Source organism: Plesiomonas sp. (assembly GCF_051652165.1).
GTDB lineage: Bacteria > Pseudomonadota > Gammaproteobacteria > Enterobacterales > CAMTGL01 > Plesiomonas.
Window position 1 is genome coordinate 57,672 of record NZ_JBOFTR010000007.1, and the last position, 57,671, is coordinate 115,342.

Genomic DNA, 57,671 nt, shown 5'->3' on the forward strand with positions numbered 1-57,671 from the left:
CCAGAGGGCTGTATTGTGGATTTGGCAACACTCATTGGTTTAGTGGCATCTTTTGGTTTTATTATCTACGCCATGTTTATGGGCGGGAATGCGCTGGTTTATATTGATATCCCCTCAATATTGATTGTTGTGGGGGGCAGTTTTTTTGTGGTGATGATGAAATTCACCTTACGCCAATTTTGGGGCGCAGCCAAAATTGCAACCAAAGCCTTCTTTTATCGCTCAGAGTCACCCGATGATTTGATAGCCAACCTGATCACAATGGCTGATGCGGCACGTAAAGGGGGATTTTTGGCTCTTGAGGATATGGACGTTACCAACCCATTTATGCGTAAAGCTGTAGATATGCTGGTAGATGGCCATGATCCTGCAACTGTACGTTTAACACTGACTAAAGATCTGAACTTAACGCTTGAGCGCCATGAACGTGGAGAGCAAATTTTTCGGGCATTAGCTGATGTTGCGCCAGCAATGGGCATGATAGGAACGCTCATTGGACTTGTGGCGATGTTAGCGAATATGTCAGACCCCAAAGCTATTGGCCCTGCAATGGCAGTTGCGCTGATCACGACCTTATATGGCGCACTGATCGCCAACATGATAGCCAACCCAATTGCTGATAAATTGGTGCTGCGTCGTGATGAAGAAGCACTCAATCGTCGCCTTATTATCGATGGTGTGGTGGCTATTCAAAATGGGTTAAACCCACGGGTTATTGAATCACTACTGAAAAATTATCTTCAAGAGTCAAAACGCGATCTGATGGATGAGGCCGCGTGATGGATGAACGCCCGATAAAAAAACGTCGTACAGCAGGTGCACCTGCTTATATGACAACATTTGCTGATTTGATGACACTGCTATTATGTTTTTTTGTGCTGCTGTTGTCATTTTCAGAGATGGATGTAGAGAAGTATCGGCAAATTGCAGGTTCAGTACGCAGTGCGTTTGGTGTCCAAAATCAGGTCGAATTGCGTGATATTCCAAAAGGAACAAGTGTTGTAGCACAAGAGTATCGCCCAGGTCGACCCGACCCTACCCCACTTAAAACAGTGATGCAACACACGACGGATGTTACATTACCAACACTCTATTTTCAGCCAGGGGATGCTGATCGTTCAGGTGCTAAAATCCCACAAGAAGAGACTGCACAAGCAGAACAAGACAGTACCGCAAAAAGTCAGGCAACTGAAGATCTGTATCAGCGGCTAAAACTGATGATAGAGCGTGAGCATCTTAGTGGTGGTATTGAACTTGAGATGTTAGGTCAGCAATTGATTATTCGCTTAAATGAAGGCATGGCATTTGCGGCAGGTTCAGCCTTTTTACAACCGAAGTTTCGTGGTGTGATGGCAGACATCACACGTCTGTTAAACGATGCTCCCGGTAAGATTTTAGTGGTAGGGCATACTGACGATCGAAATGTGGATACTGCGCTGTTTCGCTCCGCATGGGATCTCTCTGCCCAGCGCGCTGCATCAGTGGCTATTGAGATGGAAAATAACCCCGCATTTAATTCACAGCGCGTAGAGGTGACAGGTGTTGCTGATACGCAAAACCTTTTCCCGAATGATACGGAAGAGAATCGTCGGAAAAACCGACGGGTAGAGATCCACCTTTTACAGGGTAAAGCAAAAGAGGCCGAACCACTGAAATTATCAGAAGCCCCTGCATCAATCCCTGTAGTAGAAAAACCTGCGGAAAGAGCAACAGAGAGTGTGGCTCAATAGTGAGACAGCAACTACGCTATTGTGTATAATCCGCGCCTTCGCGCACTCCTCTCACCTCTTATGTGTTACTGAAAGAATATGAAATTTATCATTAAGCTGTTTCCTGAAATCATGATCAAAAGCGAGTCAGTCCGTCTGCGCTTTATTAAAATTCTGACTGGCAACATCCGTACTGTACTGAAAAGGCAGGATGAAACGCTGGCCGTTGTCCGGCGCTGGGATCATATTGAAGTTCGCTCTAAGGATAATAGTGCTGAAAATCACGCACGTTTACTAGAAGGGTTGATGGAAACACCCGGTATCCACCATGTTCTGGAAGTGGAAGAGAGCGAATATACTGATCTACATGATATTTTTGAGAAAACATTAGCCGCAAACCGTGCCGAGTTAGAAGGTAAAACCTTCAGTGTGCGTGTAAAGCGCAAAGGAAAGCAGAGCTTTAATTCACTGGAAGTTGAGCGGTATGTGGGCGGTGGATTGAACCAGCACATTGAAACGGCCTCGGTTAACTTAAGCCAACCTGATGTGGTAGTACGTCTTGAAATTGATAATAATCTGCTGCGTTTAGTCAAAGCACGTTATGAAGGTATTGGTGGCTACCCGATTGGTACGCAAGAGGATGTTCTCTCACTGGTATCGGGCGGTTTTGACTCAGGGGTATCGAGCTATATGCTGATGCGCCGTGGTTGCCGTGTGCACTACTGTTTCTTTAATCTTGGGGGTTCAGCCCATGAGATTGGCGTGAAACAGGTCTCGCATTATCTGTGGAATCGTTTTGGCTCATCCCATAAAGTGCGTTTTTGTGCCATTAACTTTGAACCTGTTGTAGGTGAGATTTTAGAAAAAGTTGAAGATGGCCAGATGGGGGTTATCCTCAAGCGCATGATGATGCGTGCTGCCTCTCAAGTGGCTGAGCGTTTTGGTATTCAGGCACTGGTGACCGGTGAAGCACTTGGGCAAGTCTCTAGCCAGACCCTGACTAATTTGCGTCTGATTGATAATGTAACCGATACGCTAATTTTGCGCCCGCTGATTTCACATGACAAAGAGCATATCATCAAGCTGGCTCGCCAAATTGGTACGGAAGACTTTGCCAAAACCATGCCTGAGTTTTGTGGTGTGATCTCAAAAAGCCCAACTGTAAAAGCCGTGAAAACCAAGATTGAAGAGGAAGAGGGCAAGTTTGATTTTGCCATTCTCGACAATGTGGTAGAAAACGCAAAATACATGGATATCCGTGATATAGCAGAGCAGGCTAAAGAGCAAGTTCCTGAAGTTGAAACGGTTGATGCCTTTAGCGCCGGTGAGGTAATTTTAGATATTCGCAGCCCGGAAGAAGAGGAAGAGAGCCCGTTAAAAGCTGAGGGTGTTCTTGCCGGTGTTGAGTTACAAAAAATGCCGTTTTATAAGCTTTCCAGCCAGTTTGATACGTTGGATCAGAGTAAAACCTACTTACTGTTTTGTGATCGTGGCGTAATGAGCAAACTGCAGGCGCTCTATCTGCGTGAAAAAGGCTTTATGAATGTGAAGGTATATCGCCGCGCGTAATGCTAGGCTAGCAATACAAAAAAACAGCACACAGTGGAAGCTTTTTTCCTGTGTGCTGTTTTTTATGGTGGTTTTCCTTCCTCATAATATTTTCTCTAATCTCTAATCTCTAATCTCTAATCTCTAATCTTGTCCGTTCTATTGTATTTGCTGCTGCATAATAGCCTGATACAGCGCCGAGTTTGCCGGTGTGGGAATATTCAATTGACGGGCTTGTTCCAGCAGATAACCGGTAATAAAGGCAATTTCAGTCTCTCTGCCTTTGGCAATATCCTGCTGCATAGAGGAGTAGTTTTCTGCCGTTGCATCAATGACCTGCATCACTTGTTGATACAGCGTATGGGTATCTGCGGGTAATCCGAGGGCATTCATGACGGTAGCCACTTCTGTGCACAGTGTTCGGATCTCATCAGGAAACGCGCGCAGCGTCCCGTTACGACAGTTTTTTAACGCAGTCAGCGGGTTGATGGCGCAGTTAATAGCCAGCTTTTGCCATAAAAATGGCCGAATATCTTGATGCGCGCTGACGGTAGGCAGGGCCGCATCTAATGTGTTGGCCAGCGCAGTGCTGTAAGCATGTCCGCGCGGGTTGATTCCACCAATATGGGTCGCTCCTACACCTGTATGGCGTACGGTGTGCTGGTTGACGCGCAGCGCGCCATGTGTGGTAATCCCCTGTAAAAGCGGTTGTTTTATTGACTGATACATCGCCTCTGGCACACTGCCCATACCGTTGTGTAGCAGCAGTATTGGGCAATCGGCGGGCAGCGTGTGAAGTAGCGTCAGCAGTGCCGGTTGCACGCTGCCAGCTTTGAGCGTCACCAGTAACAATTGGCTGTGTGCCAGATGATCTTTCTGGTTGACCGGAAAAACCTGTGGCACAGCAGGTGGGCGGTGGTGATCCGAGAAAGAATTATTGAGTTTCTCAGTATACGACTGAGAGTTTTCGGCTAGCATACAGTGCCAGTTTGTGTGTGGCTGGCGTAGCCAGCCTTGTACCGAGTGGCCTGCGGCGGCCAGTTTTAGCATCCAGAGCTGCCCGATAGCGCCACAACCGAGTACAGTAATTTTCATCATGGTTTTCCGCCTTGCCTGCAGTTCTGCTATCATGCCAGTTGTTGTTGATTAAGTAGAGAGAGCCGTCATGCCTTCTTTTGATATTGTCTCTGAAATTGATTCTCAGGAAGCCCGTAACGCAGTAAATAATGCGAATAAGGCACTGGAAAGCCGTTATGATTTTCGTAATGTCACAGCCAGCATTGAGTTGAACGAGAAAAACCAAACCATCAAAGTCTCAACTGAGTCTGATTTCCAAGTTCAGCAACTGATGGAAATTCTGCGCAGTGCACTGGTAAAGCGTGATATTCAAAATGGCGCACTTGAAGAGCCCGAAGCCTGTGAGCACAGCGGTAAAACCTTCAGCAAAGAGGTGAAGCTCAAGCAGGGAATTGAAACCGAGATGGCGAAGAAAATCGTCAAATTGATTAAAGATTCCAAGATCAAAGTGCAGGCGCAAATTCAAGGCGAGCAGGTGCGTGTAACCGGAAAAGCCCGTGATGATCTGCAAGCGGTAATGGCACTGATCCGAGCATCTGAACTGGGGCAGCCGTTCCAGTTTAATAACTTCCGTGATTAATGGCTGATTGAATATAGAACAAATAACATCATGTCAGTGCAAGGGTGTAATACATATAAATAGCGTAAAAATATGCAGTGAACCTTTTAACGAGCATGGTGAGGTGATAAAAAACGCAGTCAATGAAATTCACTGGCTGCGTTTTTTTTATTGTCTGGGTTTATTACGCTATTTTATGTTTATTTGTATCGCGTTTGATCAGAAGAAAAATTTCACACTATAGATAATCGCGTCTTGATATGCCGGGCTGCCAAGCTTTTTATCTGCATAGCGATACTGTATACCTGTAGTAATGTGTGGTGTTGCATTCCACCATATCGCTAACGCACCGTTTAGCCCCTCTTTCCCACCATTACCATAACCGACATTACGCGCGAAATCGTATTCGTTCCAGTTAGTGATAAGAAACTTCTGATCGGCAATAGAGAAATCATATCCGGCAACCCAGCCAAACATATAACCATTATCACCGTTAAAGAAGGTATTATTTGTATAGTTTGCAGCCAAAAATGGTTTTGCCCAAAAGTTACCGATGCTGAAATTATAGCCAACACCGTAAATAAAGTTTTGTTCATTAAAACCGTCAGAATGAGTACCGTAAAAGTGCCCATACAAGTTAAAACCACTATTCCCTAAATAGTAGCGTACAGTTCCTTTTGCTGAGACACGAAAACTGCGGCCATCTTCACGATCATAGCTGTGTGTTGGATTTTCTAGATCCAAAAAGCCGTATACCTCGCCCCAATTGTAACCTGCGCCACCCTCTAGTTCTAAATACGGGAAGTCTTTTTTACCGCTTTTATTGGTCGTACGGCTGCTCCAATCTAGGTAGTTAACGCTGACATCAGCAAAACTGTAAATAGGATCTGCGTTAGTAGAGACAGATGCCATAACAGTGAGAGCAGATAAACTAACAAGACTTTTGCGCATGAGAACCTCAGTAAACAACCCGTAGGTATAAAAACATGATTGCAGGTAGGCTGCAAAACGGGCACATAATAAAAGCCCTTCTCGTTAGAGGGAAGAGCTTTAGTGATTGAGTTCTCGATTTTTGTGATAGGTTGCGCAATCGATAACGCCATTTGTGATGCCTATCACCAGATTAGCGCCTATTTTCGTGCAAAACAGCTCTTATCGATCTTTGCGTCATTATTTAGGCTGAAGGTTATCTGGTTGCTCATGATCTTGGGTTAAGGCTGAAAAGCGTTTGCCCACATAAAGTAATAGAATCAAACCAGGGATAACCATCAGTGATGTGCAGATAAAAAATAGTGACCAGTTACCGTGCAGGCGGTCAACCATTTCACCGCTAAATGAAGAGAGCGTAGTGCGGCCTAAATTACCAAGTGATGAAAGTAGCGCATATTGCGTGGCCGAGAATGCACGCCCACTAAGCCAGCTAAGGAAAGAGACAAACGCAACGGATGAGAAAGCACTGGTAAAGTTATCAACTAAAATAGTGGCTGCAAAGAGGTGTTCATTTGGCCCGACGGTTGCAATCCAAGCAAACATCAAATTACTACCTGCCATTGCGATGCCACCAATGAGCAAGCCACGTACAATGCCAAATCGAACATTTAGCGCACTGCCCATCAGTGTAAACACCACCATAGCAAACCAGCCAATCAACTTTGAGTAGTGGGCTATTTGTTCGTTGCTAAAACCGATCTCTTTATAAAAGGTAATCGACATCCGGCCAAGAAATGCTTCACCAATTTTAAACAAGAAAACAAAACTGATAATCGACAGGGCAATTGACGTACCATTACGGCGGAAAAACTCAGCAAACGGCTCAATAACAGTAACGGCAAGCCAAGTAATCATTCGGTTATTGTGCAGGTGTTTTGCATATTGCTGTTCAGCTTTAACCTGTAGGTGCTCACGCCCTGTTTCAGGCTCTGGGGCTAATAGAACGCCACTTAACCATACAAGGCTAATTACAGCCATACCTAGATACACATGTTGCCAGCCATAACGGTCAGCATAGCTAAATGCCAGATAACCTGGCAGTGAATAACCGGTCCACCACCCGATCACTGCCATGGCTGACCCCTGTGGGAGTAATGCTTTATCATGGCAGAGCGTATCAATACGATATGCATCTATTGCGATATCTTGTGTTGAAGATGCCACAGCAATGGTCAAGGCCAGTATTGCTGTCCACAACAGGGAATTAGCTGGGTTTGTAAACGCAATACCAACAGTAGCGAGCAAAATCAGCAATTGCATCAAGCAAATCCAACTGCGGCGCTGCCCAAGCCTAGCGTGTAAAAAGGGTAATTTTACGCGGTCAATCAGCGGTGCCCACATGAAATGAATTGCATACACCACAAAAATTGAGCCAAAAAATCCAATTGTTGAGCGAGAAACTCCTGCATCTTGCAGCCATCCACTCATGCTTGAACCAATCAGAACCCACGGAAAACCGCTGGAGCAGCCTAATAGAAAGATCCAGAGCAATCGGATATCCGCATAGCTTTTCAGCATACTGCGCAGTTTCGAGATAGATGATGACATACAGGGGTCTCTTTTTAACGTCTTGTTGGTCAACACTGTGGGTATTTGACCTGCATCGTAAGCAACAAAATCAGTATTCGAAGCTCTGTTTAAGACTATATAAACGGTGATTTATTTGAAAGGCTAGCATTATTCTGCCAGAGGAGGAAAGCTAAGGTGTTAAGAGTATAAAAATGTAAAACCGCACTTAACATTACGAGCAGCGTTTTGTGCTGATATATGAGTAATTCCGTATGTAAACGAGGCTAAGGACGAACACCTTTAATTGTCGAGGGAAGCGGCAATTGCTCATTAAGTGTATGAATACATGCTTGGATTCGTGTGCGTAAAAATCGATTACCACGAAGGGTTGATAATGGTGTTGTCTCTATCAGCGCCATGGCATACCAAAATGCATGTTCATTTGCAGTCAGTGGTTGTTGTGCTTTTGAAGCATAATCAGCCCACCAGTGATGTAAAATATCATCACAAAAAAGTTGAAGTTGTTCAGGATCAGCATTGCCAAGCAAAATTAACTGTAACTGTTTGGCAAGGGCTTTACTGTATAACAGACTAAAAGTGTCAGCAGAGATTGGCATAATCACTCACTGAAAGAGGTAAAAAGAGTGCCAAAAGCATAAAGCAGTAAGAGAACTTTATGCTTTCGATTTCAACGTGCAGTAAAACTGATTTTTTTATTAAGTGAATTAATGCGTTACACTCACTTTTTCAATGATAATCGGTGTTTCTGGGACATCAGCCATACCACCTTTGCGAGTGGTGCTGACAGCGGCAATTTTCTCAACAACATCCATACCTTTTACTACATCACCAAAAACAGCATAACCGGGGCGACCAGGAGCATTGTCTAGCATAGTATTGTTGCTTACATTGATAAAAAATTGACGCGTTGCCGAGTCAGGGTCAGAGGTTCTGGCCATTGCAATACTGCCATAACGGTTAGATAGCTGATTACTTGACTCATTTACCACCGGTTCATACGTTGGGCGAGGACGCAAATCTGCATCCATTCCACCGCCTTGGATCATAAACCCAGCAATAACACGATGAAATTGTGTACCCGCATAGCTACCATCATCAACATAGCGTAAAAAATTGGCGACCGTTTTCGGGGCTGCCTTTTCATTCAAATTGATAACAATATCGCCTAAATTAGTGGTCATTGTGACAGTCGGGGCTGCCCATGCAGAGCTCGCACAACAAATCAGCAGCAAAAGAAGTTTTTTCATTGTCATTATTATCCTGTATTAACTTGTATGCCCTATATCATGCGATAGAGGGCCTGATAATCAGTAAAAAGTGCGAGATAAACAGTATAAATTACGCACTTTGCCGAATATAAGTATTAATACTATCATCTTGTGCCATATCTGAAATCACGGAAGTAAGTACTTCATTAATGGCTTTGCTAATATCGGTGTTTTTTGCACCTAATGGGCCTTGTACAGTATAGCTGGCACGAAATTCTTTAATCATTTCACCGTGACTGGTGCGAGTGATAATTTTGACTTTAGCCTTGGTGGTGATGTTGTGGCGTAAATTACCCTCTTGCACATCGGCATATACTTCAACGGGGATAATTTGTAATGACGCTTTGCCGTTATCACCCAGCATATAGCCACGTTTTTGCATCTGCTTCTCTAGAGTCTCTTGCAGTAAAAAGCGAATATCACGCGAAGCATAGAGTGGTTCAGGTTTACCTTCTGCGCGATGAACCATTGCTAGATAAGGCTGCGAACGCTGATCTGAGCTGCTAATTGAAACTGTTGCACCCATTAGCGTTGGGTCTTGTTGCGGTAACGCAATCGGTGGGTTAACTGCAATGGAGTTGTTTGGTTGGTTGATGCAGCCAGCAAGAGTTAACACTGCAATAAGAGGAATAAGTACTTTTGTTAGTGTGTTCATACTGCGCAAATCCTTAGCGTAAAAATAACGTAAAATCAATTTTGTATCATAAACAACCGCTTCTATAGGGAAAAGAGCGTGGAGCGATTAATTTTATTTATAGAGGAAGAGGGGCACAGTTCTGCGTGCAAGGTCGCTATTTTTAGGGGCAATTGAATACACGATATTCAGCAAAAATGGGGTTTGTGATTCTGATTTACGTTTTTATCTACATCTGCCACTATTTCGTTCACTCTTTTTAAGTACCGAGAGTTTTAAGTACAGAAAGTGTCACATTTTTAAAGGGATCTCACCATGATGTATGATCAAATCGTCGCGAAACTTAACGCTGCATTTGTGCCTGCGTATTTGCAAGTCACTAATGAGAGTCATCAACATAATGTCCCCATAGGCTCAGAGAGCCATTTTAAGGTTGTTATTGTCTGTGCAGCATTTGAGGGGCAGCGTTTACTTGCTCGGCATCGGGCAGTCAATACTGTCTTAGCTGATGAGCTTGCTCACTCTATTCATGCGCTGGCTTTGCACACTTATACAGTAGAAGAGTGGGCTGATATTGCTGACAATGTGCCTCAATCACCAGTATGCCATGGTGGTAGTGTCGCTGATCGTGCAGAAAAATCATAATATTCCCTGCCTCTTTTTCATGTCTCTCGTTCTTTTTTAGCGCCCAAAGAAAGTGCTGTGGGCGCTGTTAAAATCAATATAACAATGTGTCTGTAATTTATTCTCTATAGAGATAGAGAGTATGACACTTGTTTCTTTTGTTAAATCCGTGTTTTATTTTATATATTGCCAGATATTTCATCTGTTATTTTTTGTGTGATAATAAATCTGGAGCTTTGATGTTTTCAGGTTGAGGTGTTGATCACATTATTGAATATTGGTCGCTCTAAACTCCTATTTTTACCTCAATTTTGTGCCGTTTAAGGCAGAGTTAACCACTTTGAGAATGGCATCAAGGGAGGCAAAAATGCTAAAATGTATCCCTTGTAATAGGTTTACATCTGTTACGGCTGTAGCGAAAGTTTTAAAGAGTTCAACAGCGGGAGCTGCGGTGAGCTAACTGTGAAATGGCTGGATGATTTTTGCGAAATAGCTTAGATAAACCCCAATTCCCTACAGGCTCGGGTGAAGGACGTCAGGATGTCGTTTCTTACTCGGACAAATCTTTCTTTCCTTCCCGATAAAGTAGTGCTAGTGAATATGATTACAATTACAAAGGGTCTGGATCTCCCTGTTGCGGGTGTACCGACGCAAGTAATCCACGATGGCCCAACCATCAACCAAGTTGCTACGCTAGGCGAAGAGTACATTGGTATGCGCCCTACCATGCATGTGCATGAAGGGGATGTGGTAAAAAAAGGTCAGGTTCTGTTTGAAGACAAAAAGAACCTCGGCGTGAAATTTACTGCACCTGCCAGTGGAACCGTGGTTGCTATTAACCGCGGCGCAAAGCGTGTTCTTCAATCTGTTGTGATTGCTGTTGAAGGCAATGAGCAGGTTACGTTTACTCAATACCCGATTGAGCAACTGAGCTCGCTGGATCGCCAGCAAGTAAAAGATAACTTGATCGCATCTGGCCTGTGGACTGCACTGCGTACTCGCCCGTTCAGCAAAGCACCGGCAGTAGACAGTGAAGCTGTCGCCATTTTTGTTACAGCAATGGATACTAATCCATTGGCGGCCAACCCTGAAGTGGTGATCAACGAGCAAGCCGACGCTTTTGTGCACGGCCTGACTGTACTGACTTGCCTGACTGACGGCAAAGTGCACCTGTGCAAAGCACCAGGCGCAAAAATTCCGTTTACAACGGATGCTCAGGTTGTGATTACTGAATTTGCAGGCCCTCATCCAGCGGGTTTAGCCGGTACGCATATTCACTTCCTTGAGCCTGTTAGTTTGAATAAAACCGTATGGAGCATTGGCTATCAAGATGTGATCGCTATCGGGAAGTTGTTCACTACCGGTGAACTGTACACTGACCGTGTGATTGCTTTAGCTGGCCCGCAGGTGAAAAAACCGCGTTTGCTGCGTACCTGTATCGGTGCAAGTGTTGATCAGCTGATCAAGGGTGAGCTGAACGACGGTGATAACCGTGTGATCTCCGGTTCTGTACTGAACGGAACGATTGCTGCAGGTCCACACGCCTTTTTAGGCCGTTTCCACAATCAGATCTCTGTATTGCTGGAAGGGCGCGAAAAAGAGTTCATGGGCTGGCTGGTACCGGGTATCAATAAATACTCCGCGACCCGCACAACATTGGCACATCTGTTCAAAAAGCATCTGTTTAAATTCACCACAGCAACACAGGGCAGTGAACGCTCTATGGTGCCGATTGGTAGCTATGAGCGCATTATGCCGCTGGACATTCTACCAACGCTGTTGCTGCGTGATCTGATCGTGGGTGATACCGATGGTGCTCAGACACTGGGTTGCTTAGAGCTGGATGAAGAAGATTTGGCGCTGTGTACCTTTGTGTGTCCTGGCAAGTATGAATATGCCCCAATCTTGCGCGATGTACTGACCAAGATTGAGAAGGAAGGTTAATCGAGATGGGTTTGAAACACGCTCTTGAAAAGCTCGAACATCATTTTGAGCCTGGCGGCAAGTACGAAAAGTTCTATGCCGTATATGAAGCTGTTGCCACCATTTTCTATACGCCGGGTACTGTAACCCGCACATCTGCCCACGTTCGTGACGGGGTAGATTTGAAGCGTATTATGATCATGGTGTGGGTAGCCGTTTTCCCAGCCCTGTTTTGGGGTCTGTATAATGCTGGTGCACAAGCCATTTTAGCCCTGAACCATTTGTATGGTGCAGAGCAACTTGCGCAAGCTGTTGCGGCAGACTGGCACTACTCACTGGTGGAATTGCTGGGCGGTTCAATGACCGCAGCAGATGCAGGTTGGGGCAGTAAAATGCTGCTGGGCGCAACCTACTTCCTGCCAATTTTTGCCGTGGTGTTTGCCGTTGGTGCAACATGGGAAGTGCTGTTTGCGATTGTTCGCGGGCACGAAGTTAACGAAGGCTTCTTCGTTACCTCTATCCTGTTTGCGTTGATTGTGCCACCAACACTGCCACTGTGGCAGGCTGCATTGGGTATCAGTTTCGGTGTGGTGGTTGCCAAAGAGATCTTTGGTGGTACTGGCCGTAACTTCTTAAACCCTGCTCTGGCTGGCCGTGCATTCCTGTTCTTTGCCTATCCAGCACAAATTTCAGGTGATTTGGTCTGGACTGCGGCTGATGGCTTCTCTGGTGCAACAGCTCTGTCTCAGTGGGCAAGTGGTGGCCAAAGTGGCTTGATCCACAATGCAACAGGGCAGGCTATCACGTGGTTTGATGCTTTCCTTGGCAACATCCCAGGCTCTATCGGTGAAGTATCAACCCTGATGATTTTGCTGGGTGCAGCATTCCTGATTTATATCCGTGTAGCGTCATGGCGCATCATTGCGGGTGTGATGATCGGTATGGTTGTAACCTCAACGCTGTTTAACCTGATTGGCTCAACGACTAACCCAATGTTCGCGATGCCGTGGTATTGGCATCTGGTTCTGGGTGGTTTTGCGTTCGGTATGGCGTTCATGGCAACTGACCCAGTTTCTGCCTCTTTTACTGATAAAGGTAAGTGGTGGTATGGCGCGCTGATTGGTGTGATGACAGTACTGGTTCGAGTCGTTAACCCAGCATACCCAGAAGGTATGATGTTGGCTATTTTGTTTGCTAACTTGTTTGCACCGATTTTTGACTATCTGGTGGTTCAGGCAAACATTAAGCGGAGGAATGCACGTAATGGCTAAGAGTAACGATAGCATCGCCAAAACGCTGCTGGTGGTGATTTCCCTCAGCTTGGTGTGCTCCATTATTGTTGCCGGTTCTGCGGTAGGCTTAAAGGCCACACAAATCGAGCAAAAACAACTAGATAAGCAACGCAATATTTTATCTGTTGCTGGCTTGCTGACCCCTAACGTGAACGTAAAAGAGACCTTTACCCAGTTTATCGAACCGCGTTTGGTTGATCTGGCTACCGGTAACTTTGTTGAGGGTGATGCAGCTACTTTTGATCAGCGTGCGGCGGATAAAGATCCAAAGCAAAGCATCAGTATTCCAGCCGATCAAGACAAGGCGAAGATTAAGCGCCGTGCCAATGTTTCAGCGGTGTATCTGGTGAAAAATGCTGAAGGTAAAGTGACCGAAGTGGTTCTGCCAGTACACGGTACTGGTTTGTGGTCAATGATGTACGCTTTTCTGGCTGTTGAAACTGACGGTAATACCGTAAAAGGCATCACCTATTATGACCAAGGGGAAACTCCGGGTCTGGGCGGCGAAATTGAAAACCCGAACTGGCGTAAGCTGTGGGTAGGCAAGAAGCTGTTTGATGTTGACGGTAAGCCGGCAATTCACATTGTCAAAGGGGCAGCACTGCCAAACGATCCATATGCGATTGATGGCTTATCAGGTGCAACCCTGACCGGTAACGGCGTGCAAAACACGTTTGACTATTGGTTAAGCGCCAATGGCTATGGTCCGTTTCTGACCAAAGTACGCGCTGGAGAGTTGAACAATGGTTGATAACAAAGAAATGAAAAAGCTGCTAGTCGGCCCGATCATGGACAATAACCCGATTGCACTGCAAATTTTGGGTATCTGTTCTGCATTGGCGGTCACCACCAAGATGGAAACCGCGTTTGTTATGACGCTGGCAGTGACCGTGGTGACTGCATTTTCCAACTTGTTTATCTCACTGATTCGTCATCACATTCCGAACAGTGTGCGAATTATCGTGCAAATGGCGATTATCGCATCACTGGTTATTGTGGTCGATCAGGTGCTTAAAGCCTATGCCTATGAGATCTCCAAGCAGTTGTCAGTATTCGTTGGTCTGATTATCACCAACTGTATCGTAATGGGCCGTGCTGAAGCGTATGCGATGAAGTCACCGCCGATGCAAAGCTTCATGGACGGTATCGGTAATGGTTTGGGTTACGGTGCTATCTTGCTGGCGGTTGCCTTTATCCGTGAACTGATCGGTTCAGGTAAACTGTTCGGTATGCCAGTGCTGCCACTGATTCAAGATGGCGGTTGGTATCAGAGTAACGGTATGTTCCTGTTGGCACCGAGTGCGTTCTTTATCATTGGTGGCCTGATTTGGGCAATCCGTACCTATAAGCCTGAACAGAACGAGAAGGAATAACGACAGATGGAACATTATATCAGTCTGTTTGTTCGCTCTATTTTCATTGAAAATATGGCGCTGGGCTTCTTCTTGGGGATGTGTACCTTCTTGGCTGTATCCAAGAAAGTGGCAACCTCATTTGGTCTGGGTATTGCGGTAACGGTTGTACTGGGTATTGCCGTTCCGGTTAACAACTTAGTCTTTAACCTGATCCTCAAAGACGGTGCACTGGTTGCAGGCGTTGATCTGACCTTCCTAAGCTTTATCACCTTTATCGGTGTTATCGCTGCACTGGTACAGATTCTGGAAATGGTGCTGGATAAGTTCTTCCCACCTTTATACAACGCGCTGGGCATTTTCCTGCCGCTGATCACCGTAAACTGTGCGATCTTCGGTGGCGTGTCGTTTATGGTGCAACGTGACTACAACTTCACAGAGTCGATTGTGTATGGTGTAGGTTCCGGTATCGGTTGGATGCTGGCTATCGTGGCACTGGCAGGTCTGCGTGAGAAGATGAAGTACTCCGACGTACCAAAAGGTCTACGTGGTTTAGGTATTACCTTTATCACCGTAGGTCTGATGGCGCTGGGCTTTATGTCTTTCTCCGGTATCCAGTTGTAATCAGGGCGTAGTAGGAACATACGATGGAAATTATTCTTGGCGTAGTCATGTTCACCCTGATCCTGCTGGCGTTGGTTCTGGTAATTTTATTTGCCAAATCCAAGCTGGTAAGCTCTGGTGACATTACGATTGAAATTAACGGTGATCCAAACCTGACCATTAAAACCCAAGCTGGCGGTAAGCTGCTGGGTGCTTTGGCCGGTAACGGGATCTTCGTCTCTTCCGCCTGTGGCGGCGGTGGCTCTTGCGGCCAGTGCCACGCCAAAGTGCTGGAAGGCGGTGGCGATGTGCTGCCAACTGAACTTTCTCACATCACCAAGCGCGATGCAGCCCAAGGTTGCCGTTTAGCGTGTCAGGTGAACGTGAAAGAGAACATGAAAATCGAATTGCCAGAAGAGATCTTTGGCGTGAAGAAGTGGGAATGTGAAGTTATCTCTAACGATAACGTTGCCACTTTCATCAAAGAGCTGGTGATTGCGATTCCGGAAGGGGAAGAAGTGCCTTTCCGTGCCGGTGGTTATATCCAGATTGAAGCGCCTGCGCATCACATCAAATATGCTGATTTTGATGTACCGCAGGAGTACCGCGAAGATTGGGATAAATACAACCTGTTCCGCTATGAGTCTGTGGTTAAAGAGCCGATTATTCGTGCTTACTCGATGGCGAGCTATCCGGAAGAGAAAAGCATCATCATGCTGAACGTGCGTATCGCTACGCCACCGCCAAGCAACCCTGATGCACCTCCGGGTCAGATGTCTTCTTTCATCTGGTCATTGAAAAAGGGTGATAAAGTCACTATTTCTGGTCCATTTGGTGAGTTCTTCGCCAAAGAAACCGAAAATGAGATGGTCTTTATCGGTGGTGGTGCGGGTATGGCTCCAATGCGCTCCCACATTTTCGACCAGCTTAAGCGTTTGCACTCCAAGCGTAAGATGACCTACTGGTACGGTGCGCGTTCTAAGCGTGAAATGTTCTATGTTGAAGACTTCGACATGCTCGCGGCTGAAAACCCGAACTTTACTTGGAACGTAGCACTGTCAGATCCGTTACCGGATGATAACTGGACAGGTTATACTGGTTTCATTCACAACGTAATTTATGAAAATTACCTGCGTGATCATGAAGCACCGGAAGACTGCGAATACTACATGTGCGGCCCGCCGATGATGAATGCTGCGGTCATCAAAATGCTCAAAGATCTGGGCGTTGAAGATGAAAACATTTTGCTGGATGACTTTGGTGGTTGATTCACTGACATGTTAGTAAAAACTAAGCAATGGCTAGCCCTGGTCGGGCTGGCCTTTTTTCTAAGTGGGTGTAATGACAGCACGTCAAACGAGCAAGTCAACCTGCAAGGCCAAACGATGGGTACGTACTACTCCATCAAATACTTAAATCAAAAAGATTTACCGGCGCAAGATGCAGTTCAAGCTGAAATTGATAAGCGTCTTGAGCTGGTCAACGATCAGATGTCGACTTATCGTCCAACCTCTGAACTGAGCCGCTTTAACAGCAGCACCGCGGTAAATACCCCGTTTGCAGTTTCTGCTGATACGGCCAAAGTGGTGCGTGAGGCGCTGCGTATTAATCAGGTGACGCACGGCGCGTTAGATGTCACGGTTGGGCCGTTGGTTAACCTGTGGGGCTTTGGTCCAGAAGGCCGGCCGGATAAAGTACCGTCAGATGACGAGCTGGCCAAACGCCGCGCCCGTATTGGTATTCAATATCTGTCGGTACAGGGTGATGCTTTGGTTAAAGGCATTCCTCCTTTGTATGTTGATCTCTCGTCTATCGCCAAAGGTTTTGGGGTTGATCAGGTCGCTGAATATTTAGCTTCACTGGGTATTCAAAACTACATGGTTGAAATTGGCGGTGAAGTGCGCCTAAAAGGGCATAATGCCAAAGATAAACCATGGCGTATTGCGATAGAAAAACCGATCGCGGGTACTGAGCAAACCGCACAAGAGATTATTGCACCGCTCAATATGGCGATTGCTACCTCCGGTGATTATCGTAACTATTTTGAACAAGATGGTGTTCGTTTCTCGCATACCATTGATCCACGTACCGGAAAACCTATCCAACATAAAATGGTCTCAATCACCGTGATTGCACCAACCTGCATGGAAGCGGATGGCCTATCGACCGGCCTGAACGTTTTGGGTGAAGAAGAAGCACTCAAGGTGGCGAATCAGCACAATATTGCTGCATTCATGGTGATTAAGACCCCAGAGGGTTTCACTGAAGTGGCCTCTGAAGCCTTTAAACCTTATCTGCAAAAATAAGGAGCAGGTATGACTACGTTTATCGCAACTTTTGCCGTATTCATGTTAGTGATTGCGGCAATGTCTATCGGTTATATTATCAAACGCAGAAGTATTCATGGTAGCTGCGGCGGTATTGCCAATTTGGGCTTAGAGAAAGTGTGCGATTGCCCAGAGCCTTGTGACAACCGTAAAGCGAAAATGGCCGAACAAGCACGTCTGGAAAAACTGCAAGAAAACCGCATTATCTGACACTCTATTCGATACTCTGTCTGATATTTGCTGTGTAAGGCGACTCCTCCTGTATCATGCGGGGGGAGTTGTCATTAATATCATGTTTTACTGATTTAGCATTGATCCTCTTTTCGTGACATTGTATATTTATACAGTGGTTTAGGGGGTGGCGTGCGCAAAATTATTCATATCGACATGGACTGCTTTTATGCTGCCGTTGAAATGCGGGATAACCCGACATTACAACATGTGCCCTTGGCCATTGGTGGCCGCCGAGAGCGGCGCGGCGTGCTCAGTACCTGCAACTATGTCGCCCGTAGCTTTGGTCTGCACAGCGCGATGCCCACCGCACAAGCCTTTAAACTTTGCCCACATTTGACCCTGCTTCCGGGGCGGATGGATGTCTATAAACGTGTTTCGCAACAACTGCATGCCATTTTTCGCCGCTATACTGATAAAGTTGAACCCCTATCGCTTGATGAAGCCTACCTAGATGTTACTGACTGTACATTGTTTCAAGGGTCTGCCACATGGATTGCCGAAGATATTCGCCGCGCGATTCGTGATGAGCTGCAACTGACCGCCTCTGCCGGTGTTGCCTCAGTGAAATTTTTAGCCAAAATTGCCTCAGATATGAATAAACCCAACGGGTTATATGTGCTGCGCCCCGAACAAACTGCCGACTTTGTGGCAGTTTTGCCGCTGAAGAAAATTCCTGGCGTTGGAAAAGTGTCAGCACAGAAACTGGCTGATATGGGGCTGTTTATCTGCGCCGATGTTCAACGGGTACCACTGACTCTGCTAGCTGATAAATTCGGGAAAATGGGGCAGATGCTCTGGCAGCGTTGTCAGGGTATCGATGATCGAGAGGTCAATGCGACAAGGCAGCGTAAGTCAGTTGGCGTTGAGCGCACGTTGGAAGAAGATATTCACTCACTTGCGGCGTGCCAGCAGATAGTCCGCGAATTGTACCCAGAGCTTGAGCGTCGGTTGAGTCAAGCCAGTGAATCGTTGGCGATTGCACGGCAAGGTGTGAAGCTTAAATTTTCAGATTTCCAACTAACAACCCAAGAGCATGTCTACCCGCATCTTGATCAGCAAGATTTACTGCAACTGGCTGAATCTATCTGGTCACGTTGTGAGGGGCGGGGTGTGCGTTTGGTCGGGTTGCATGTCACTTTGATAGATCCGCAACTGGTGCGTCAGTTAGCCCTGCCGTGGAGTTAAACAGTGGGATCGGGATAAAAAACAGGCCACCCGAAGGCAGCCTGTTAATCGTTGCTAATGATAAAACATGTCACCGATAAATGCAGTCAGTGAACACTAACCCCCGTTTCAACGCAGTTTATGCTCGTTCAGGGATATTTTTCAGCAGTTGAGTCAGTAGCTGCCAGTATTTATCCACACTAGCAATGTGCACGCGCTCATCCGGTGAGTGCGGGCCACGAATGGTTGGGCCGACAGAGACCATATCCATCTGTGGGTACGGCTCTTTGAATAGACCGCACTCAAGACCGGCATGGATCACCATAATGTTCGGTGTTTTATCAAACATTGCTTGATAGGTCTCACGCACAACCTGCATGATAGGTGAGCTGTTATCTGGTTTCCAGCCCGGATAACCGCCGGTAAATTCAGCCTGCGCACCGGCTAATTGTGCAACTGCTTTTAGCATATTTTGCACACCACAGCGGCCACTGTCGATCAACGAACGGATCAGGCAGACAATTTTCACTTCATTGTTACTGGTGGTAACTACACCTACGTTCAGAGAGGTTTCAACCACACCTGGCACAGCATCACTCATGCGCATTACACCGTTCGGGCAAGCATGCAGCAGTGCCAGTAAACGCTGTTGTGCGTCGGCAGCCAATACCTGAGCAGGCATTGGCGCATTATCAAGCAGAACGGTCAGATTTGGTTCAACGACACTCAGCTCACTGCGCTGAATATCGGTAAACTTATCAACCAACGCACGCAGACGCGCCACATTCGCTGTCGGTACTAACAGTGTGGCCGAGCCTTCACGTGGAATAGCATTACGCAGTGTACCGCCCTGAATATTAGCAAGGCGCAGGCCTAACTCTGCCGCATGGCCAAACAGGAAACGGCCCAGCATCTTGTTCGCATTACCCAGATACAGGTGAATATCACCCCCTGAGTGGCCGCCTTTTAACCCTTTCACTGTGAGGGTAAAGGCTTGCATATCCGCCGGTGCAGTTTCTCGTGCAACAGGCAGTGTCATCGTGGCATCAATACCGCCAGCGCAACCCATGTAGATTTCGCCTTCCTCTTCGGAATCGGTATTGATTAGAATTTCACCCTGCAACCAGCCGCTTTGTAGGCCGAAAGCACCGGTCATGCCGCTCTCTTCATCAATGGTTAGCAGAACTTCCAGCGGGCCGTGTTGCAGATCATTTGCCGCAACTACGGCCAGTGCAGATGCCATGCCAATACCATTATCCGCGCCGAGGGTTGTTCCTTGCGCTTTCACCCATTCGCCATCGATATACGGGCGGATCGGATCTTTGGTAAAGTCATGCACCGTATCGTTATTCTTTTGCGGCACCATATCCAGATGGGCTTGCAAAACAACCGGTTTACGGTTTTCCATTCCTGCTGTTGCAGGTTTGCGGATCAGAATATTGCCAACCGCATCACGCTCAACATGCAGGCCAGCCCCTTGCGCCCACTCAACAATAAAGCTTGCTAACGCCTCTTCATGGTGTGACGGGTGTGGAATAGAACAAATTTTTTCGAAAAATTGCCACAAAGGTTGTGGTGACAGATGGCCCAATTGAGACACGGCGGGAACTCCTATCAAGATAGCAATAAGTACAATGACAACCCTAATCGTATATCAGCAAATATTTAGAATATCTCTAAATCATCACACACTGGGGTTGCATACTTTAAATTACATAGTGAATCATGAACTAAAACTCGTTTGCTTTACGCTTACTATCTACCAAAAAAACAGAATGTTATTTGGTAAGCATAAGGTTATTAAGCACAGCATACCACTGCAAAGACATCGGTAGGAAATTATCACCGATAGCAAGGCCGCATTTTTGTATCGTATTTTGATAGTAGTAGAAAAAGAAACACTCAGTCGTGAATGGTTTTTTTATACCTTTGATGTAATTTTTAGATCAAAATGAGCGTATTATTAGAGTGATTCTCTTCTTTATGTGATTTTTATCACCATCTATTGTAATTAAATTTCAAAGTGGTATGATTTTAATCGTTGAGAAAAACAGCAAAATGAGTACGCAAAGTAACTTTAGAAAGCTTAAGGATTAAGCCCGTGTTTCACGCCTCCAAGGAACTGAGAACAAGTTAAAGGCGAACCTAAGTCTTTAGTAACACTTGTTAATGAGGTGATTTATGCAAGGTATTTATTGCGATCTTTTTTGGAATCGTCGTGGTATTTATACTGGAAATTTTGTTTATCCACGTGAATTTGGTTATTAATTTTACGTGTTAGTGACTGTTATACAGCCCTATGCCGGCGCGATTGTTGTGGCATAGTGTGATTTATTCGTTCATCCCTGATTGGCGCATCGTATAACTGATGCTCCATACCTAATTCCTAGGTATTTTCACCACCTTCCTCGAAAGGTGGTTTTTTTTTGCCTATTTTTACGCTTGCACATTGCATAGGCATATCACTGAGTGATTATTCGCTTAATCTTCTGAAATTATGCACAATCAGAGGCATAATTACTGGCCATTAGGTTTCCTTATCTCTATAATCTTGCCCCAACAGTTTTTGGCTCTATTTTGTCAATTTTGGCAAACGTTTGCCAGCGGCGTGAAATGAAACCGATTTCATTAAGTTAATAGGTTTGTCGTTACAGGGTTTGAGGCGAATATAACGTTATCTTACTAAAATGGGTTTTTATCTTTTACTCAATAACTCCTACAAAAATAACGTAGCCCACAAACATTGCGGGTTATGCTTGAGGTTACTGTTATGGCTGAAAAATATATTGTGAGTTGGGACATGTTGCAGATCCACGCGCGGAAACTGGCGCACCGTTTGCTGCCTGCAGAGCAGTGGAAGGGGATCATTGCTGTTAGCCGTGGTGGGCTTGTTCCCGCTGCGCTATTGGCGCGTGAATTGGGTATTCGCCATGTGGATACCGTTTGTATCTCAAGTTATGACCATAATCAGCAACGTAATCTGACCGTACTCAAACGCGCAGAGGGTGATGGTGAAGGCTTTTTGTTGGTTGATGATTTAGTTGATACTGGTGGCACAGCAAAAGTGTTGCGCGAGATGTACCCAAAGGCCCATTTTGTGACGATGTTTGCCAAGCCTGCCGGTCGCCCACTGGTTGATGACTATGTGATTGATATTCCACAAGATACATGGATTGAGCAGCCGTGGGATATGGGGATTACTTTTGTACCCCCTGTTTCAGGACGTGACTAGCTTTTCTGATAAAGCCTCGCAAAATGCGAGGCTTTTTTTATCTGCTCGCGTAAACTCAATAAATCAATGTGATGTTTAAAGAGTATTACGTGAATGTCAGCCCCTGTGAATCGATCGCACAGTCTGTTCAAACCGCAACCTGATCTGAATCAGCAAGAGACATCGAGCATTGCCAGCCGACAGCGAAATACGTCTCAGCCTGAACTGCACTCTGCACTTGATGGCGATACTGACCCACGCTGGTACCGGCTTATCAACCGTCCTCTTTGGATCTGGCGCGGTATCAACCCCATTGATCTTGAAGAAATTTTGGCCAAAATTGCCATTAGCAGTGCGCCACGCACACAAGCACATTTATTGGATACGGTGATTGGTTATCGCAGTGGGAATTGGATTTTTGAGTGGGCACAAAAAGCGATGCACTGGCAACAAACGGCGCAAGAGTGTGAAGATCCCCAGCAAGCCGGAGAGTATTGGCTGCAAGCGGCCATGCATTATAGTCTTGCCGGTTATCCGCACTTACGTGGCGATCAGCTCGCTGAACAGGTTGATGTGTTGGCCAGTCGCGCTTATCAGGCTGCTGCTGGTTGTCTGAGTTACTCACTGCGGCCACTGACCTTTCAATACGAAGGTTTACCATTGAATGCCTGTTTACACCTACCGGGTGATGATGGCCCTTATCCTGTAGTATTCGTGTGTGGTGGGTTAGATAGCCTGTCGACAGATTATCATTGGCTATTTCGACACTATTTAGTACCGAAAGGGATAGCTATGCTAACACTAGATATGCCCTCAATCGGAGCATCTGCTCGTTGGAAATTGACCCAAGATACCAGTTGCTTGCATCAAGCTGTGTTGCAACAACTACAGAATGAACCTTGGGTTGATCACCACCGTGTGGTGGCTTTGGGTTTACGTTTTGGTGCTAATGCCGCGCTACGATTAGGGTATCTTGAACCACAGCGATTGCGTGGTATTGTCTGTTTAGGGGCTGTTGTACACCATTTATTTGCGTATTTGCCAGCCGTTGAGCAAATCCCCAAAATGTATATTGATATGCTGGCCAGTCGGGTAGGTATTGATGCCAGTGCGCACGATTTATTACGTGCAGAGTTGCAAAGCTACTCACTGAAAACCCAAGGGTTATTGGGGCGGCGTTGTCGTGTACCGGTACTGGCCGCTGGCATAGATAATGATTTGCTTTCGTCAAAAGAAGAGAACCGGCTAATTGCTATGTCATCGGTTGATGGGCGCTGTTTACAGATCCCCGCACGTCCATTACAAACCGGATTTGAGCGCATAATGGCACAAATAACCGATTGGATAGACCAAAAACTCATATAAAACAACTTGCTTAAATTACCCCTTGTACGGCAACAATAGACATTACGTACAAAGGAGGTAGGTATGCAGGTTATCGGACAATCACGCTCACGTTTAATGCGCAAATTTGCGGCACTCGGGCCGTATATTCGTGAGCATCAGTGTCAGGAGCAGCAGTTTTTCTTTGACTGCTTGGCGGTATGCGCCAATCCACGGCTTCCGACCGAAAAGCGTGAGTTTTGGGGATGGTGGATGGTGCTCGATGCCACTGAAAGCGGTTTTGAGTATCACTATCAGGTTGGTTTTTACGATAATCAAGGCGATTGGTTGCCTAAGCATCCTACTGATGACGCTATCACCGAAGAGATCCAGCGTACACTCCAACTGTTTTATCCGCGCTTGGTAGATTGCCTACAACTGCTGAATATCTCTTTACAGCCCGCAGCAGCTATTGCAGGGCGAGAGTTGAGTACTGCCGCGTAAAGTTTCATATCCCCATACATCTTTGCTGATAAATAGTTTTCAGAATTTTTGCGCTGTCTGTTGGCAGCGCCTCTACAAGCTGCTACAAAAAGAGTTCACTTCCTTCATCTTAGGATTCAAGGCATTACCCCATGAACCGTAGTCAGACTATCGTTGTGAAATTAGGAACCAGTGTGCTCACCGGTGGCTCGCGCCACCTAAACCGTGCGCACATGGTGGAGTTGGTGCGCCAGTGCGCACAGATGCAGCAGGCCGGTCACCGTATCGTGCTAGTAACATCAGGGGCGATAGCCGCCGGACGTGAACATTTAGGCTACCCCGAACTCCCCCCCACAATGGCTTCTAAGCAACTGCTGGCTGCGGTAGGGCAAACGCGTTTGATTCAGTTGTGGGAGCAACTGTTTTCGATTTATGGTCTACATATCGGGCAGATGTTGCTAACGCGCGCTGACTTGGAAGATCGTGAGCGTTTTCTCAATGCCCGCGATACGCTGCGTGCACTGCTTGATCAAAAAATTGTACCAGTGATCAATGAAAATGATGCTGTCGCCACCACAGAGATTAAAGTGGGGGATAACGACAATCTCTCTGCACTGGCCGCAATTCTGGCGGATGCCGATAAGCTGATTTTACTGACCGATCAGGCAGGATTATTTACCGCTGATCCGCGCAGTAATCCACAGGCGGAGCTGATCCGTGAAGTTCTGGGTATTGACGAGTCATTGCGTCTGATTGCAGGAGACAGTGTTTCCGGTCTGGGAACTGGCGGCATGAGCACTAAATTGCAGGCAGCAGATGTGGCAAACCGTGCTGGAATCGAAGTGGTGATCGCAGCCGGCCAGCAGGCAGGGGTAATTGCCGATGTGGTTGCCGATATTTCAGTGGGAACTCGCTTTCATCCTCAGGAAACCCCACTTGAAAACCGTAAACGCTGGATTTTTGGCCCACCACCGGCCGGAGAGCTGATTGTGGATATGGGCGCTGTAAGCGCAGTAATTGCGCGTGGTAGTTCCCTATTGCCAAGCGGTATCCAGCAGGTCACTGGGAATTTTTCGCGCGGTGAAGTGGTGCGTGTTCGCGGTACTGATGGGCGAGAGATCGCGCGTGGTATGAGCCGTTATAATAGTGATGCTTTGATATTGATTGCAGGGCAACAATCACAAAAAATTAGTGATATTTTAGGCTATGAATATGGCACGGTAGCTATTCATCGCGATGATATGATTTTGATTTAAGGATGGAAACAATGAATCAATTAACCGAAATGGGGAAAGCTGCAAAACAAGCTTCTTACCGGTTAGCCACATTAACAACGGCAGAGAAAAATCGCGCATTGCTCTTCATTGCCGATGAGCTTGAGGTGCGCAGTGCGGCTATTTTAGCGGCCAATGCGCAAGATATTACTGCTGCGAAACAGGCCGGATTAAGTACTGCGATGCTCGATCGCCTGTTGTTGACCCCTGAACGTTTAACGGCTATCGCGAATGATGTGCGCGCCGTGGTCAAACTGGCCGATCCCGTAGGACAAGTGCTGGATGGGCAACAACTGAGCAGCGGGTTGAATTTAATCCGTAAACGCGTGCCACTTGGGGTGATTGGCACGATTTATGAAGCTCGTCCGAATGTCACTATTGATGTGGCTTCACTGTGTCTGAAAACCGGTAATGCGGTGATTTTGCGGGGTGGAAAAGAGACGGTACATACCAATCAGGCGATGGTCGCAGTGGTACAACATGCGCTGAGTTGCTGTGGTTTACCAGCAGGTGCGGTGCAGTCTATTGATGATCCTGATCGTTCGTTAGTCACCGAGTTGCTACGTTTAGATTGCTATGTTGACATGATAATCCCACGAGGTGGCAGTAGTTTACACCGCCTTTGTCGTGAGCAGGCAACTATTCCGGTTATTATCGGAGGTATTGGCGTGTGCCATATCTTTGTTGATGCTAGTGCGGATCTCACTGCGGCTGTTACAGTTATCGATAATGCAAAAGTACAGCGTCCGAGTGTGTGTAACTCCTTAGAGACGCTGTTGGTTCATCAAGAGGTGGCGGCCACATTTTTACCGTTACTGGCTGATTACTTGCACAGCAAGGGTGTTACTCTGCACGCTTGTCCGCAAAGTGCAGCGTTGCTGGCTGGCAGCCGAGCGACTGTCGTTCCGGTTCAGGCACAAGATTATGATGATGAGTGGTTATCACTTGATCTCAACGTTAAGATTGTTGCCGATATTGATGAGGCGATTGCTCACATCCACCAGCATGGCAGTAGCCATTCAGACAGCATTCTGACCCAGTCCTTTACCCACGCGGATCGTTTTACCCTTGAGGTTGACTCTTCCGCTGTGTATGTCAACGCCAGTACGCGCTTTACCGATGGTGGGCAGTTTGGGTTGGGTGCAGAAGTGGCGGTGAGCACACAAAAATTACATGCGCGTGGCCCGATGGGGTTGGAAGCATTAACAACGTATAAATGGATTGGTTATGGTAATAATTTAATCCGCAGTTAGATTTTTTAATTCTCTAAAAATAGGCTAAATGTAAAATGTGTGAGTCATGGCTCACACATTAATATTATCAATATTCATAGTAACACTATGAATATAATAAAAAATAAAATAGGGAAATAATACTTAACGCGTTATTTTATTATAGGGTGGTGATTAACATAGTAGGGTATCACCCTGTTTACGCTTCTTATTTATCCTCTTCATCGTGCTTATTTATCATTTGTGTTCATATTTTTTCCACAAAATATGCGCACCTCTTCTATGCTGATTAAAGCGTCATTGATGCAGTTTGTTGTCTTTGCTCTGTGTGTATTGTACTCACGTTGTATATAAAGCGTTATTACTGTAGCCACACATATGGCTATTAAAGTAACGATTGAAAAATAACAACTAACCCGTACTTCCAATATATTCATAGCAATGTGGCTACACCTGATGCTACTTGCCTTTTGTAGGTTGTTCACTTCCTGAAATATAACAAGGATATGATCATGCGCTTTTTCTTTTTTGAGAGTACTTACTGGCGAATTAGAGGTTATCAGGGGTTAATCAGTGCACTACTGTTGCCACTTTTTTTATTGCAAGGATGTGAAGATAAAACATCAAACTCAGCGGTATCTGCAACATCTGTAGTAGCTACGCCAGTGAGTGTGCAAGTTGTTAAAGGGGTAGTTGTGCCCGTTGAGTTCTCGTTTGTTGGCCTGACAAAAAGCTCACATCAGGTCAATATTGTGTCACGAGTCAATGGTTTTTTAGATAAACAGATGTACAAAGATGGGGAGTTTATCAAACAAGGTGAAACACTGTTTTTGATTGATCCCAAACCGTTTCAGGCTTTACTGCAAGCAGCACAGGCTGCGTTAACACAACAAAAAGCAAATTTACTGGTGGCACAACAAAATTTAGCACGTATTAAGCCATTAGCAGCCCAAGATGCAGCCAGTAAAAAAGATTTAGATCAGGCTATTGGGCAAGAAAAATCGGCACAAGCACAAGTTGAAATGGCTAAGGCTCAAGTTGTTCAAGCCCAGTTAAATTTAAGTTATGCCACTATTCGAGCACCATTAAGTGGAATAAGTGGTGAACGGCTAGTTGATGAAGGCACTTATGTCACTGCCAGTGATCGCCTAACTTATGTTGCAGCACTATCGCCAATGTGGGTCAATTTTAGTATTTCAGAAGCACAATCATTAAAGCGTGATGAGCTTGTGCGTAAAGGGGTACTAAAATTACCTGCAAATAACTTATTGAGTGTACAACTCACGCTTTCTGATAACTCACAATATGCTGAAATAGGGCACATCACGTTTGCTAATGCAGAGTACAACTCACAAACAGGAACATTTTTAGTCAGGGCTAGTTTTCAAAACGCAGAAGGTACACTACGCCCTGGGCAGTTTGTTCGGGTTACAGTGAAAGGGGCTGAACGTCCTAACGCTATTGCTATACCACAGACGGCTGTTATGCAGGGGGCAACAGGGCACTTTGTGTGGGTAGTGAATAAAGAGAACAAGGCAGAGTATCGCCCTGTCACTATGGGTGATTATAGCGGCAGCGACTGGATTGTTAATGAAGGGCTAGTAACGGGTGAACAGGTTGTAGTGGCTGGGGGGATGATGTTACGCCCTGATACACCTCTTGCTCCTACGTTGCGTAATTCTGCATCAAACGTGACAAGTGATGCGGTAGAACCTGCTATTACTGGCGAAAAAGCAACGTCGCCAACATCTGCAACCTCGGCACATTAAGCTTTGTCACTGCAGCGATTTTGAGGTGTAGCTATGTTCTCGCGTGTATTTATTGAACGGCCTATTTTTGCCAGTGTGTTATCACTGATTGTTGTGTTAGTTGGTAGTATTGCCGCACTTAATCTACCCATTGAACAATATCCGACTATGACACCGGTACAAGTACAAGTCACCGCTGTCTATCCAGGGGCAGATGCTCAAACGTTGTCGCAATCTGTTGCTGGGCCAATTGAAGCGCAAATTAACGGTGTCGATAACATGTTGTATATGACATCGAGCAGCTCATCGAACGGGCAAATGACCATTAGCGTCTATTTTTCGCTCGATACCGACCCTGATATTGCACAGGTGCAGGTACAAAATCGGGTAAGTTTAGCGTTGCCACAACTGCCACAAACTGTGCAGCAAAACGGTGTGCAAGTGCAAAAGCGAACCTCCAGCATTCTAATGTTGGTCGGCGTGTACTCTCCTGAAAACCGCTATGATGCTAACTACATTGCAAACTACGCTAACGTTTATGTGCTTGATGCTATCAAACGCATACCGGGTGCAGGGCAAGCCTCGGTATTAGGGGCCGCAGATCAGGCCATGCGAATCTGGCTGAACCCTGAAAAAATGGCCAGCCTTGGTGTTACTACATCCGATATTCAGCAGGCCGTTTCTAACCAGAATAAATTGTTCAGTGCTGGTCAAATAGGGCAGGCACCGAATCAAGCCTCAACTCAACTGACCTATCCGTTGGTAACACAAAATCCGTATGTGAAGCCTGAACAGTATGAAAGCATTATTTTACGGGCGGATAACAGCGGCGCTGCACTGGTTCGTTTACAAGATGTCGCACGAGCAGAGCTTGGGCTAAAACAGTACATCGTGAATACCGCGATGAACCAAACGCCGGCTACTTTTATTGCGGTGTACCTTGCACCGGGGGCAAACGCGCTTGATGTATCGAACAATGTCTCGGCAACACTGAAAAACCTCAAAAGCACTTTCCCTAGCGGATTGGATTATAAAATCACCCTTGATACCACAGATTTTGTGCGAATATCGATTGAAGATGTGCTGCATACACTGGTTGAAGCCATCATTCTAGTGATTGCCGTGGTCTACCTGTTTTTGCAGAGTATTCGCGCCACAATGATCGCAATTGTCGCCGTGTTTGTTGCCCTGATAGGAACATTCGTCGGTATGCTGGTTCTGGGGTTCTCTATCAACCTACTGACACTGTTTGGTATGATCCTTGCGATAGGCTTGGTGGTCGATGATGCTATCGTGGTGGTTGAAAACGTCGAGCGTTTAATGCATGAGAAACTTCTCTCGGCGAAAGAAGCCTCGCTTGAGGCGATGGCGGAGATCTCTACTGCGTTGGTGTCGGTGGTTTTAGTACTCTCTTCCGTCTTTATTCCAGCCGCCTTTTTAAGTGGTACAACTGGCCAGCTGTATAAGCAGTTTGCTGTGACCATCGTGATTTCGGTGGTGTTGTCGGGGTTTGTGGCGCTGACGTTAACTCCTGCACTGTGCGGTATTTTTCTTAAACCGGGCCACAGTGCCAGTCGTGGTTTTTTTGGTTGGTTTAACCGCCAGTTTGCTGTGCTGACCACCCGTTACGGGCAGGGTGTACGCTTAACCATTCAACGCTCAACATTGGCATTAGTTCTGATGGCGGTGATGATTGGTTGCATTGTCATGATGTTCCGCAGTTTACCCTCAAGCTTTGTGCCGCAAGAGGATCAGGGTTATGTGTTGGCAGGGGTTATTTTACCTGATGCCGCCAGTATTCGCCGAACACAAGAGATCACCGATCAGCTTGATGCCATATTTGCAGCTAACCCCAATGTGGAGACTCGTACCGCTATTACCGGTTTTAACCTGCTCGACAGCTCCTTTAAAACCAACACAGCCACCTTCTTTGTGACACTAAAATCATTTGGTGATCGTACCCAAGCCTCGCAATCCGCTGAGGCTATTTTGCAAGATATTTCTAAGCAAACCAAAGGGATTCAGGGGGCATTTATTTTACCTATCTCTCCTCCGGCAATTCCAGGGTTAGGGACTACCGGTGGTTTTCAGTTTTGGATACAAGATTTAAGTAATGGTTCACTTGCAGAGCTACAGCAGGTAACTAACCAGTTTTTAGCCAAAGCACGTCAGAACCCTGCATTAACAGGGCTTTCATCGACATTTAACGCCTCAAGTACTCAATTGAAAGCTGAAATTAGCCGTGATAAAGCCATGTTATTGGGTGTGCCGATTCAAGATGCTTATGGCACATTACAAACCTTTTTAGCGTCATCTTCAGTTAGCCAATATTTTGATCTTAGCCGAGTATGGAATGTGGTGTTGCAAGCTGAAGAGCGTTATCGCGATGATCCGGTCTGGCTTGGCAAATTATATACCCGTAATAATCAGGGAAATATGATCCCACTTTCTGCGGTGATGAATACCCAATATGGTGCTGGGCCTGACTTAGTGCCACATTTTAACGGCTTTCCTTCTGCACAGGTCAATGGCTCGGCAGCACAGGGTTATAGCTCAGGGCAGGCGATCTCTGTGATGGAAGATATCGCAAAAGAGGTGTTACCGCCGGGATACAGTTTTGCTTGGTCAGGCCAAGCATACGAAGAGAAGCAAGCGGGTAGTACATCAACCGTTGCATTTGCATTAGGGTTGGTGATTGTTTTCCTGATCCTTGCTGCACAATTTGAGTCGTGGACACTGCCTTGTGCTGTACTAACTGCTGTACCTTTCGGGTTAGTTGGTTCGTTACTGTTTACCTTATTACGTGGCCTTGAAAATGATGTGTATTTCCAAATTGGTTTGTTAGTACTCATTGGGTTAGCCGCAAAAAATGCAGTATTGATTATTGAATTTGCCGTTGAATTGCATCATCGGAAAGGGCGAAGTTTACTGGAGTCAGCCATTGAGGCGGGTGAATTACGGTTACGGCCAATTGTGATGACATCACTGGCTTTTATTCTTGGCACATTGCCACTTATGCTGGCGAGCGGTGCAGGAGCGAACTCGCGCCACTCTATTGGTACTGGTATTGTCGGGGGAATGATAGGGGCAACTACACTGGCACTGTTTTATGTTCCTCTGTTTTATGTACTGTTTGAACGGTTAGTTCAACCAAAACAGAGCAAAAGCCTTTCCACTGATGTGCAGGATACAAAACAACCCACTAATATTTCGAACCTCAATCAGCAAACTGATACTGATAAGGAAAAACTATGAAACGTTTATTGTTGAACGTGACTATTTCCTTGCTAGTCAGTGGCTGTATCACTCCATTTAGCTATCAAAAACCGGATATCGATACACCCCAAAATTGGCGTATTTTGCCTGAGCAAGTGCATCAACAAATACCGTTAAGCTGGTGGGAGCAGTTTAACGATCCGGTTTTAACATCATTAATTGAACATGCGTTGCGCGAAAATCTAGATCTTGTTATTGCTACTCAACGTATTGCAGAGTCTGCAGGTGTATTACAAGAGACACGCGCGGATCTCTACCCTCAATTAGGGTATGGCGTGAATGTGACAAAACAACACCTTTTTGAGACAAGTTCATCAAGTTATCAATTAGGAATAACGACCAGTTGGCAGTTTGATCTATTTGGGCAATTACGTGCAGCAACCGAAGCAAGCAAGGCAAATGTATTGAGTGCTGAACAGACACGACAATCTGTGCTTCTCTCTTTGGTTATTCAAGTTGCTAATAGTTATATTCAGCTCCGTAGTTTAGATAAACAGCTAGATATTGCTCAAAATACCGCGATGACACAAAAAGAGTCGTTGCGTATTTTTAATTTGCAATATCACGCAGGTGTTATAACGCTATTGCAGTTAAACCAAGCCCAATCACAATATTATCAGGCACAAAGTGCAGTACCTCGTTTACAAGACTTGATCAGCCAGCAAGAGAATGCGCTGTCTATTTTGTTAGGTAAAAACCCACACGCGATTATACGAGGAAAAACCCTTGATCAGCTAACATTGCCTATTATTCCTGCAGGGTTACCGTCTGAAGTGCTACAACAGCGGCCTGATATTCGTGCAGCCGAACAAAATTTGATTGCAGCACAAGCTAATTTAGCGGCTGCGCGTCTTGCTTATTTTCCAACTATTTCGCTCACGGGGGCATTAGGCAGTTTGAGTATGGCGTTTACAGATTTATTGACAGGGCCTGCTGCACTCTGGAGTCTTGGTGCTGATTTAAGTGGCCCTATTTTTAATACTGGCCGTATTGAAGGGCGGGTCAATCAGACGTTAGCGCAAGAAAAACAGCTATTAGCCCAGTATCAAAAAACAATACAAGCAGGTTTTGCAGATACCAATAATGCATTATCCGCAGTTGTAAGATTAAAGATTGAACTAGAAACGCTAGAACAACAAGTTGCTGCATTACGCAGTTATACCAAGTTGGCAAATTTAAGTTATGAAAGCGGTAGTGCCCCTTATTTAGAAGTTTTAAATGCACAACAAAGTTTATTTAATACAGAATTAAATCAGGTTCAAGTACAAGGAAAAGCCATGCAGGCAATTGTCAATGTGTATGCTGCATTAGGGGGAAGTTGGGTAACAGCGGCTGACCGTTTGACTGTAAATGGGAGTACGCGCTAACGCAGGAGTAAAAGAATATTGACTGTCAAAATAACTCAATAAAAGAGGACGAAAAGAGGAGAGATAAAAAAACGCCATCATATTTGATGGCGGTATTAATAAGAGAGAACGCTAAGAGTGATGTTATTTCTTGGATAATGATTTTTAGGTTAACGCACATATTACATGCCGTAAGCTAATAACAGTGATCTTATCCTTTAACGAATCTCTTCACCTTTTGCTTGTAAGTCAGCATGATAAGATGATCTCACAAATGGCCCACACGCTGCGTGTGTAAAGCCCATTGCCATAGCCTGAGTTTTAAATTCATCAAACTCAGCAGGGCTAACATAACGCTGTACCGGCAAATGGTGGCGACTTGGCTGTAAATATTGCCCTAATGTCAACATAGTGACACCATGAGCGCGCAAATCACGCATGACTTGTAAAATTTCTTCATTGGTTTCGCCAAGCCCCATCATTAAACCTGACTTGGTTGGAATATCAGGGTGAGCCTCTTTAAAACGCTTTAATAAAGTCAGTGACCATTGATAATCTGCACCAGGGCGGATCTGGCGATATAAGCGCGGTACGTTCTCTAAATTATGATTAAAAACATCAGGCGGGGTAGCCGTTAAAATCTCAAGTGCACGATCCATTCGGCCACGAAAGTCAGGAACAAGAGTTTCGATACGGATTGATGGGCTTTGAGCACGGATTTCTCTAATACAATCAGCAAAATGTTGTGCGCCGCCATCACGCAGATCATCACGATCCACTGACGTTACTACCACATACTTGAGTTTCATATCGTAGATAGTGCGGCCGAGTTTAGCAGCCTCTTCGGGATCAACAGGCAGTGGGCGGCCATGGCCAACATCGCAAAACGGGCAACGGCGGGTACAGATAGCACCAAGGATCATGAAAGTGGCTGTACCGTGGTTAAAACATTCAGCCAGATTCGGACATGAAGCCTCTTCACAAACCGAGTGTAGGCCATTTTTACGCATTGCAGATTTAATTTCTTGAATGCGTGAAGAGTCAGCGGGCAGTTTAATCTTCATCCACTCAGGTTTACGTAGTACACCTGATTGTTCAGTGGAAACATTTTTTACTGGAATCAATGCCATTTTATCGGCATCACGGTATTTTACGCCACGCTCAATTTGAATGGGTTTACTCATGGGTCAGTGATTTCCAAGCAGAGTGCTCAACGTTGTGATAGCCGAGCAAAGTAATAAATTCTTGCACCAGAACTGACTCTACCTCTGTGACCTCTGTCGGGCCGCCCAGATCGGCTGTCTGAGTCATTTGCATGCCAACATAGCCACAGGGGTTAATTCGGGTGAAGGGGGATAAATCCATATTAACATTCAGTGCCAATCCGTGGAACGAGCAGCCTCTGCGGATACGTAGCCCGAGAGAGCAAATTTTCTTTTCAAGAATGTTAGCCGTACATTGCCCAGCATTAGTGGGTTGCGTTGTGATATATACACCAGGGGCATCAGTACGTGCATGGGCATTGATAGCGAAATGAGCAAGTGTACGAATGACACAGTTTTCAATGTGGCTAACGAGTTCACGCACACCGAGTTTGCTGCGACGTAAATCAATTAAGACATACATCACCACTTGGCCTGGACCATGATAAGTTACTTGACCACCTCGGTCTGATTGCACAACGGGAATATCGCCACATGCAAGCAGGTGTTCTGCTTTTCCGGCTTGTCCTTGTGTAAAGATCGGATGGTGTTCAACTAGCCAAATCTCATCAGGCGTATCTAAGGTTCGCTGATCGGTAAATGCATGCATAGCACGCCAAATAGGTTCGTAATCTTGTTGCCCAAGCTGGCGAACAATTAAGGTTTGATGTTGCAAAAGCATCACCGTACAGTTGTGAACATTGTGCTTATTATACGGACTTGTTTTACAACCGGAACCTGAAATTAGTGGCTATCACACAATAATGATTACTCGATACTCAGCATGCGAGAAACTATCAGTAGAAGGATATTCCGCACAAGCACTATGTTGCTGTGCGGAATACAATGGAGCATGTTGTTCAGTGTGATGTTTTACGCTAGATTCGAGATTTACAGAACCATACGCACAATATCAATAGCACCTAACTCTTCATACAGGGTTTCAACTTGCTCGATATGCGTTGCAGTAATGGTGACAGAAACCGAGTGATATGTACCTTTACTGCTAGGTTTCACTGCAGGGGTGTAATCACCAGGTGCATGTTTTTGGATTACAGTGATCACTTTATCAATAAGTTCAGGTTGAGCTAATCCCATTATTTTATAAGTAAAAGAGCATGGAAATTCGAGTAATTCATTAAGTTTTGTTTTTTGCATCGTGAGTACTCCTATCTATAGGGAGTGACAGAATAAAAAAATGATCCGAGTATTAACCGGGATCATCCTTGAAAATCGGCTGCTGTAATATAAATTGCCTGTTAGCAGGATTGCTGAACAGGCGATATTTTTAGCAGAAAAGTGATGTTCTCTGGTGCAAAGACGAGTAAGTCAATTAACCAAACCAACGGTGGAATAACAGCGTGATATAATCAGTTAATCGGCTAAATAGACCGCCTTCTTCAACTGTTTTCAATACAACCAATGGTTGTGTATCAATATCTTTTCCATCAAGTTGGAAGAACACTTTACCTACTACATCACCACGAGTAAGCGGTGCTTTTAGCTCTTTATCCAACTCAAAACGTGCTTTGACATCATTGACTCGGCCACGAGGTATTGTGATATAGACATTTTTCAATACCCCTAAACTAACATCAGCGGTATTGCCAAACCAAACACGCTCTTTAGTAAATTCTCTGTCTGCTTTGAGTGGTTCAATGGTTTCAAAGAAACGAAAACCCCAAGTCAGTAATTTTTTACTTTCAGCGGCACGTTGTTGTGAACTTGATGTACCAATAACGGCGGCAACAAGACGCATTTGGCCTTCTGTTGCAGAAGAGACTAAGTTAAAACCGGCTGCAGATGTATGGCCTGTTTTAATACCATCAACGTTTAGGCTCTTATCCCACAACAGTAAATTTCGGTTTGGTTGAGTAATGCCATTATAAGTAAACGATTTCTCTTTATAAACAGCATACTCATCAGGAACATCACGGATCAGTGCAGCACCAAGTGTTGCAAGATCACGTGCGGTGCTGTATTGATCAGGGTTATCTAACCCATGTGGGTTCATAAAATGAGAGTTGTTCATGCCAAGTTCTTTGGCATATTTGTTCATCATGTCAGCAAATGAGTCTTCACTGCCGGCAACATGTTCAGACATAGCAACGCAAGCATCATTACCTGATTGAATGATAATACCTCGGTTTAAATCAGCGACTTTAACCGGCTTACCCACTTCAATAAACATTTTTGAAGAGTCTGGGTAGTTTTTGCTCCACGCATTTTTACTGACGATAACAACATCATCCGGTGAAATTTTACCAGCTTTGATCTCACGGCCAATAACATAGCTAGTCATCATTTTGGTCAGACTTGCAGGCAGAATTTTCATATCTGCATCGCGTTCAGCAAGTACTTTACCAGAGTTATAATCGATCAAAATATACGATTTTGCTGCAATACTGGGTGCAACGGGGATCGTTGTATCTGCAAAAGCATAAGATGCGGTTACCGTGATAGTACTTAGTAGCAAAAGACGCGCTGATTTAGCTAATTGGGTTAATTTCATGGTTTGAACAACTTCTTCCATGGCTAAAGTAAAAGGTTAATGTGCAATAAAACACGGATATTTACGAGCATTGCGTATACGTGGTGTTTATATGCACAGTGGAAAACTTAATGTGTATCAGCGTTTGCAAAAGCAAAGGCTTGTGGGTAATTTTCACGCTTTAATTGATCACGCAGTGCTTCTGCTTGTGCTCGGCTAGCAATAGGCCCAAGCTGTACTCGGTAAAATGTTCCGGCTTGCTCTATCTTCCCACCAATATTATGGCTTTGTTTGAGCTGTGTCAGCAGGTTTGTTGCACGTGTTTGATCGCTAATTGCAACGACTTGAACAATAAAACCGGTTGCTAAGGTATCAGGAGTACTGTTAATACGTGGAGTACTTGCATGAGTTTCGGGCTCAGTAACAGAGGTTTCTTCTGGCAATACTTCAGGCTCACCAGCTGCTGGGCTAATATGAATACGGGTGCTATTACCCTCAGTGCTGACATGAGTTGTTACACCGTTTTCATCTGTATTACTGTACATTGGTAATGCGTCTGATTGCGCAACAATAGGCCCAGGTTGTGTCAAATGACCTAGGTTATTGGTATGGTCTATAGCCACGCTTGGCTGCACAGCCGATGAACCCATATTTGTGTTGGGATCTTGAGATCCGCTGAGGGTTTCTATCTGCGGTGTCATATCTAATGCAAAAGATTGCTGTTGTTCTTCTTCTTGCTGTGGTGGATTGATTGCACTATTTGTTGGCGCAGGTGGTTGTGAAGCACAACCTGCCAGCAATAATCCCATCAACAGAGGATAAATACCATGGTTACGCATTGATTCCCTTATACATTTTTAGACAGCATTTTGCGGTGGGTGTGAATTGACATTACTATGCCAAATCCTGCCATCAGTGCAATGATTGATGTACCGCCATGGCTAATTAATGGCAACGGTACGCCAACAACCGGTAATATGCCACTGACCATTCCAATGTTAACAAAGATATACACAAAGAAGATGAGTGTGATACCACCGGCTAATAGTCGCCCAAATGCCGTTTGAGCACGAGAGGCAATCACTAAGCCTCGTGCAATCACAAAAATATACAGTGCCATAAGAACTAAAAAGCCGACCATACCTAACTCTTCTGCGATAACCGCAAAGATAAAGTCAGTATGGCGTTCAGGCAAAAATTCAAGTTGTGATTGTGTGCCATGCAACCAGCCTTTACCAAAAATCCCCCCTGATCCAATGGCAATTTTTGATTGAATAATATGGTAGCCAGCGCCAAGAGGATCGCTTTCCGGATTAAGCAGCGTTAATACCCGTGTTCGTTGGTAGTCGTGCATTAAGAAAAACCAGAGTACGGGAACAAATGCAGCAACTAATCCAACAGCAATTAAAATTAAGTACCAACTGATACCCGAAAGAAACACGATAAAAATACCAGATGCCGCAACCAAAATAGATGTTCCTAAATCAGGTTGTGCAGCAACAAGCAACGTTGGCACAAAAATCAGTGCTAACGCAATAGCGGTATTTTTCATTGAGGGGGGCATTGGCTCGCGGCTGATGAAACGCGCAACCATCAGTGGAACAGAAAGCTTGACCAATTCAGAGGGCTGAAAACGAACAAACCCTAGGTCAAGCCAACGTTGCGCCCCTTTTGATATTGCGCCAAAGAGATCAACTAAGACTAATAAGATAACACCAACAATATATAAGTAGGGTGCCCATGCTTCATAGACGCGCGGAGGGATCTGCGCCATGAGGAACATGGCTAACAAACCTAAGCTCACTTGTGCAATTTTTCGCTCAATCATATCCATATCTTGACCACTGGCACTGTACATAACAAATGTGCCCATCATCAGTAATAGGAACAAGCCTGTGAGTAATGGCAGGTCAATATGAATACGATCACAGAATGAGCGTGGCCGATTGGTATCAGTCATTCGGTGTATTATCCTCTGGTGACGCATTAGCAGGAGTAACGGTTTGTTTTCCTAGCAGTACGTGGTCAAAAATTTGTCGGGCAATCGGTGCTCCATTACTTGAGCCACCACCGGCATTCTCCAGTAAAATAGAGACAACCACTTGTGGATGGTCATACGGTGCAAAGCCTGTGAACCATGCATGGTCGTGTAAATGGTTAGCAAGTTTTTTAGCGTCATAGGTTTGGTTAGCCGCCAGACTGAAAACTTGCGCTGTGCCTGATTTACCGGCTGATTTATACGGTGTGCTAGCAAAGGCTTTATGTGCAGTGCCGTTTCTACGGTTATTTACACCATACATACCGTCTTTGGCTATTTCCCAATACCCTGAGTTTTTGACACCAATGGGTGGCAGTTTTTCATCAGGATAATTGATGGTAATGCCATTCCCTTGAATTGATTTTAACAAGTGTGGAGGTTTTACTTCGCCATCATTAATTAAGATGGTCATGGCTTTTGCTAGTTGTAATGGAGTTGCAGTCCAGTAGCCTTGACCAATACCGACAGGAATAGTGTCTCCTTGATACCATGGCTTACGATGACGAGCGACTTTCCACTCACGTGAAGGCATAATTCCAGGGCGCTCTTCAGAGATATCGATACCGGTAAATTGACCAAAGCCAAATTTTTTCATCCAGTCAGAGAGACGATCAATACCCATATCATACGCAACTTGATAAAAGAAGGTATCTGCTGACTCTTCAATCGCTTTGGTGATATCAAGTGTGCCATGCCCCCATTTTTTCCAATCGCGATAGCGTTTATCTGTACCAGGAAGCTTCCACCACCCCGGATCAAACAGCGTTGTTTTGGTGGTAATAGCCCCAGTTTCAAGTGCTGCGACAGTAATAAAGGGTTTAACAGTTGACGCAGGTGGATAAACACCCTGTGTTGTGCGGTTAATCAACGGTAAATTCGGATCATTAAGTAGTGCACTGTATGTTGAGCTTGGAATACCGTTTACAAATAGATTTGGATCGTAGCTTGGGCTAGAAACCATAGCAAGTACGCTCCCATCACGTGGGTCAAGCACGACAACTGCACCACGTCGTCCGGCCAAAATTTTTTCAATATACTGTTGTAACTCTAAATCAAGACTTAGGGTGATATTTTGCCCTGCAATCGGGGGTTGCTCGCGCAGTTTACGGATCACTTTGCCACGGTTGTTAACTTCAACTTCCTCTGAGCCCGTTTGACCATGCAGAATATTTTCATAATAACGCTCAATACCCAGTTTACCGATATCGTGTGTACCTGAGTAGTTGGCCAATTTATCTTCTTTTCCCAATCGCTCAACATCTTTATCATTGATTTTTGCTACATAACCAATGACATGCGTTAGCTCTGCCCCATAAGGGTAGTAACGTTTTAGATAGCCTTTTACTTCAACACCAGGGAATAGATATTGGTTAATAGCAAAACGAGCCACTTGTTCTTCATTGAGCGGTGTTTTAATAGCAATTGAAGTAAAGCGACGTGCACGTTTACGCTCTTTTTTGAAGTCAGCGATATCTTCATCTGTTAAACCGACAATTGGTTTCAGTGCCGCCAATGTTTTATCTACATTATCGACTTTTTCTGGCACCATTTCTAACTGAAATACGGTACGATTTTCTGCTAATAAAGTGCCATTTCGGTCATAAATCAAGCCACGGCTTGGGGGGATAGGCAGTAATTTAATGCGGTTATCGTTAGACCGAGTTTGGTAATCTTCGTAATTTTGAACCTGTAAATGGTAAAGATTTGCCACCAGAATGCTGCTGAGAAGTAATATACCAATAAAGGCGACCACTGCCCGTCGCACAAAGAGTGCGCTTTCTGATGAGTGATCACGAAAATGAGTACGTTCTTTCTTCATTCGCTAATAAAATCCCAATGGCAATGTATCAGTATGAGCAGTTATGGCTAACAGTATGGCTATTCTCGGTGATAAGGGTGGTTAGTGGTGACACTCCACGCGCGATATAGACTCTCTGCAACCAGAACACGAACCAGTGGATGTGGTAATGTTAGCGGTGAGAGTGACCAGCTCTGTTCAGCGGCCTCTTTGCACGCAGGAGAGAGCCCTTCCGGGCCACCGATTAAAAAGCTGACATCACGGCCATCTTGTTTCCAACGCTCAAGCTGTTCTGCTAATTGTTCGGTTGTCCAGGGTTTACCAGGGATATCAAGGGTCACTATTCGGTTTCCTTTCGGAATAGTAGCCAACATCTGCTCACCCTCTTTGTCGAGAATACGTTTGATATCGGCATTTTTTCCCCGCTTTCCTGCTTGAATCTCTAATAATTCAAATGGCATATCTTTAGGAAAACGACGGGTATACTCTTTAAAACCCGTTTCTACCCATGTTGGCATTTTAGTGCCAACAGCAACCAGTTGCAGCTTCACCGTTTAACCCCAAAGCCTTTCGAGTTGGTATGCAGCACGGCTCTCTTCTTGCATCACATGAACAATCACATCGCCCAGATCAACAATCACCCAGTCACCGGTTTGCGTACCTTCAATGCCCATCGGCTCAATACCTGCAAGTTTGGCTTCTTTGGCAACATGTTCTGCCACAGAGATTACGTGTCGAGTTGATGTTCCTGTGCAGATGACCATGTAGTCAGTAATGCTTGATTTACCTTGTACATTCAACGCTGTAATTTGTTGACCTTTCAGATCATCAATTTTATCGATAATGAAGTCTTGGAGTTGTTGACCTTGCAAAAGTTCCCCTTAGCTGGCAATTCGTTACCAGTAGAATGTAGAGTCGGTATAAAACAGGCGGCGGAGTATAGCACGCAGCTAGGCTGATGAGTACAACCGGTTCTGGCGGATATAGTGTGCTACACACGTGGTGAGTTGTTGATCGCACTGATTGCCTTGTTGTAATTGCGCTCGAATATCAGTAGCCGAAATATCAATCAAGGGCGTATAAGCAAAATAGAGAGCCCCTTGTGGATATCGGTGTAAGTAATAAGATTGTGTTGTACGGTGCTGTGCTATCCATTGTTGAAAATGAGGATCATGAGGAAAGCGTGGGTAGTGAGGGCGCATACAAACAATCAGATGAGCAACTTGGAGTAGTGATTGCCAACGATGCCATGTGGGTAAACTCAGTAATGAATCTTGCCCAATAATAAAGGCCAATGGCTGCTCAGAGCCTATTTCACGGCGAATATCTTCAAGCGTATTGATGGTATATGAAGGGGTATTGCGTTCTAATTCCCGCAAGTCAGGTACAAATAGTGGATAGTGCTGGCAAACCAGCGCCACCATGTCAGCACGTTGTTGGGCGTTAGCATGTGGTTGTGGGCGGTGTGGCGGCACATTATTTGGCATTAATCGAATTTGCGTTAAACCCACCTCTGTTGCTAGTGCGCTGACCGATTCAATATGCCCGCGGTGAATCGGATCAAATGTACCACCGTATAAACCAATTAATGATGAGGGCGTAGGTATATAGCATGTGTTGCTATTATTGCTATTGATAGGATAAGTTGAGGCTATCATGGCATATCCTGTATATCAGGAAGTGTGAGGATATGCCCACAAAGGCTACAACTAAGAGCTCGTAATGCTGGCCATACATTAGAGCTATAATCTTGTTTTACCATGCGCTCTAGCATAGCAAGTTGATGTAGCTGTTGGCCAAGTTGAACATGCGTTAATCGTTGTAAAGCATGAGTGAGTAGTGGGCGACGATTTTGCCATATTTTATGTTGATCAAACAGCAAGCGCAGCGCATGGCTATAGGGTTGAGGGGCATGCTGTAATGCTGTGTGCAACGTGAATAACAACATCAGTTCTCGTTGCACCGTACGCAGTAAAATAACAGGTTCTACATCTTCATTTTTAAGCTGTTCGATGATTCGTAAAGCCCGTTTAACCTTTCCTTCAAGTAAGGCATCAACCCAGTGATAAGGGGTAAAGTGTGACGACTGATTGACTGCTGACTCTACACGTGGCAGGGTCAGTTTTCCGTCAGGGAACAGTAATTTTAAGCGTTCAAGTGCTTGACTGAGTGCAAGTAAATTACCTTCATAACAGTGACATAACACCTGTATCGAGGCATCATCAAGTTGTAATGCTAACTTTTTGGCGCGAGTGGCAACCCATTTTGGTAGTTGTGGCAACTCTGGTGTTTGACAACTGATCAGTGTTGCTTGTGGGCTAAGGGCTTTAAACCATTTGCTATTTTCTTGTGCTTTTGTCAGCTTATTACCTTGAATGAGTAACAAAATATCAGGGTGCAGCAAGGTAGCGAGTTGAACGAGTGGTTCAGCATTGTGCGTGCCTGGGCCACCTTCAGGTAACACTAACTCAATAATTTGGCGAGCAGAAAAGAGACTCATGGCCTGCACACATTGGTAGATGCTTTCCCAATCTGTTCGATTATCCAGTGTAAAACTGTGCCGCTCATTAAACTCTTGAGATCTTGCTTGTTCACGCAGAGTATCTGCACTCTCTTGCAATAATAATGGGTCGTTGCCAAGGAGAAAATAGCATGGGCGTAACCCTGATTTGAGTTGGGTAGTCAGTTGCTCAGGAAAGATCTTATTCATCAGGCTGTGTATTCATTGAAGAAAGTTGCTCTGTGTTACACGGAATACTGTTATTAGTATTCCGTGTAGGTATTACATACCACTACTGCGTAAGAATTTATCAGATAACGGTGCGTGTGTTTCCCCTTTGTTTTCAGGTCTTACGCTAGTGCGTTTCCGGTGTCCTAGGGGTTACAACATGTTTAGGGTTAATCGTCAGCAGTTTAAGCATTAAACGACGAGCTGCTTCCTGATACATTTCATCATTGAGCAACGATGCTTCTGCTGCTTTAGCAAGTGCCGTATTCGGGTTATCAAAAAATGCACGAGAAATTTGTACTGAGATAGGATAAACATCCTGCCCAGGTATTAATACTGATGCATTAACCGTTAAGGTGATATTTCGCTCTGCGGCAATACCATTATTGAATACAGATGAGACAATATTTCCTTGGCTGGCGCTATTTAAGCGAAAGGTAGGAATATCTGAATTGGCTTTTTGCTCGTCGATCAATGTAATGTTATTAAGTTTCATTTGCTCACGCATTGCGCGAGTTAATGGGCCATAAGGATCATAACTGTGTAATGTCATGGTCTGAAGGTTTGTGGGGATCTGCGTTGTACCGCGCAAGTGAAAACCACAACCTGCCGTGGTAGCTATTGCTACCACGGTCAGAATCAGCATTAACGATTTGAATCGTAAGTGCTTTAACACTCAAAAGCTCCTGTATTAGCCGACAACCACATTCAGCAGCTTACCGGGAACGTAAATCACCTTACGGATAGTTACTCCTTCAGTATGCTTGGCAATATTGGCATCAGCAAATGCTGCGATTTTTACCTGTTCCTCGGTGGCATCTGCCGCTACAGTTATCTTACCACGCAGCTTACCGTTGACCTGTACAACCACCAGCTTGCTGTCTTCCACCATTGCCGCTTCATCAGCAACTGGCCAAGGTGCAACATCGATATCACCGTCACCACCAAGAGCTTGCCACAAAGCAAAACCGATATGTGGGGTAATTGGGTAAAGCATACGAACTACCGCCATAAGAGCCTCTTGCAACAAGGCACGATCTTGTTCGCTCTCTTGTGGCATGCGGGTCAGCTTGTTCATCAGCTCCATCACAGCAGCGATAGCCGTGTTGAATGTTTGGCGACGGCCAATATCATCACTGACTTTAGCGATGGTTTTGTGCAGATCACGGCGCAGTGATTTCTGATCAGCATTAAGAGCGGCAATATCAAGTGCTGCTACTGAACCTTGTGCAATGTGCTCAAAGGCTAAACGCCAGATACGCTTAAGGAAGCGGTTCGCACCTTCAACGCCTGACTCTTGCCACTCAAGGGTCATCTCTGCTGGAGAGGCAAACATCATGAACAGACGTACCGTATCTGCACCGTATTTCTCTACCATCTCCTGAGGGTCAATGCCGTTATTTTTTGATTTCGACATCTTGCTCATACCTGCATATACCAGCAGGTGGCCATCTTTATCTTCAGCTTTGAGGATAGCACCTTTAGCATCACGCTCGGTGATGATCGCATCGGTTGGCGCAACCCAGATCCGTTCACCGTTATTGCCGGTGTAATAGAACGCATCAGCCAACACCATACCCTGACACAACAGGCGTTTTGCCGGCTCATCAGAGTTGACCAAACCGGCATCACGCAGCAGTTTGTGGAAGAAGCGGAAGTAGAGCAGGTGCATGGTAGCGTGTTCAATACCCCCAATATACTGATCCACTGGTAGCCAGTAGTTCGCCGCATCTGGGTTAAGCATGCCATCGTTATAGTCTGGGCAGGTATAACGAGAGTAGTACCATGATGATTCCATAAAGGTATCAAAGGTATCGGTTTCACGCAGTGCCGGTTGGCCGTTGACCATCACTTTTGCCCACTCAGGGTCGGCTTTGATCGGGCTTTGTACCCCGTCCATCGTGACATCTTCTGGCAGAACCACTGGCAGCATATCTTCCGGCGTTGGAACAACGGTACCGTCTTCCAGTGTTACCATCGGAATTGGCGCACCCCAATAACGCTGACGGGAAACACCCCAATCACGCAGACGGAAGTTTACGCGACGCTCACCTTTACCGATGCTGCTGAGTTTGTCAGCAATGGCGTTAAAGGCGGCATCAAAATCAAGCCCATCAAACTCACCGGAATTAAACAGCAGGCCTTTTTCTGTATAGGCTTGTGCTGAGATATCCGGTGCGTTGCCATCAGCCGGTGCGATAACCGCATCAATCGGCAGGTTGTATTTAGTGGCAAATTCGTAATCACGCTGATCGTGCGCAGGCACCGCCATGACCGCACCCGTGCCGTAGCCCATCAGTACAAAGTTGGCGACCCAAACTGGGACTTTACGACCATTCAGTGGGTGAATAGCGTACAGGCCGGTAGCAACCCCTTTTTTCTCCATGGTTGCTAGTTCAGCTTCGGCAACCTTGGTGTTGCGGCATTCGTTGATAAATGCAGCTAGTTCAGGGTTATTCTCAGCCGCCTTTTGTGCCAGCGGATGCCCTGCCGCGATCCCAACATAGGTAACACCCATGAAGGTATCTGGACGCGTGGTGTATACAGTCAGTGTTTCATCCATTCCGTCCATATCGAACGTAATATCAACACCTTCAGAGCGGCCAATCCAGTTACGCTGCATGGTTTTCACCATATCAGGCCACTCGTTCAAACCGTCAAGATCGGTAAGCAGTTGATCGGCATAATCGGTGATTTTGATAAACCACTGCGGGATCTCTTTTTGTTCAACGTGAGTATCACAACGCCAGCAGCAGCCTTCGATAACTTGTTCGTTCGCCAGTACGGTCTGGTCATTCGGGCACCAGTTTACAGAGGAGGTTTTTTTGTAAACCAGACCCTTTTCGTACAGCTTGGTGAAGAACCACTGTTCCCAGCGGTAGTATTCTGGCTTGCAGGTCGCCATTTCGCGCTTCCAGTCATAGCCAAAGCCCAGCATTTTTAGCTGGTTTTTCATGTACTCAATATTGTCGTAAGTCCACGGTGCAGGCGCAGTTTTATTTTTAATCGCCGCATTTTCAGCAGGCAGGCCGAACGCATCCCAACCAATAGGTTGCAGTACGTTTTTACCTTGCATACGCTGATAACGTGAAATCACATCACCAATGGTGTAGTTACGAACGTGCCCCATATGCAGTCGGCCAGAAGGGTACGGGAACATAGACAAGCAATAGAATTTCTCTTTGCTAGCATCTTCAGTAACTTGAAATGTTTTATTGGTTTCCCAATGTTGCTGAACCTTGCTTTCAAGGTCTTCCGGGCGATATTGCTCTTGCATGCTGAATATCCAGAATTCTGTGGGGTGAATTAAGTATCAAGATCAGGAATAGCCATAGAATAACGTATAGAAGCAAGATGCAACAATAGTAACCACGGTTTCGATGCAGAGTTTCGTCATTTGCGGGTGAGGTAATAGACTATTTACCAGAATTACAGCAATAATGATTTACATCACCCATAAAGCAATTGTTGTGATTACAGGCTAAAACTGGGGTGAAAACCGTTAACGTGACTGATTTAAGGGGGATATATGAGTCAGTGGACTAAGTACTATCGCGCTTTTATTGATCGTTTTACGCAAGATTTACAAGCCGGTGAGCATGAGCTGAATAAAGCGGTTGAAACTACCGAGAGCTACCTGAATGCCACCAGTGATTTAACGCGCGATGAGCTGGCCTTGATTAATGCCTATATTGAGCGGGATTTAGCTGAGTTTGCGCAGTCTTATGCCGAGAGCAAAGAGGCAGTTAAAGAAGGGGTCTTTTTCCTGAGTTTAAAAGAGAGTATCTGGCAGGGATTAGCCGATATTACGGATAAAACCCAGTTAGAGTGGCACGAGGTGATTGATGATGTTACCCACCACGGGGTATACCAAAGTGGTGAGTTGGTGGGGCTTGGTAATATCGTGTGTGAACACTGTCATCATCGCATCGTGTTTAATCACCCTGATATTTTACCGGCCTGCCCAAAATGCGGTGAGACAGCATTTAGCCGCCAGCCATTCCAGCCTTAATCTGTTGAGTTTTGTTGCTCGGTTTTGTGATCAGCTAAATACCTATTAAATGTCAGAGAAATATCAGGTAAAAACGTGTTATTAGGAGCAAAACCGTACCGGCAGAATAACATTTTGCTGCCGGTACGATAACGGTATAACTCTGCTTTCAACGGTTTATTTGTTGCGCAGGCGTACTGCAATGATCAGGCTAAGTGCTGCTGCAATCCACAACGGCCAGTTACCAAAACGAACATACGGTGTGTCTCCGCGTGTTGGTACGACGGTTGCACTGAGTACGGCTGTTTTAAACTGTGGGATCTGTTGCTGTATTTCACCGTTAGCATCAATCACAGCAGTGACACCATTATTGGTTGCACGCAATAGCGGGCGACCCAGTTCGAGTGCGCGCATTCTGGCCATTTGGAAATGTTGCCACGGCCCAATAGAGTGGCCAAACCATGCATCATTGGATACGGTCAATAAGAAATCAGTATCTCGGTTAGCCAAGAAATTGGCTCGCATTCTATCGCCCAAAATAATCTCATAGCAGATTGCTGTTTCAAGATGATAGTCGCCGGCTCGCAAATCAGGTTGTAAATATTCACCTCGGCTAAAAGAGGACATCGGCAGATTAAACAGCGGAGCAATTTCACGCAACAGTGACTCAAACGGCACATACTCACCAAACAAAACCAGATGGTTTTTGTTATAGCGATTTTGGGTTGGGTATTGATAAGTTTCCTGCGGATCACCCAGCGTAATCACAGTATTGTAGAACGCTTTGGTATCAGGGCGCTGATCGACCACACCAGTAATCAAAATCGCTTTATTGCTGCGGGTGATGCCATCGAGCATGCTCAGCAGTTGATTCTCTTCACTTTCAATTGAAGGAATGGCCGCTTCTGGCCAGATAACCAAATCACCACGTTGTAGATAAGGGCGTGAGGCATCCAGATAAGTCTGCATGGTAGGAACGCGATAAGCGGGTTCCCATTTTAACTCTTGATCGATATTGCCTTGAATCAGTGCAACATCACGCTTGCGTGCTGGCTCTGGTGTTACCCATGAATGATTGGCAATTGGCCAGAGGCTTAGAGGCAACAGTATGGCAATCACGGCAGGTAACCATTGGCGGCGGGCCAGTGTTAGTGCAAACAGGCCGCTGATCAGCATCAGTACAAAAGTGATACCTTGTACACCGGTAATTGGGCCTAAGCCTTTGAGCGGGCCATCAATTTGGGTATAGCCAAATTGTAACCACGGAAAACCAGTAAATAGCCAGCCACGTAAAAACTCGGTGAATGTCCACAATACCGGTGCAGCAAAGACGAACCGTGCTGCATTGGTGTTAGGGAAAAACCGTGCTAATAGTGCGCCAAACAGCGCAGAATACAGTGAGAGATAAGCACAGAGTAGGGCGACTAATAACCAACCAACAACCAGTGGTAATCCACCAAATTGTTGAATACTGACGTTGATCCAGTGTAATCCGCTAAACATAAGGCCAAATGCCCAAGCAAAACTGATGATAGCTGCTTGTTTAGGGGAGCGATTAACGGTTAACAGTAAAAGCCCTGTGAGGGAAATCAAAGCACAAGGCCATAAATCAAACGGGGAATAAGCCAGAGTACCTAGCGCGCCGAAAAAAGCCGCCAGCGGCAGCGCAACGCGCCAGCGGGTTAAAAGTGGTATCATTAGTACTTAATCAGCCAAATTAGGAAGTGGAGCATCATCCGGGATAGTGACCCGAACTTGAATAATGCGACGGCTATCAGCCATGGTGACTTTAAACTGGTAGTTATCAATGGTGACATGCTCTCCACGTGCAGGTAAGTGCCCAAAGCTTTGCATGATTAATCCACCAATGGTATCAACTTCCTCATCACTAAAATGTGTGTTGAAAGCACTGTTAAAATCATCAATCGGGGCTAACGCACTTACTGCAAAGGTGTGGCGACTGAGTTGGCGAATATCACGATCATCCTCTTCGTCGTACTCATCTTCAATATCGCCGACAATCTCTTCGAGAATATCTTCAATGGTGACAAGGCCAGATACACCGCCAAATTCATCGATCACAATGGCCATATGGTAACGCTGCGAGCGGAAGTCTTTCAGCATGCGGTCAACGCGCTTACTCTCTGGAACAACGACAGCAGGGCGTATTACACTGTCCATTTCGAATTGTGCGGCATCACTGCGCATAAACGGCAGCAGATCTTTTGCCATGAGCAGGCCTTCGATATGATCTTTATCTTCGCTGATCACCGGAAAACGGGAGTGCGCAGATTGAATGATCACATCGATACACTCATCAAGGGTCTGATTTTTTTTCAGGGTCACAATTTGAGAACGCGGGATCATGATATCCCGAACCCGAAGTTCGGAGATTTCCATGACACCCTCGATCATTTCGCGGGTCTCCTGATCAATCAGATCATTTTGTTCGGAATCACGGATCACATCGAACAAGTCGCTGCGGTTCTTTGGTTCTCCGTGGAAGAGCTGCGTTAACAGCTGACTGAAAAATCCCTTTTTACTGGGGCCATCAGTGTGTTGCGAATGGTCGTCGCTCATGTGCTCTAATTAGTTAGTTAATCCAGGTCTTTTTCGGCTGCATACGGATCGGGGTATCCCATCTCCTGCATGATTTCCGTTTCTAAAGACTCCATTTCTTCGGCTTCATTATCTTCAATATGATCATAACCCAGCAGATGTAAACTGCCATGCACAACCATATGAGCCCAATGTGCCAGACGATCTTTTTCTTGCTCGGCAGCTTCTGTTTCAACCACTTGGCAGCAGATGATTAAATCACCAAGCAGCGGAAGTTCAATACCGGGTGGTGCTTCAAACGGGAAAGATAACACATTGGTTGGTTTATCTTTACCACGGTAGGTGAAATTTAAATGACGGCTCTCATCTTCATCAACAATCCGAATGGTCACTTCGGCTTCCGGTTGAAAAGCAAGCACAGTGCCATCAAGCCAGCGTTGAAAATCGGTACTGGTTGGCAAGCCCTCTTCATTGGCGCTGGCAATTTGTAAATCCAATTCAACCGTCATTGTGCTGTATTCTCATCAGGCGTTGTTGTATTGACTCTGCTTTCTGGCAGATGTTCCGTTTTTTCGTTCGGCTCACGGGAATCTTGTGCAGCCTGATTGTCGTGGTTGTCACGATAGCGGCGTTCACGTTCTGCTTTTTGCTGCTGCTGACTGGCATCCCACGCATCGTAAGCCATCACGACACGCGCAACAACAGGATGGCGCACGATATCGCCGGCTACCAAGAAATTGAAGCTGATATCATCAACATTTTTCAGCACATCAATCGCATGGCGCAAGCCTGAGGTTTGGTGGCGCGGTAAGTCAACTTGTGTGATATCACCGGTAATCACCGCTTTTGAGTTAAAGCCAATCCGAGTCAGGAACATTTTCATCTGTTCTGTGGTGGTGTTTTGGCTCTCATCCAAAATAATAAACGCATCATTTAACGTTCTGCCGCGCATGTATGCCAGTGGCGCAATTTCTATCACATTGCGTTCAATCAGTTTTTCTACCCGTTCAAAGCCGAGCATTTCGAACAGCGCATCATACAGCGGACGCAGATACGGGTCGACTTTCTGGCTCAGATCGCCGGGTAAAAAGCCAAGCTTTTCACCTGCTTCAACGGCTGGGCGGGTCAGCATAATCCGGCGGATCTCTTGACGCTCTAAAGCATCAACGGCTGCGGCAACGGCCAAATAGGTTTTACCTGTACCGGCTGGGCCGATACCAAAGGTAATATCATGACGCAAAATATTGGCAATGTAGTTTGCCTGATTGGGGGTGCGCGGTTTAATCAGACCACGTTTGGTTTTGATGATCACCTCTTTGCCGTGCGCGGGGATCTCGGCCGCCATTTGTTCGAGTACCCGGCTTTCTGTTACGGCAAGATGGATATGATCAGGGCTGATATCGTTAACAATGCCGCGTACGGGCGCAGTTTCAACATATAAATCAGTCAAAATCTGGCAAGTTGCACTGATACACGTCTGTTTTCCTGAAACCTGAAAGTGGTTATCACGGCGGATAATTTCCACACCAAGACGGTGTTCAAGTTGTTTCAGGTTATCATCAAACGGGCCGCACAAGCTCATTAAACGCTTATTATCAGCCGGTTCAAGCGAGATTTCTTGAGAATGGACCTTGTTCAAATTTTACCCCTATCCCTTAAACAACTGCCCGCAAATGGCGGGCAGTAAAACAGCATAAGAAGATTAAGGCATGTAGGTACTAACACCTAAATCATCTTCTTTACGTGTACGAGCAATAACACTTTCCGGTGATTGTGCTACACGCAGATTCATCTGCTCTTCTGTATGTAATAGTTTACCGCGCAATGAGTTCGGATTGACATCAGTGATTTCAACATCCACGAATTTTCCGATCAGATCCGGTGTACCTTCAAAGTTAACCACTCGGTTATTTTCAGTACGGCCAGACAGCTCCATCACACTTTTACGTGATAAACCTTCAACCAAAATACGTTGCGTTGTGCCGAGCATCTGGCGGCTATACTGCATTGCTTGCTGGTTTATACGCTCTTGCAGAATATACAAACGCTGTTTTTTCTCCTCTTCCGGCACATCATCTGGCATATCAGCGGCCGGCGTGCCTGGGCGAGCAGAGAAAACAAAACTGTAGCTCATATCGAACCCGATTTCGGCAATAAGCTTCATGGTTTGCTCAAAGTCAGCCTCGGTTTCACCTGGGAAGCCCACAATAAAGTCTGAGCTGATCAGAATATCAGGGCGTGCTTTACGGATTTTACGAATCAATGACTTATATTCAATAGCCGTGTGTGCACGTTTCATCATCGTCAGTACACGGTCAGAACCGCTCTGTACTGGCAGATGTAAAAAGCTCACTAGCTCTGGCGTATCTTCATACACGGCTACGATATCATCAGTAAACTCAATCGGGTGGCTGGTGGTAAACCGCAGACGGTCAATACCGTCAATAGAGGCAACCAAGCGCAGCAGTTCAGCAAAACTGTACTCTTGGCCGTCATGGTTTACTGCGCGGTAAGCGTTAACATTCTGACCCAGCAGGTTAATTTCGCGAACACCTTGCGCAGCAAGCTGGGCAATTTCAAGAATGATATCATCAGCCGGTCGGCTAACTTCTTCACCACGGGTGTAAGGCACTACGCAGTAAGTACAATATTTATTGCAGCCTTCCATGATAGAAACAAAGGCGGTTGGGCCTTCGGCACGCGGCTCTGGCAGGCGGTCGAATTTCTCAATTTCAGGGAAGCTGACATCGACAATTGGGCTACGGTTGCCAGATAACTTGGTCAGCATTTCTGGCAAGCGGTGCAGGGTTTGCGGGCCAAAAATCATGTCGACATAGGGCGCACGCTCACGAATATGAGCCCCTTCTTGTGAAGCCACACAGCCGCCAACCCCAATAATCAGATCTGGCTTTTTCTCTTTGAGTGCGCGCCAGCGTCCCAGTTGGTGGAACACTTTCTCCTGCGCCTTCTCACGGATTGAGCAGGTGTTAAGCAGCAGAACATCTGCTTCTGCCGCGTCATCCGTTAGCTGGTAACCGTGGGTTGAATCCAGCAGATCAGCCATCTTTGATGAGTCATACTCATTCATCTGACAGCCCCAGGTTTTGATGTGAAGTTTCTTCGTCATCGAGTCTCAGTGTCCAAAACAGGTAGGAACGCCAGCCTGCGCGAGCGCGGCTGCATATAAACACTCTATTCTACTGATTCCGTATCGTGGTGACCAGTTACATCATCAGCGTATTTGCGTTGATATTGAGGGTGCTCATCATCCAAAAATAGGGTTTTAGTGTTTTTTATCAATATGTTGATAAAGAAAATGTAGCCTATTTTTTCTGGAATGAAGTTTGGAATGCAGTAAAAAAAGCGTACTGTTTTGAGGATGCACAGCAGTGTTATTGGGAAGGCGATAAAATCACTTATTATTAATAGGGATATGAGCCGCTTTATTTGTGTGTATTAGTAGATATTTATCTTTGTGTCAGCCTTTCTTACATGTAATGCCTGTACGTAATACCCGTACTTTATGTCTGTATTTAATCTCGGTATTTTTTACATAAGTCTTTGCGGGTTCAGGATAAATAAAAGGATAAAAAAACAGGGCCGACACTCTGACCCTGTTTTTACTGGCTTGTGGCTTGGTTATCACCCGTTCTTTGTGTTACCAGCCACATGATGGTTGGCTAAAAACTGATGACTTACCAGCCAACGTGCGCGTTTATTTTTACGCGTTGTCCTGCTTTGCCCAGGTATCACGTAAGCTAACGGTGCGGTTAAAGACCAAACGCTCAGGCGATGAGTCTTTGTTATCTGCACAGAAGTAGCCTTCACGCTCGAACTGGAAAGCGTGCTCAACCGGTGCATTAACCAGACTTGGCTCAACAATACCCTGACGAATAATTAGGTTGTCTGGGTTAATGGTCGAGAGGAAATCCTCTGCCGCTGCTGGATTGGCAATGCTGAACAGGCGGTCATACAAGCGGATCTCTGCCGGAACACCTTTATCGGCAGATACCCAGTGGATAACGCCTTTTACTTTACGGCCGTCAGCCGGATCTTTACCTAATGTCTGGGCATCGTAAGTACAGAAGATGGTAGTGATGTTATCAGCATCATCTTTCTCTACACGCTCTGCTTTGATCACGTAGGCATTACGCAGACGGACTTCTTTACCCAATACTAAGCGCTTGAACTGCTTATTGGCCGCTTCGCGGAAATCCGCGCGATCAATAAATACTTCGCGGGTAAACGGTAATTCGCGGGTACCCATTTCAGGCTTGTTCGGGTGTGCCGGTGCAGTCAGGTTTTCCAGATGACCTTCAGGCAGATTTTCAATAACCACACGTACGGGATCGATCACGGCCATGGCTCGTGGCGCATTTTCGTTCAGATCTTCGCGGATACAGGCTTCAAGTGCCGACATCTCTACCATGTTGTCTTGTTTGGTTACACCGATACGGCGGCAAAACTCACGGATAGATTCAGAGGTATAACCGCGGCGGCGCAAACCTGAAACGGTTGGCATACGCGGGTCATCCCAGCCATTAACGATATTTTCAGTAACCAGCTGATTGAGTTTACGCTTTGACATAATCGCATACTCAAGATTCAGACGTGAAAATTCGTACTGACGTGGGTGGCACGAAATGGTGATGTTATCGAGTACCCAGTCGTACAGACGGCGGTTATCCTGAAACTCCAACGTACAGATAGAGTGGGTAATGCCTTCAAGCGCATCGGAAATGCAGTGGGTGAAGTCGTACATCGGGTAGATGCACCACTTGCTGCCGGTTTGATGATGATCGGCAAATTTAATGCGATAAATCACTGGATCACGCATAACGATAAACGGTGATGCCATATCAATTTTTGCGCGTAGGCAGGCTGAACCTTCGGCAAATTCACCGTTTTTCATTTTGGCGAATAGCGCAAGGTTCTCTTCTACACTGCGATCACGGTACGGGCTGTTCTTGCCAGCTTCAGTCAAAGAGCCACGGTATTCGCGGATTTGATCTGCAGTCAGCTCATCAACATACGCCAGCCCTTTTTCAATGAGCTCAATTGCATAGCCGTGCAGTTGGTCAAAATAGTCAGAGGAGTAGCAGATATCGCCAGTCCACTGGAAGCCCAGCCACTGCACATCACGCTGAATAGACTCAACAAATTCAATGTCTTCTTTGGTCGGATTGGTATCATCAAAGCGCAGATTACACTGGCCTTGATAATCTTGTGCAATCCCAAAGTTCAGGCAGATAGATTTTGCGTGACCGATATGCAAATACCCGTTTGGTTCAGGCGGAAAACGGGTATGTACCGATGTATGTTTACCAGTCGCCAGATCTTCATCGATGATCTGACGAATGAAGTTAGTCGGGCGGGCTTCTGCCTCACTCATTTTATTTACCCTCACTCGCGGTGATGCAACAACATAACCCAATATCATCCACAATACCGCCCCTGCAAACAACCGTTGCAATCATAATCTGTGTAAAAAGATAAAAAAAACCCGCCAAACGGCGGGTTAGTTGCTGTGGAAAGGGAAAATAGTCTATTTTTCTATTCATCTTCCGACATAAGAGAGCAGCAAGATGCTTATTTGCTGCTGGTTGTCTCGATGCGGCTGGTGCGTTTTCCGTCAGTGCTGACGCTACGAACTTGAACATCACCACTTACGGCCGGTTTTGCTTTTGCATCATAACGCTGCCATGTTGTGCCGTTGTCAGTTGAGAACTCAACAGCAACACCCGGCAGTGCGGTGTTGGTTTCTAGAACACCGTTGACAATGACCGCACCCGGTACTGGCAGACGGTAGTGAATACCTGCGCTATCGAGTTTTGCCAGCTCACGTTGGCCGACGATATTGGCAAAGCGTGTCCAATCTTTATTCAAGGCACGTTTGTTCACAAACTGCGTTTCACCGCCTTTAAACTCACGTCCGGCAACATAATCGAGTTCCCAATCAGCCTGATGCCATGCACGCTCAGCCAGCGGCAGAAGGCGAGGGTAGATCATGTACTCCATGTTCTCGTCGGTACGGATGCTTTCGCTCCAGAACTGACCCTGAACACCGGTAGCGCCGCCCCATTTCTTATCGCTTTTTGCGGTAAAGGCATTGCCATCACGGTCAACCGATGTTTCCGCATTTTGCGGTAGATTGTTTGGTGCGAAGGCAAAGATTTTGCGCTCATCACTAAAACGGGTTGCCCAGTAGTAACCGCTCTCTTTCGGGTTAACTTCATACGGCATATCGAAATAGACATAATCTGGGTTCGATACAATAAACTCGTATCCTTTATTTACCCAATCATTTGCTGAGTCAAAACCACCCCAGTACAGGGTATCCCAGAAGTTGACACCGGTTTTCTTAGTGGCAAAGGCTTTCGCGCTTTCGGCATCTTTCAAACCATCTTGCCATGCCATCATCTTGCCGATGCCATGCTTATTAACTATCTTGCTGACTTCCAGCGCAAACTGGCTTGGTAAATGTTCAAAATCAGAGACTTTGCCATCAGCAATCATCTTCTGACAAACCGGTGATTTTGCCCACGGCTTATCTTCTTTGCTTTGGTCAATCGTGCCACGCCAGTCAACTTTATCGGCGGCATTAATATCTTGGAAACCGCCCCCTAAGTGGATGTTTTTCGCTTCATCACCACCAAAATGCCATGTTTGCAGTGGCTGACCGGCGGCTTGATGCATTGCTGCAACTTCACCAATCACTTTATCCACAAAGTTTTGTGAAGAGTCTAAGCACGGGTTGAGGTAGCTAGTACGGTCATAGAACTGAACTGACACTGTTTTTGAGGTGTCTTGCGGATCAAGCAGGCGATACTGATTCGCTTCGGCTTCTTTTCCTTCCGCCATCAGTTTTTTATAGCGAGCTTCCATTGAGACTACCGCAGCACGGGCGTGTGCAGGCATATCCAGTTCAGGGATCACTTCGATATTACGTGCCTGTGCGTACTTAATGATATCGATATAATCTTGCTTGCTATAGTGGCCACTGCCCAAATTGTTGCTGTCAGGGCCAGAGCCTAATTGTGGCAGCAAGCACTGTGTTTCGCTCAAATCATGACAACGTTTACCACCGATATCAGTCAGCTCAGGCAGGCCTGGGATCTCTAAACGCCAGCCTTCATCATCACTCAAATGGAAGTGGAATTTATTTAGCTTATACGCTGCCATTTGATCTAGCAGGCGTAAAATGGCCTCTTTGGTATGGAAGTTACGGCCAACATCAGCGTGCATACCACGGTGTTCAAAACGCGGGACATCTTTTACCGCAACGGTAGCAATTTTTTTATCACCTGACATTGGAATCAGTGAGATCATCGATTGCAAACCATAGAATGCGCCTGCAGGATCAATACCGATAATGGTTGCACCTTTTGGTGTGATATCGAGTGTATATGCTCCAGCCTTTTGCCATTTTCCTTTAAATGCGTCTTTGTTGATACTGACATTAATGGGAAAAGCGTGTTGTGTGCCTTGGTTTTCTACTTTAACACCTAGTTGGGTAAAACGTGCCGCAACTGCGTCAATTGTTGCTTTTGGCAAAGCAAGGGTATCAAGCGTAATGCCATTAGAAAGATCAACATCAGCTTTACCTACGGTCACTTGTACCGGTGTTGGCAGAATTTGTCCGCGCAGCTGTTGTGCTGGCAATATTGCAGTATCTTGGTTTTTTGCAAAGCGGGTTTGTGTGTTCATCAAAATGTTATTGTCTGCACCGATACGCTTCCAGTTATCACCAGTAATAGGCGCAGAGTAATCAGCTACATTTTCTGAATCAGTATTGCTAATTACTTTTGGTGTTGCATCACCTGATGTAACATACCAACGTGGCATGAAGTCAGTTTCAAACAACTGCCAGTATTCACCAATAATAGGTACTTCAACCACTTCACCGGCTTGGAAACCATCAAACTTATCAGTAGGCTCTAGTTTATGCAGGTCACCAGTAACTTGAGTAATTTTGAACTGCTCATTTTGGACATCTAAAATCATTCGAATGCTGTGGAAATAAATAACCCAATCTTTTGAGTTAATTTCAGCACCGTTATTGGTCAAAGTAATAGACGCTTTATTACATGCTGCCCACTCAGCACCCAATGCACTACAATCAACACCATTTTCTGCA

General features: G+C 45.7%; 50 protein-coding genes (1 of these 50 only partly in view). 23 read left to right on the forward strand and 27 right to left on the reverse strand.

Annotated features, from left to right (window positions below):
* Window positions 1-15 precede the first annotated feature (15 nt).
* The 3 genes from pomA (at window position 16) to thiI (ending at window position 3,278) form a co-directional block, all read left to right on the forward strand.
* Window positions 16-780, forward strand: a complete 765-nt coding sequence (gene pomA, locus ACRC53_RS05990) for a flagellar motor protein PomA (protein WP_438642608.1) — start codon at window positions 16-18, stop codon at window positions 778-780.
* A complete protein-coding gene (locus tag ACRC53_RS05995; RefSeq protein WP_438642609.1) occupies window positions 780-1,730 on the forward strand; it encodes a MotB family protein in 951 nt (316 codons plus the stop codon). The genes pomA and ACRC53_RS05995 overlap by 1 nt, the downstream gene beginning before the upstream one ends.
* Before the next feature lie 78 nt (window positions 1,731-1,808).
* Complete coding sequence (thiI, locus tag ACRC53_RS06000) at window positions 1,809-3,278, forward strand: tRNA uracil 4-sulfurtransferase ThiI (protein ID WP_438642610.1); 1,470 nt, start codon at window positions 1,809-1,811, stop codon at window positions 3,276-3,278.
* 138 nt (window positions 3,279-3,416) lie between these two features.
* On the opposite strand, the gene ACRC53_RS06005 is transcribed toward thiI, so the two are convergent.
* Window positions 3,417-4,352, reverse strand: a complete 936-nt coding sequence (locus ACRC53_RS06005) for a 2-dehydropantoate 2-reductase (RefSeq protein ID WP_438642716.1) — start codon at window positions 4,350-4,352, stop codon at window positions 3,417-3,419.
* A gap of 70 nt (window positions 4,353-4,422) precedes the next feature.
* Here ACRC53_RS06005 and ACRC53_RS06010 point away from each other — a divergent pair, with 70 nt between their 5' ends.
* A complete protein-coding gene (locus ACRC53_RS06010) occupies window positions 4,423-4,914 on the forward strand; it encodes a YajQ family cyclic di-GMP-binding protein (RefSeq protein WP_438623736.1) in 492 nt (163 codons plus the stop codon).
* A gap of 198 nt (window positions 4,915-5,112) precedes the next feature.
* Here the strand turns inward: ACRC53_RS06010 and ACRC53_RS06015 are convergent, their stop codons facing one another.
* The 5 genes from ACRC53_RS06015 to ACRC53_RS06035 form a co-directional block, all read right to left on the reverse strand.
* Window positions 5,113-5,844, reverse strand: a complete 732-nt coding sequence (locus ACRC53_RS06015; protein WP_438642611.1) for an outer membrane protein OmpK — start codon at window positions 5,842-5,844, stop codon at window positions 5,113-5,115.
* Between the two features lie 219 nt (window positions 5,845-6,063).
* On the reverse strand, window positions 6,064-7,431 hold the full coding sequence (locus ACRC53_RS06020; protein ID WP_438642612.1) for an AmpG family muropeptide MFS transporter: 1,368 nt from the start codon (window positions 7,429-7,431) through the stop codon (window positions 6,064-6,066).
* Between the two features lie 245 nt (window positions 7,432-7,676).
* A complete protein-coding gene (locus ACRC53_RS06025) occupies window positions 7,677-8,009 on the reverse strand; it encodes a hypothetical protein (protein ID WP_438642613.1) in 333 nt (110 codons plus the stop codon).
* Between the two features lie 108 nt (window positions 8,010-8,117).
* Window positions 8,118-8,660: a peptidylprolyl isomerase gene (locus tag ACRC53_RS06030; protein ID WP_438642614.1), complete on the reverse strand. Its 543-nt coding sequence runs from the start codon at window positions 8,658-8,660 to the stop codon at window positions 8,118-8,120.
* 91 nt (window positions 8,661-8,751) lie between these two features.
* A complete protein-coding gene (locus ACRC53_RS06035; protein ID WP_438642615.1) occupies window positions 8,752-9,336 on the reverse strand; it encodes a YajG family lipoprotein in 585 nt (194 codons plus the stop codon).
* A gap of 294 nt (window positions 9,337-9,630) precedes the next feature.
* Between ACRC53_RS06035 and bolA the strand changes: the two genes are divergently transcribed.
* The 10 genes from bolA to dinB all read left to right on the forward strand — a co-directional run bounded on the left by bolA (window position 9,631) and on the right by dinB (window position 18,855).
* Window positions 9,631-9,960: a transcriptional regulator BolA gene (bolA, locus tag ACRC53_RS06040; protein WP_438642616.1), complete on the forward strand. Its 330-nt coding sequence runs from the start codon at window positions 9,631-9,633 to the stop codon at window positions 9,958-9,960.
* Window positions 9,961-10,539: 579 nt separating this feature from the next.
* Window positions 10,540-11,883 carry a Na(+)-translocating NADH-quinone reductase subunit A gene (locus ACRC53_RS06045; protein WP_438642717.1) on the forward strand — a complete coding sequence of 448 codons (1,344 nt, stop codon included), beginning with the start codon at window positions 10,540-10,542 and terminating at the stop codon, window positions 11,881-11,883.
* 5 nt (window positions 11,884-11,888) lie between these two features.
* Window positions 11,889-13,133: an NADH:ubiquinone reductase (Na(+)-transporting) subunit B gene (locus tag ACRC53_RS06050; protein WP_438642617.1), complete on the forward strand. Its 1,245-nt coding sequence runs from the start codon at window positions 11,889-11,891 to the stop codon at window positions 13,131-13,133.
* A complete protein-coding gene (locus ACRC53_RS06055; RefSeq protein ID WP_438642618.1) occupies window positions 13,126-13,905 on the forward strand; it encodes a Na(+)-translocating NADH-quinone reductase subunit C in 780 nt (259 codons plus the stop codon). Before ACRC53_RS06050 ends, ACRC53_RS06055 begins: the two co-directional genes overlap by 8 nt.
* The gene (locus tag ACRC53_RS06060) at window positions 13,898-14,527 is read left to right on the forward strand and encodes an NADH:ubiquinone reductase (Na(+)-transporting) subunit D (protein WP_438642619.1); all 630 of its coding nucleotides are present in this window, start codon (window positions 13,898-13,900) and stop codon (window positions 14,525-14,527) included. The genes ACRC53_RS06055 and ACRC53_RS06060 overlap by 8 nt, the downstream gene beginning before the upstream one ends.
* A 6-nt stretch (window positions 14,528-14,533) precedes the next feature.
* Entirely contained in the window at window positions 14,534-15,130 is a 597-nt protein-coding gene (gene nqrE / locus ACRC53_RS06065; protein ID WP_438635327.1) for an NADH:ubiquinone reductase (Na(+)-transporting) subunit E, read from the forward strand.
* Between the two features lie 23 nt (window positions 15,131-15,153).
* The gene (gene nqrF / locus ACRC53_RS06070) at window positions 15,154-16,377 is read left to right on the forward strand and encodes an NADH:ubiquinone reductase (Na(+)-transporting) subunit F (protein WP_438623747.1); all 1,224 of its coding nucleotides are present in this window, start codon (window positions 15,154-15,156) and stop codon (window positions 16,375-16,377) included.
* A gap of 9 nt (window positions 16,378-16,386) precedes the next feature.
* Window positions 16,387-17,415 carry an FAD:protein FMN transferase gene (locus ACRC53_RS06075; protein ID WP_438642620.1) on the forward strand — a complete coding sequence of 343 codons (1,029 nt, stop codon included), beginning with the start codon at window positions 16,387-16,389 and terminating at the stop codon, window positions 17,413-17,415.
* Window positions 17,416-17,424: 9 nt separating this feature from the next.
* On the forward strand, window positions 17,425-17,646 hold the full coding sequence (gene nqrM / locus ACRC53_RS06080) for a (Na+)-NQR maturation NqrM (RefSeq protein ID WP_438623749.1): 222 nt from the start codon (window positions 17,425-17,427) through the stop codon (window positions 17,644-17,646).
* 153 nt (window positions 17,647-17,799) lie between these two features.
* Window positions 17,800-18,855: a DNA polymerase IV gene (dinB, locus tag ACRC53_RS06085; RefSeq protein ID WP_438642621.1), complete on the forward strand. Its 1,056-nt coding sequence runs from the start codon at window positions 17,800-17,802 to the stop codon at window positions 18,853-18,855.
* 118 nt (window positions 18,856-18,973) lie between these two features.
* Here the strand turns inward: dinB and ACRC53_RS06090 are convergent, their stop codons facing one another.
* Window positions 18,974-20,434, reverse strand: coding sequence for an aminoacyl-histidine dipeptidase (locus tag ACRC53_RS06090; RefSeq protein WP_438642622.1), 1,461 nt, complete (start codon window positions 20,432-20,434; stop codon window positions 18,974-18,976).
* A gap of 1,170 nt (window positions 20,435-21,604) precedes the next feature.
* Between ACRC53_RS06090 and gpt the strand changes: the two genes are divergently transcribed.
* The 8 genes from gpt (at window position 21,605) to ACRC53_RS06130 (ending at window position 32,748) form a co-directional block, all read left to right on the forward strand.
* Window positions 21,605-22,066 carry a xanthine phosphoribosyltransferase gene (gene gpt / locus ACRC53_RS06095; protein WP_438642623.1) on the forward strand — a complete coding sequence of 154 codons (462 nt, stop codon included), beginning with the start codon at window positions 21,605-21,607 and terminating at the stop codon, window positions 22,064-22,066.
* 93 nt (window positions 22,067-22,159) lie between these two features.
* Window positions 22,160-23,410, forward strand: a complete 1,251-nt coding sequence (gene frsA, locus ACRC53_RS06100) for an esterase FrsA (RefSeq protein WP_438642624.1) — start codon at window positions 22,160-22,162, stop codon at window positions 23,408-23,410.
* 63 nt (window positions 23,411-23,473) lie between these two features.
* The gene (crl, locus tag ACRC53_RS06105) at window positions 23,474-23,872 is read left to right on the forward strand and encodes a sigma factor-binding protein Crl (protein ID WP_438623754.1); all 399 of its coding nucleotides are present in this window, start codon (window positions 23,474-23,476) and stop codon (window positions 23,870-23,872) included.
* Window positions 23,873-24,003: 131 nt separating this feature from the next.
* Window positions 24,004-25,107 (forward strand): glutamate 5-kinase, encoded by a 1,104-nt coding sequence (gene proB / locus ACRC53_RS06110; protein WP_438642625.1) that lies wholly within the window; start codon window positions 24,004-24,006, stop codon window positions 25,105-25,107.
* A gap of 11 nt (window positions 25,108-25,118) precedes the next feature.
* Window positions 25,119-26,378, forward strand: coding sequence for a glutamate-5-semialdehyde dehydrogenase (proA, locus tag ACRC53_RS06115; protein ID WP_438642626.1), 1,260 nt, complete (start codon window positions 25,119-25,121; stop codon window positions 26,376-26,378).
* 491 nt (window positions 26,379-26,869) lie between these two features.
* The gene (locus ACRC53_RS06120) at window positions 26,870-28,126 is read left to right on the forward strand and encodes an efflux RND transporter periplasmic adaptor subunit (protein WP_438642627.1); all 1,257 of its coding nucleotides are present in this window, start codon (window positions 26,870-26,872) and stop codon (window positions 28,124-28,126) included.
* 33 nt (window positions 28,127-28,159) lie between these two features.
* On the forward strand, window positions 28,160-31,360 hold the full coding sequence (locus ACRC53_RS06125; protein ID WP_438642628.1) for an efflux RND transporter permease subunit: 3,201 nt from the start codon (window positions 28,160-28,162) through the stop codon (window positions 31,358-31,360).
* On the forward strand, window positions 31,357-32,748 hold the full coding sequence (locus ACRC53_RS06130; protein WP_438642629.1) for an efflux transporter outer membrane subunit: 1,392 nt from the start codon (window positions 31,357-31,359) through the stop codon (window positions 32,746-32,748). The genes ACRC53_RS06125 and ACRC53_RS06130 overlap by 4 nt, the downstream gene beginning before the upstream one ends.
* 197 nt (window positions 32,749-32,945) lie before the next feature.
* Here the strand turns inward: ACRC53_RS06130 and lipA are convergent, their stop codons facing one another.
* From lipA to leuS, 13 genes are all read right to left on the reverse strand, one after another.
* Window positions 32,946-33,911 (reverse strand): lipoyl synthase, encoded by a 966-nt coding sequence (gene lipA / locus ACRC53_RS06135; protein ID WP_438642630.1) that lies wholly within the window; start codon window positions 33,909-33,911, stop codon window positions 32,946-32,948.
* A complete protein-coding gene (gene lipB, locus ACRC53_RS06140; RefSeq protein ID WP_438642631.1) occupies window positions 33,904-34,614 on the reverse strand; it encodes a lipoyl(octanoyl) transferase LipB in 711 nt (236 codons plus the stop codon). Before lipB ends, lipA begins: the two co-directional genes overlap by 8 nt.
* Before the next feature lie 206 nt (window positions 34,615-34,820).
* On the reverse strand, window positions 34,821-35,087 hold the full coding sequence (gene ybeD, locus ACRC53_RS06145) for a DUF493 family protein YbeD (RefSeq protein ID WP_438642632.1): 267 nt from the start codon (window positions 35,085-35,087) through the stop codon (window positions 34,821-34,823).
* 175 nt (window positions 35,088-35,262) lie between these two features.
* Entirely contained in the window at window positions 35,263-36,441 is a 1,179-nt protein-coding gene (locus tag ACRC53_RS06150; protein WP_438642633.1) for a serine hydrolase, read from the reverse strand.
* Between the two features lie 107 nt (window positions 36,442-36,548).
* Complete coding sequence (locus tag ACRC53_RS06155) at window positions 36,549-37,259, reverse strand: SPOR domain-containing protein (RefSeq protein WP_438642634.1); 711 nt, start codon at window positions 37,257-37,259, stop codon at window positions 36,549-36,551.
* A gap of 8 nt (window positions 37,260-37,267) precedes the next feature.
* Complete coding sequence (gene mrdB / locus ACRC53_RS06160; RefSeq protein WP_438642635.1) at window positions 37,268-38,380, reverse strand: peptidoglycan glycosyltransferase MrdB; 1,113 nt, start codon at window positions 38,378-38,380, stop codon at window positions 37,268-37,270.
* Complete coding sequence (gene mrdA, locus ACRC53_RS06165) at window positions 38,373-40,277, reverse strand: peptidoglycan DD-transpeptidase MrdA (protein WP_438642636.1); 1,905 nt, start codon at window positions 40,275-40,277, stop codon at window positions 38,373-38,375. Before mrdA ends, mrdB begins: the two co-directional genes overlap by 8 nt.
* Before the next feature lie 59 nt (window positions 40,278-40,336).
* Window positions 40,337-40,807 (reverse strand): 23S rRNA (pseudouridine(1915)-N(3))-methyltransferase RlmH, encoded by a 471-nt coding sequence (gene rlmH / locus ACRC53_RS06170; protein WP_438642637.1) that lies wholly within the window; start codon window positions 40,805-40,807, stop codon window positions 40,337-40,339.
* Between the two features lie 3 nt (window positions 40,808-40,810).
* Window positions 40,811-41,128, reverse strand: coding sequence for a ribosome silencing factor (gene rsfS, locus ACRC53_RS06175; protein ID WP_438642638.1), 318 nt, complete (start codon window positions 41,126-41,128; stop codon window positions 40,811-40,813).
* A 78-nt stretch (window positions 41,129-41,206) separates the two neighbouring features.
* Complete coding sequence (gene nadD / locus ACRC53_RS06180) at window positions 41,207-41,914, reverse strand: nicotinate-nucleotide adenylyltransferase (RefSeq protein WP_438642639.1); 708 nt, start codon at window positions 41,912-41,914, stop codon at window positions 41,207-41,209.
* Window positions 41,911-42,966 carry a DNA polymerase III subunit delta gene (gene holA / locus ACRC53_RS06185; RefSeq protein WP_438642640.1) on the reverse strand — a complete coding sequence of 352 codons (1,056 nt, stop codon included), beginning with the start codon at window positions 42,964-42,966 and terminating at the stop codon, window positions 41,911-41,913. The genes nadD and holA overlap by 4 nt, the downstream gene beginning before the upstream one ends.
* A gap of 145 nt (window positions 42,967-43,111) precedes the next feature.
* Window positions 43,112-43,660, reverse strand: coding sequence for an LPS assembly lipoprotein LptE (gene lptE / locus ACRC53_RS06190; protein WP_438642641.1), 549 nt, complete (start codon window positions 43,658-43,660; stop codon window positions 43,112-43,114).
* Between the two features lie 15 nt (window positions 43,661-43,675).
* On the reverse strand, window positions 43,676-46,261 hold the full coding sequence (gene leuS / locus ACRC53_RS06195) for a leucine--tRNA ligase (RefSeq protein ID WP_438642642.1): 2,586 nt from the start codon (window positions 46,259-46,261) through the stop codon (window positions 43,676-43,678).
* 252 nt (window positions 46,262-46,513) lie between these two features.
* Between leuS and ACRC53_RS06200 the strand changes: the two genes are divergently transcribed.
* Complete coding sequence (locus ACRC53_RS06200) at window positions 46,514-46,996, forward strand: zinc ribbon-containing protein (protein WP_438642643.1); 483 nt, start codon at window positions 46,514-46,516, stop codon at window positions 46,994-46,996.
* A 156-nt stretch (window positions 46,997-47,152) separates the two neighbouring features.
* Here ACRC53_RS06200 and lnt read toward each other — a convergent pair whose 3' ends face one another.
* The 7 genes from lnt to ACRC53_RS06235 form a co-directional block, all read right to left on the reverse strand.
* Window positions 47,153-48,673, reverse strand: a complete 1,521-nt coding sequence (gene lnt / locus ACRC53_RS06205; protein WP_438642644.1) for an apolipoprotein N-acyltransferase — start codon at window positions 48,671-48,673, stop codon at window positions 47,153-47,155.
* Between the two features lie 6 nt (window positions 48,674-48,679).
* Window positions 48,680-49,555 carry a CNNM family magnesium/cobalt transport protein CorC gene (gene corC / locus ACRC53_RS06210; protein WP_438642645.1) on the reverse strand — a complete coding sequence of 292 codons (876 nt, stop codon included), beginning with the start codon at window positions 49,553-49,555 and terminating at the stop codon, window positions 48,680-48,682.
* 17 nt (window positions 49,556-49,572) lie between these two features.
* Window positions 49,573-50,043, reverse strand: a complete 471-nt coding sequence (gene ybeY / locus ACRC53_RS06215; protein WP_438642646.1) for an rRNA maturation RNase YbeY — start codon at window positions 50,041-50,043, stop codon at window positions 49,573-49,575.
* A complete protein-coding gene (locus tag ACRC53_RS06220) occupies window positions 50,040-51,116 on the reverse strand; it encodes a PhoH family protein (protein ID WP_438642718.1) in 1,077 nt (358 codons plus the stop codon). The genes ybeY and ACRC53_RS06220 overlap by 4 nt, the downstream gene beginning before the upstream one ends.
* Before the next feature lie 120 nt (window positions 51,117-51,236).
* A complete protein-coding gene (gene miaB, locus ACRC53_RS06225) occupies window positions 51,237-52,661 on the reverse strand; it encodes a tRNA (N6-isopentenyl adenosine(37)-C2)-methylthiotransferase MiaB (protein ID WP_438642647.1) in 1,425 nt (474 codons plus the stop codon).
* 594 nt (window positions 52,662-53,255) lie between these two features.
* On the reverse strand, window positions 53,256-54,926 hold the full coding sequence (gene glnS, locus ACRC53_RS06230; RefSeq protein ID WP_438642648.1) for a glutamine--tRNA ligase: 1,671 nt from the start codon (window positions 54,924-54,926) through the stop codon (window positions 53,256-53,258).
* A gap of 197 nt (window positions 54,927-55,123) precedes the next feature.
* On the reverse strand, window positions 55,124-57,671 hold the 3' portion of the coding sequence (locus ACRC53_RS06235; RefSeq protein WP_438642649.1) for a beta-N-acetylhexosaminidase. The gene runs 140 nt beyond the window's last position; only the last 2,548 of its 2,688 coding nucleotides appear in the window; its start codon lies beyond the right edge, outside the window; the stop codon is at window positions 55,124-55,126.

Excerpts from the sequence above, each read along its gene's own strand:
- ACRC53_RS05995 (WP_438642609.1), top strand. The coding sequence starts at position 780 with ATGGATGAACGCCCGATAAAAAAACGTCGTACAGCAGGTGCACCTGCT.
- thiI (WP_438642610.1), top strand. The coding sequence starts at position 1,809 with ATGAAATTTATCATTAAGCTGTTTCCTGAAATCATGATCAAAAGCGAG.
- ACRC53_RS06005 (WP_438642716.1), bottom strand. The coding sequence starts at position 4,352 with ATGAAAATTACTGTACTCGGTTGTGGCGCTATCGGGCAGCTCTGGATG.
- ACRC53_RS06010 (WP_438623736.1), top strand. The coding sequence starts at position 4,423 with ATGCCTTCTTTTGATATTGTCTCTGAAATTGATTCTCAGGAAGCCCGT.
- ACRC53_RS06015 (WP_438642611.1), bottom strand. The coding sequence starts at position 5,844 with ATGCGCAAAAGTCTTGTTAGTTTATCTGCTCTCACTGTTATGGCATCT.
- ACRC53_RS06020 (WP_438642612.1), bottom strand. The coding sequence starts at position 7,431 with ATGTCATCATCTATCTCGAAACTGCGCAGTATGCTGAAAAGCTATGCG.
- ACRC53_RS06025 (WP_438642613.1), bottom strand. The coding sequence starts at position 8,009 with ATGCCAATCTCTGCTGACACTTTTAGTCTGTTATACAGTAAAGCCCTT.
- ACRC53_RS06030 (WP_438642614.1), bottom strand. The coding sequence starts at position 8,660 with ATGAAAAAACTTCTTTTGCTGCTGATTTGTTGTGCGAGCTCTGCATGG.
- ACRC53_RS06035 (WP_438642615.1), bottom strand. The coding sequence starts at position 9,336 with ATGAACACACTAACAAAAGTACTTATTCCTCTTATTGCAGTGTTAACT.
- bolA (WP_438642616.1), top strand. The coding sequence starts at position 9,631 with ATGATGTATGATCAAATCGTCGCGAAACTTAACGCTGCATTTGTGCCT.
- ACRC53_RS06045 (WP_438642717.1), top strand. The coding sequence starts at position 10,540 with ATGATTACAATTACAAAGGGTCTGGATCTCCCTGTTGCGGGTGTACCG.
- ACRC53_RS06050 (WP_438642617.1), top strand. The coding sequence starts at position 11,889 with ATGGGTTTGAAACACGCTCTTGAAAAGCTCGAACATCATTTTGAGCCT.
- ACRC53_RS06055 (WP_438642618.1), top strand. The coding sequence starts at position 13,126 with ATGGCTAAGAGTAACGATAGCATCGCCAAAACGCTGCTGGTGGTGATT.
- ACRC53_RS06060 (WP_438642619.1), top strand. The coding sequence starts at position 13,898 with ATGGTTGATAACAAAGAAATGAAAAAGCTGCTAGTCGGCCCGATCATG.
- nqrE (WP_438635327.1), top strand. The coding sequence starts at position 14,534 with ATGGAACATTATATCAGTCTGTTTGTTCGCTCTATTTTCATTGAAAAT.
- nqrF (WP_438623747.1), top strand. The coding sequence starts at position 15,154 with ATGGAAATTATTCTTGGCGTAGTCATGTTCACCCTGATCCTGCTGGCG.
- ACRC53_RS06075 (WP_438642620.1), top strand. The coding sequence starts at position 16,387 with ATGTTAGTAAAAACTAAGCAATGGCTAGCCCTGGTCGGGCTGGCCTTT.
- nqrM (WP_438623749.1), top strand. The coding sequence starts at position 17,425 with ATGACTACGTTTATCGCAACTTTTGCCGTATTCATGTTAGTGATTGCG.
- gpt (WP_438642623.1), top strand. The coding sequence starts at position 21,605 with ATGGCTGAAAAATATATTGTGAGTTGGGACATGTTGCAGATCCACGCG.
- frsA (WP_438642624.1), top strand. The coding sequence starts at position 22,160 with ATGTCAGCCCCTGTGAATCGATCGCACAGTCTGTTCAAACCGCAACCT.
- crl (WP_438623754.1), top strand. The coding sequence starts at position 23,474 with ATGCAGGTTATCGGACAATCACGCTCACGTTTAATGCGCAAATTTGCG.
- proB (WP_438642625.1), top strand. The coding sequence starts at position 24,004 with ATGAACCGTAGTCAGACTATCGTTGTGAAATTAGGAACCAGTGTGCTC.
- proA (WP_438642626.1), top strand. The coding sequence starts at position 25,119 with ATGAATCAATTAACCGAAATGGGGAAAGCTGCAAAACAAGCTTCTTAC.
- ACRC53_RS06120 (WP_438642627.1), top strand. The coding sequence starts at position 26,870 with ATGCGCTTTTTCTTTTTTGAGAGTACTTACTGGCGAATTAGAGGTTAT.
- ACRC53_RS06125 (WP_438642628.1), top strand. The coding sequence starts at position 28,160 with ATGTTCTCGCGTGTATTTATTGAACGGCCTATTTTTGCCAGTGTGTTA.
- ACRC53_RS06130 (WP_438642629.1), top strand. The coding sequence starts at position 31,357 with ATGAAACGTTTATTGTTGAACGTGACTATTTCCTTGCTAGTCAGTGGC.
- lipA (WP_438642630.1), bottom strand. The coding sequence starts at position 33,911 with ATGAGTAAACCCATTCAAATTGAGCGTGGCGTAAAATACCGTGATGCC.
- ybeD (WP_438642632.1), bottom strand. The coding sequence starts at position 35,087 with ATGCAAAAAACAAAACTTAATGAATTACTCGAATTTCCATGCTCTTTT.
- ACRC53_RS06150 (WP_438642633.1), bottom strand. The coding sequence starts at position 36,441 with ATGAAATTAACCCAATTAGCTAAATCAGCGCGTCTTTTGCTACTAAGT.
- ACRC53_RS06155 (WP_438642634.1), bottom strand. The coding sequence starts at position 37,259 with ATGCGTAACCATGGTATTTATCCTCTGTTGATGGGATTATTGCTGGCA.
- mrdB (WP_438642635.1), bottom strand. The coding sequence starts at position 38,380 with ATGACTGATACCAATCGGCCACGCTCATTCTGTGATCGTATTCATATT.
- mrdA (WP_438642636.1), bottom strand. The coding sequence starts at position 40,277 with ATGAAGAAAGAACGTACTCATTTTCGTGATCACTCATCAGAAAGCGCA.
- nadD (WP_438642639.1), bottom strand. The coding sequence starts at position 41,914 with ATGATAGCCTCAACTTATCCTATCAATAGCAATAATAGCAACACATGC.
- holA (WP_438642640.1), bottom strand. The coding sequence starts at position 42,966 with ATGAATAAGATCTTTCCTGAGCAACTGACTACCCAACTCAAATCAGGG.
- leuS (WP_438642642.1), bottom strand. The coding sequence starts at position 46,261 with ATGCAAGAGCAATATCGCCCGGAAGACCTTGAAAGCAAGGTTCAGCAA.
- ACRC53_RS06200 (WP_438642643.1), top strand. The coding sequence starts at position 46,514 with ATGAGTCAGTGGACTAAGTACTATCGCGCTTTTATTGATCGTTTTACG.
- lnt (WP_438642644.1), bottom strand. The coding sequence starts at position 48,673 with ATGATACCACTTTTAACCCGCTGGCGCGTTGCGCTGCCGCTGGCGGCT.
- corC (WP_438642645.1), bottom strand. The coding sequence starts at position 49,555 with ATGAGCGACGACCATTCGCAACACACTGATGGCCCCAGTAAAAAGGGA.
- ybeY (WP_438642646.1), bottom strand. The coding sequence starts at position 50,043 with ATGACGGTTGAATTGGATTTACAAATTGCCAGCGCCAATGAAGAGGGC.
- ACRC53_RS06220 (WP_438642718.1), bottom strand. The coding sequence starts at position 51,116 with ATGAGCTTGTGCGGCCCGTTTGATGATAACCTGAAACAACTTGAACAC.
- miaB (WP_438642647.1), bottom strand. The coding sequence starts at position 52,661 with ATGACGAAGAAACTTCACATCAAAACCTGGGGCTGTCAGATGAATGAG.
- glnS (WP_438642648.1), bottom strand. The coding sequence starts at position 54,926 with ATGAGTGAGGCAGAAGCCCGCCCGACTAACTTCATTCGTCAGATCATC.